Annotated in this window: 57 protein-coding genes (1 of these 57 cut by a window edge); 25 read left to right on the forward strand and 32 right to left on the reverse strand. The window is 42.7% G+C overall.

Annotation, left to right across the window (positions count from 1 at the left end; genetic code table 11):
• The first annotated feature begins 35 nt into the window (after positions 1–35).
• Positions 36–644: a phosphatase PAP2 family protein gene (locus LAQ65_RS05420; RefSeq protein ID WP_224115925.1), complete on the forward strand. Its 609-nt coding sequence runs from the start codon at positions 36–38 to the stop codon at positions 642–644.
• 13 nt (positions 645–657) lie between these two features.
• Positions 658–1,959: a hemolysin family protein gene (locus LAQ65_RS05425; RefSeq protein ID WP_224115926.1), complete on the forward strand. Its 1,302-nt coding sequence runs from the start codon at positions 658–660 to the stop codon at positions 1,957–1,959.
• Here the strand turns inward: LAQ65_RS05425 and LAQ65_RS05430 are convergent.
• Positions 1,956–2,444, reverse strand: a complete 489-nt coding sequence (locus tag LAQ65_RS05430; RefSeq protein ID WP_224115927.1) for a DUF6702 family protein — start codon at positions 2,442–2,444, stop codon at positions 1,956–1,958. The two genes, LAQ65_RS05425 and LAQ65_RS05430, sit on opposite strands and share 4 nt — an antisense overlap.
• A 58-nt stretch (positions 2,445–2,502) precedes the next feature.
• On the opposite strand from LAQ65_RS05430, the gene LAQ65_RS05435 reads away from it, so the two are divergent.
• The 3 genes from LAQ65_RS05435 (at position 2,503) to LAQ65_RS05445 (ending at position 6,461) form a co-directional block, all read left to right on the forward strand.
• Positions 2,503–3,114 (forward strand): HupE/UreJ family protein, encoded by a 612-nt coding sequence (locus tag LAQ65_RS05435; protein WP_224115928.1) that lies wholly within the window; start codon positions 2,503–2,505, stop codon positions 3,112–3,114.
• Positions 3,111–5,489, forward strand: a complete 2,379-nt coding sequence (locus tag LAQ65_RS05440) for a M1 family metallopeptidase (protein WP_224115929.1) — start codon at positions 3,111–3,113, stop codon at positions 5,487–5,489. Before LAQ65_RS05435 ends, LAQ65_RS05440 begins: the two co-directional genes overlap by 4 nt.
• A gap of 159 nt (positions 5,490–5,648) precedes the next feature.
• On the forward strand, positions 5,649–6,461 hold the full coding sequence (locus tag LAQ65_RS05445; RefSeq protein ID WP_224115930.1) for an alpha/beta hydrolase: 813 nt from the start codon (positions 5,649–5,651) through the stop codon (positions 6,459–6,461).
• A gap of 1 nt (position 6,462) precedes the next feature.
• Here the strand turns inward: LAQ65_RS05445 and LAQ65_RS05450 are convergent, their stop codons facing one another.
• Positions 6,463–7,128: a toxin-antitoxin system YwqK family antitoxin gene (locus LAQ65_RS05450; protein WP_224115931.1), complete on the reverse strand. Its 666-nt coding sequence runs from the start codon at positions 7,126–7,128 to the stop codon at positions 6,463–6,465.
• A gap of 45 nt (positions 7,129–7,173) precedes the next feature.
• Here LAQ65_RS05450 and LAQ65_RS05455 point away from each other — a divergent pair, with 45 nt between their 5' ends.
• Positions 7,174–9,696 carry a hypothetical protein gene (locus LAQ65_RS05455; RefSeq protein WP_224115932.1) on the forward strand — a complete coding sequence of 841 codons (2,523 nt, stop codon included), beginning with the start codon at positions 7,174–7,176 and terminating at the stop codon, positions 9,694–9,696.
• On the opposite strand, the gene aroQ is transcribed toward LAQ65_RS05455, so the two are convergent.
• The 3 genes from aroQ to LAQ65_RS05470 all read right to left on the reverse strand — a co-directional run bounded on the left by aroQ (position 9,693) and on the right by LAQ65_RS05470 (position 11,619).
• The gene (aroQ, locus tag LAQ65_RS05460) at positions 9,693–10,112 is read right to left on the reverse strand and encodes a type II 3-dehydroquinate dehydratase (protein ID WP_262901403.1); all 420 of its coding nucleotides are present in this window, start codon (positions 10,110–10,112) and stop codon (positions 9,693–9,695) included. The genes LAQ65_RS05455 and aroQ overlap by 4 nt on opposite strands.
• Positions 10,113–10,202: 90 nt before the next feature.
• Complete coding sequence (locus LAQ65_RS05465) at positions 10,203–11,309, reverse strand: baeRF3 domain-containing protein (RefSeq protein WP_224115934.1); 1,107 nt, start codon at positions 11,307–11,309, stop codon at positions 10,203–10,205.
• Between the two features lie 124 nt (positions 11,310–11,433).
• On the reverse strand, positions 11,434–11,619 hold the full coding sequence (locus tag LAQ65_RS05470) for a hypothetical protein (RefSeq protein ID WP_224115935.1): 186 nt from the start codon (positions 11,617–11,619) through the stop codon (positions 11,434–11,436).
• A gap of 174 nt (positions 11,620–11,793) precedes the next feature.
• Here LAQ65_RS05470 and LAQ65_RS05475 point away from each other — a divergent pair, with 174 nt between their 5' ends.
• The 3 genes from LAQ65_RS05475 (at position 11,794) to LAQ65_RS05485 (ending at position 13,661) form a co-directional block, all read left to right on the forward strand.
• A complete protein-coding gene (locus tag LAQ65_RS05475; RefSeq protein WP_224115936.1) occupies positions 11,794–12,315 on the forward strand; it encodes a YciE/YciF ferroxidase family protein in 522 nt (173 codons plus the stop codon).
• A 123-nt stretch (positions 12,316–12,438) separates the two neighbouring features.
• Positions 12,439–12,849 (forward strand): DsrE family protein, encoded by a 411-nt coding sequence (locus LAQ65_RS05480; RefSeq protein ID WP_224115937.1) that lies wholly within the window; start codon positions 12,439–12,441, stop codon positions 12,847–12,849.
• Positions 12,850–12,986: 137 nt separating this feature from the next.
• Positions 12,987–13,661, forward strand: coding sequence for a BON domain-containing protein (locus LAQ65_RS05485; protein WP_224115938.1), 675 nt, complete (start codon positions 12,987–12,989; stop codon positions 13,659–13,661).
• A 1-nt stretch (position 13,662) separates the two neighbouring features.
• Here the strand turns inward: LAQ65_RS05485 and LAQ65_RS05490 are convergent, their stop codons facing one another.
• Positions 13,663–14,688 (reverse strand): glucokinase, encoded by a 1,026-nt coding sequence (locus LAQ65_RS05490; RefSeq protein WP_224115939.1) that lies wholly within the window; start codon positions 14,686–14,688, stop codon positions 13,663–13,665.
• A 39-nt stretch (positions 14,689–14,727) separates the two neighbouring features.
• Positions 14,728–15,195, reverse strand: a complete 468-nt coding sequence (locus LAQ65_RS05495) for an NUDIX domain-containing protein (RefSeq protein ID WP_224115940.1) — start codon at positions 15,193–15,195, stop codon at positions 14,728–14,730.
• Positions 15,196–15,357: 162 nt separating this feature from the next.
• Here LAQ65_RS05495 and LAQ65_RS05500 point away from each other — a divergent pair, with 162 nt between their 5' ends.
• Positions 15,358–18,645 carry a chemotaxis protein CheB gene (locus LAQ65_RS05500; protein WP_224115941.1) on the forward strand — a complete coding sequence of 1,096 codons (3,288 nt, stop codon included), beginning with the start codon at positions 15,358–15,360 and terminating at the stop codon, positions 18,643–18,645.
• A 4-nt stretch (positions 18,646–18,649) separates the two neighbouring features.
• On the opposite strand, the gene LAQ65_RS05505 is transcribed toward LAQ65_RS05500, so the two are convergent.
• On the reverse strand, positions 18,650–20,131 hold the full coding sequence (locus LAQ65_RS05505) for a Do family serine endopeptidase (protein ID WP_224115942.1): 1,482 nt from the start codon (positions 20,129–20,131) through the stop codon (positions 18,650–18,652).
• A 254-nt stretch (positions 20,132–20,385) separates the two neighbouring features.
• Here LAQ65_RS05505 and LAQ65_RS05510 point away from each other — a divergent pair, with 254 nt between their 5' ends.
• The 3 genes from LAQ65_RS05510 (at position 20,386) to LAQ65_RS05520 (ending at position 21,979) form a co-directional block, all read left to right on the forward strand.
• Entirely contained in the window at positions 20,386–20,832 is a 447-nt protein-coding gene (locus LAQ65_RS05510) for an Hsp20/alpha crystallin family protein (RefSeq protein ID WP_224115943.1), read from the forward strand.
• Between the two features lie 296 nt (positions 20,833–21,128).
• Positions 21,129–21,563 carry a DUF2267 domain-containing protein gene (locus tag LAQ65_RS05515; RefSeq protein ID WP_224115944.1) on the forward strand — a complete coding sequence of 145 codons (435 nt, stop codon included), beginning with the start codon at positions 21,129–21,131 and terminating at the stop codon, positions 21,561–21,563.
• 14 nt (positions 21,564–21,577) lie between these two features.
• Positions 21,578–21,979, forward strand: coding sequence for a hypothetical protein (locus LAQ65_RS05520; RefSeq protein WP_224115945.1), 402 nt, complete (start codon positions 21,578–21,580; stop codon positions 21,977–21,979).
• Positions 21,980–22,012: 33 nt separating this feature from the next.
• On the opposite strand, the gene LAQ65_RS05525 is transcribed toward LAQ65_RS05520, so the two are convergent.
• The 11 genes from LAQ65_RS05525 to LAQ65_RS05575 all read right to left on the reverse strand — a co-directional run bounded on the left by LAQ65_RS05525 (position 22,013) and on the right by LAQ65_RS05575 (position 29,119).
• Positions 22,013–23,071: a response regulator gene (locus LAQ65_RS05525; RefSeq protein ID WP_224115946.1), complete on the reverse strand. Its 1,059-nt coding sequence runs from the start codon at positions 23,069–23,071 to the stop codon at positions 22,013–22,015.
• A 162-nt stretch (positions 23,072–23,233) separates the two neighbouring features.
• The gene (gene carA, locus LAQ65_RS05530; RefSeq protein WP_224115947.1) at positions 23,234–24,343 is read right to left on the reverse strand and encodes a glutamine-hydrolyzing carbamoyl-phosphate synthase small subunit; all 1,110 of its coding nucleotides are present in this window, start codon (positions 24,341–24,343) and stop codon (positions 23,234–23,236) included.
• Between the two features lie 90 nt (positions 24,344–24,433).
• The gene (gene rplQ / locus LAQ65_RS05535) at positions 24,434–24,919 is read right to left on the reverse strand and encodes a 50S ribosomal protein L17 (protein ID WP_224115948.1); all 486 of its coding nucleotides are present in this window, start codon (positions 24,917–24,919) and stop codon (positions 24,434–24,436) included.
• Between the two features lie 129 nt (positions 24,920–25,048).
• Positions 25,049–26,047, reverse strand: coding sequence for a DNA-directed RNA polymerase subunit alpha (locus LAQ65_RS05540; RefSeq protein WP_224115949.1), 999 nt, complete (start codon positions 26,045–26,047; stop codon positions 25,049–25,051).
• A 56-nt stretch (positions 26,048–26,103) separates the two neighbouring features.
• Entirely contained in the window at positions 26,104–26,709 is a 606-nt protein-coding gene (rpsD, locus tag LAQ65_RS05545; RefSeq protein WP_224115950.1) for a 30S ribosomal protein S4, read from the reverse strand.
• Between the two features lie 133 nt (positions 26,710–26,842).
• Complete coding sequence (gene rpsK / locus LAQ65_RS05550) at positions 26,843–27,259, reverse strand: 30S ribosomal protein S11 (protein WP_224115951.1); 417 nt, start codon at positions 27,257–27,259, stop codon at positions 26,843–26,845.
• Between the two features lie 109 nt (positions 27,260–27,368).
• A complete protein-coding gene (rpsM, locus tag LAQ65_RS05555; RefSeq protein WP_224115952.1) occupies positions 27,369–27,749 on the reverse strand; it encodes a 30S ribosomal protein S13 in 381 nt (126 codons plus the stop codon).
• A gap of 51 nt (positions 27,750–27,800) precedes the next feature.
• Positions 27,801–27,917: a type B 50S ribosomal protein L36 gene (gene ykgO, locus LAQ65_RS05560; RefSeq protein WP_214457077.1), complete on the reverse strand. Its 117-nt coding sequence runs from the start codon at positions 27,915–27,917 to the stop codon at positions 27,801–27,803.
• A 9-nt stretch (positions 27,918–27,926) separates the two neighbouring features.
• Complete coding sequence (gene infA / locus LAQ65_RS05565; protein WP_039128617.1) at positions 27,927–28,145, reverse strand: translation initiation factor IF-1; 219 nt, start codon at positions 28,143–28,145, stop codon at positions 27,927–27,929.
• 160 nt (positions 28,146–28,305) lie between these two features.
• Complete coding sequence (locus LAQ65_RS05570; RefSeq protein ID WP_224115953.1) at positions 28,306–28,704, reverse strand: hypothetical protein; 399 nt, start codon at positions 28,702–28,704, stop codon at positions 28,306–28,308.
• Positions 28,705–28,915: 211 nt separating this feature from the next.
• Complete coding sequence (locus LAQ65_RS05575) at positions 28,916–29,119, reverse strand: hypothetical protein (protein WP_224115954.1); 204 nt, start codon at positions 29,117–29,119, stop codon at positions 28,916–28,918.
• A gap of 383 nt (positions 29,120–29,502) precedes the next feature.
• On the opposite strand from LAQ65_RS05575, the gene LAQ65_RS05580 reads away from it, so the two are divergent.
• The gene (locus tag LAQ65_RS05580; RefSeq protein WP_224115955.1) at positions 29,503–32,883 is read left to right on the forward strand and encodes a SusC/RagA family TonB-linked outer membrane protein; all 3,381 of its coding nucleotides are present in this window, start codon (positions 29,503–29,505) and stop codon (positions 32,881–32,883) included.
• A gap of 44 nt (positions 32,884–32,927) precedes the next feature.
• Positions 32,928–34,490 carry a SusD/RagB family nutrient-binding outer membrane lipoprotein gene (locus tag LAQ65_RS05585; protein WP_224115956.1) on the forward strand — a complete coding sequence of 521 codons (1,563 nt, stop codon included), beginning with the start codon at positions 32,928–32,930 and terminating at the stop codon, positions 34,488–34,490.
• A 68-nt stretch (positions 34,491–34,558) separates the two neighbouring features.
• Here LAQ65_RS05585 and LAQ65_RS05590 read toward each other — a convergent pair whose 3' ends face one another.
• Entirely contained in the window at positions 34,559–35,716 is a 1,158-nt protein-coding gene (locus LAQ65_RS05590) for a homogentisate 1,2-dioxygenase (RefSeq protein ID WP_224115957.1), read from the reverse strand.
• Between the two features lie 56 nt (positions 35,717–35,772).
• Between LAQ65_RS05590 and LAQ65_RS05595 the strand changes: the two genes are divergently transcribed.
• Complete coding sequence (locus LAQ65_RS05595; protein WP_224115958.1) at positions 35,773–36,282, forward strand: metallophosphoesterase family protein; 510 nt, start codon at positions 35,773–35,775, stop codon at positions 36,280–36,282.
• Between the two features lie 169 nt (positions 36,283–36,451).
• The gene (locus tag LAQ65_RS05600) at positions 36,452–37,585 is read left to right on the forward strand and encodes a pyridoxal phosphate-dependent aminotransferase (protein ID WP_224115959.1); all 1,134 of its coding nucleotides are present in this window, start codon (positions 36,452–36,454) and stop codon (positions 37,583–37,585) included.
• A 3-nt stretch (positions 37,586–37,588) separates the two neighbouring features.
• Here LAQ65_RS05600 and LAQ65_RS05605 read toward each other — a convergent pair whose 3' ends face one another.
• Both LAQ65_RS05605 and LAQ65_RS05610 read right to left on the reverse strand, forming a co-directional pair.
• Positions 37,589–38,062 carry a hypothetical protein gene (locus LAQ65_RS05605; RefSeq protein ID WP_224115960.1) on the reverse strand — a complete coding sequence of 158 codons (474 nt, stop codon included), beginning with the start codon at positions 38,060–38,062 and terminating at the stop codon, positions 37,589–37,591.
• Between the two features lie 42 nt (positions 38,063–38,104).
• Complete coding sequence (locus tag LAQ65_RS05610; RefSeq protein WP_224115961.1) at positions 38,105–39,220, reverse strand: TolB family protein; 1,116 nt, start codon at positions 39,218–39,220, stop codon at positions 38,105–38,107.
• A 73-nt stretch (positions 39,221–39,293) separates the two neighbouring features.
• On the opposite strand from LAQ65_RS05610, the gene LAQ65_RS05615 reads away from it, so the two are divergent.
• The 4 genes from LAQ65_RS05615 to LAQ65_RS05630 are packed head-to-tail and all read left to right on the forward strand — an operon-like array spanning position 39,294 to position 44,293.
• Positions 39,294–40,313, forward strand: a complete 1,020-nt coding sequence (locus LAQ65_RS05615; RefSeq protein ID WP_224115962.1) for a tetratricopeptide repeat protein — start codon at positions 39,294–39,296, stop codon at positions 40,311–40,313.
• Between the two features lie 36 nt (positions 40,314–40,349).
• The gene (gene rpe / locus LAQ65_RS05620) at positions 40,350–41,006 is read left to right on the forward strand and encodes a ribulose-phosphate 3-epimerase (protein WP_224115963.1); all 657 of its coding nucleotides are present in this window, start codon (positions 40,350–40,352) and stop codon (positions 41,004–41,006) included.
• 37 nt (positions 41,007–41,043) lie between these two features.
• Positions 41,044–43,527 (forward strand): TonB-dependent receptor, encoded by a 2,484-nt coding sequence (locus LAQ65_RS05625; protein WP_224115964.1) that lies wholly within the window; start codon positions 41,044–41,046, stop codon positions 43,525–43,527.
• Between the two features lie 28 nt (positions 43,528–43,555).
• The gene (locus tag LAQ65_RS05630) at positions 43,556–44,293 is read left to right on the forward strand and encodes a pyridoxine 5'-phosphate synthase (RefSeq protein WP_224115965.1); all 738 of its coding nucleotides are present in this window, start codon (positions 43,556–43,558) and stop codon (positions 44,291–44,293) included.
• Here the strand turns inward: LAQ65_RS05630 and LAQ65_RS05635 are convergent.
• The 9 genes from LAQ65_RS05635 to LAQ65_RS05675 all read right to left on the reverse strand — a co-directional run bounded on the left by LAQ65_RS05635 (position 44,283) and on the right by LAQ65_RS05675 (position 52,726).
• A complete protein-coding gene (locus tag LAQ65_RS05635) occupies positions 44,283–44,867 on the reverse strand; it encodes a GNAT family N-acetyltransferase (protein ID WP_224115966.1) in 585 nt (194 codons plus the stop codon). The two genes, LAQ65_RS05630 and LAQ65_RS05635, sit on opposite strands and share 11 nt — an antisense overlap.
• Before the next feature lie 23 nt (positions 44,868–44,890).
• Entirely contained in the window at positions 44,891–45,505 is a 615-nt protein-coding gene (locus tag LAQ65_RS05640; protein WP_224115967.1) for a hypothetical protein, read from the reverse strand.
• 68 nt (positions 45,506–45,573) lie between these two features.
• Positions 45,574–46,332, reverse strand: coding sequence for an SDR family NAD(P)-dependent oxidoreductase (locus tag LAQ65_RS05645; protein ID WP_224115968.1), 759 nt, complete (start codon positions 46,330–46,332; stop codon positions 45,574–45,576).
• A gap of 38 nt (positions 46,333–46,370) precedes the next feature.
• Positions 46,371–46,907: an NADPH-dependent FMN reductase gene (locus LAQ65_RS05650; RefSeq protein WP_224115969.1), complete on the reverse strand. Its 537-nt coding sequence runs from the start codon at positions 46,905–46,907 to the stop codon at positions 46,371–46,373.
• Positions 46,907–47,317 carry a VOC family protein gene (locus LAQ65_RS05655; protein WP_224115970.1) on the reverse strand — a complete coding sequence of 137 codons (411 nt, stop codon included), beginning with the start codon at positions 47,315–47,317 and terminating at the stop codon, positions 46,907–46,909. The genes LAQ65_RS05650 and LAQ65_RS05655 overlap by 1 nt, the downstream gene beginning before the upstream one ends.
• A gap of 14 nt (positions 47,318–47,331) precedes the next feature.
• On the reverse strand, positions 47,332–48,105 hold the full coding sequence (locus LAQ65_RS05660; protein ID WP_224115971.1) for a CHAD domain-containing protein: 774 nt from the start codon (positions 48,103–48,105) through the stop codon (positions 47,332–47,334).
• Between the two features lie 9 nt (positions 48,106–48,114).
• Complete coding sequence (locus tag LAQ65_RS05665; RefSeq protein WP_224115972.1) at positions 48,115–50,298, reverse strand: penicillin acylase family protein; 2,184 nt, start codon at positions 50,296–50,298, stop codon at positions 48,115–48,117.
• 116 nt (positions 50,299–50,414) lie between these two features.
• Positions 50,415–51,632 carry an SRPBCC domain-containing protein gene (locus tag LAQ65_RS05670; protein WP_224115973.1) on the reverse strand — a complete coding sequence of 406 codons (1,218 nt, stop codon included), beginning with the start codon at positions 51,630–51,632 and terminating at the stop codon, positions 50,415–50,417.
• Between the two features lie 5 nt (positions 51,633–51,637).
• Complete coding sequence (locus LAQ65_RS05675; protein ID WP_224115974.1) at positions 51,638–52,726, reverse strand: Gfo/Idh/MocA family protein; 1,089 nt, start codon at positions 52,724–52,726, stop codon at positions 51,638–51,640.
• Positions 52,727–52,828: 102 nt separating this feature from the next.
• On the opposite strand from LAQ65_RS05675, the gene LAQ65_RS05680 reads away from it, so the two are divergent.
• The gene (locus LAQ65_RS05680; protein ID WP_224115975.1) at positions 52,829–53,542 is read left to right on the forward strand and encodes a hypothetical protein; all 714 of its coding nucleotides are present in this window, start codon (positions 52,829–52,831) and stop codon (positions 53,540–53,542) included.
• Here LAQ65_RS05680 and LAQ65_RS05685 read toward each other — a convergent pair.
• Positions 53,539–54,576, reverse strand: a complete 1,038-nt coding sequence (locus tag LAQ65_RS05685; protein WP_224115976.1) for an SDR family oxidoreductase — start codon at positions 54,574–54,576, stop codon at positions 53,539–53,541. The two genes, LAQ65_RS05680 and LAQ65_RS05685, sit on opposite strands and share 4 nt — an antisense overlap.
• Before the next feature lie 185 nt (positions 54,577–54,761).
• Between LAQ65_RS05685 and leuC the strand changes: the two genes are divergently transcribed.
• The 3 genes in view from leuC to LAQ65_RS05700 are tightly spaced (at most 49 nt apart) and all read left to right on the forward strand, a layout consistent with a single transcriptional unit that may run on beyond the window.
• Entirely contained in the window at positions 54,762–56,165 is a 1,404-nt protein-coding gene (gene leuC, locus LAQ65_RS05690) for a 3-isopropylmalate dehydratase large subunit (RefSeq protein WP_224115977.1), read from the forward strand.
• 47 nt (positions 56,166–56,212) lie between these two features.
• A complete protein-coding gene (leuD, locus tag LAQ65_RS05695) occupies positions 56,213–56,809 on the forward strand; it encodes a 3-isopropylmalate dehydratase small subunit (RefSeq protein WP_224115978.1) in 597 nt (198 codons plus the stop codon).
• A 49-nt stretch (positions 56,810–56,858) separates the two neighbouring features.
• Positions 56,859–57,671: the 5' portion of an alpha-isopropylmalate synthase regulatory domain-containing protein gene (locus LAQ65_RS05700; RefSeq protein ID WP_224115979.1), read on the forward strand. It continues 681 nt past the right edge of the window; only the first 813 of its 1,494 coding nucleotides appear in the window; its start codon is at positions 56,859–56,861; the stop codon falls past the right edge of the window.

Raw genomic sequence — 57,671 nt, forward strand, 5'->3', positions numbered from 1 at the left:
TAAACTTCTTCGCTGTTCCTTACAACTACTTATTTTTGTTAACGTTACAATACTCCATGGACCTGATCGACCGGCTAATTGAATTTGACAAGGCACTGATGATTCGTATCAACAGTGAATGGAATAATCCCTTATTGGATACCATATTTCAGCATATACGGGAAACCGATTTCTGGATCCCCCTTTACCTCTTTTTCATAGTACTGGCTGCCCTGAATTTTGGCAAAAAGGGATGGTTATGGATCCTGGGCGGTGTACTAACCGTTACCATTACAGACCAGGTAAGCAGTAACCTAATAAAGAGCTTTATTTTCAGGCTGCGGCCTTGCCGTGACCCATCAATTGCGGACCACATACGTTTTTTTGTGCGTTATTGCCCGGTTAGCAGCAGTTTTACCTCTTCGCATGCTACCAATCATTTCGGATTTGCCTTCTTTGTAATATTTACAATGAGGCATTTCACGGGGAAATGGGTGTATGCACTGCTGGTGATGGCCTTAGCCGTTTCGTATGCACAGGTCTATGTCGGGGTGCATTACCCGCTGGATGTGTTCTTTGGCGGACTAACAGGATCCTTTATCGGTTACGGAATGAGTGTTATCTTCAATAAAAAAATAGGCCTGCCGTCTTTAGGGTCAGGATGAACAATACTGTATAATGACTGAAATTCTTATCATACTTGGGTTAATATTACTGAACGGATTATTTTCCATGGCAGAAATCGCTTTGGTTTCCGCCCGGAAAGCCCGACTGGAAGGCCAGGCTACCAAAGGGGATGCCAGGGCTAAAGAAGCCCTGGACCTGGCCAATCATCCTGACACATTTTTATCGACAGTTCAAATAGGAATTACCCTGATTGGCATCCTTACAGGTATATTTTCGGGTGAAACTTTAACCCATAATGTTGAGGCATTTTTAGCAGGTATCCCTGTATTAGCAAAGTATAGCAGTGGACTGGCAACTGCTGTTATAGTAATCATCATTACCTATTTCAGCCTCGTGCTGGGTGAATTGTTACCTAAAAGAATTGGCTTGTCCAATCCTGAAAAAATCGCCAAACTGGTAGCAGGCCCCATGAAAATATTGAGCCGGATCACGCATCCGTTTATCTGGCTGTTGAGTAAGTCGACCCACGTTTTGTCAAAACTGCTGAATGTTCAGCGCAATGATACCCAGGTAACAGAAGAAGAGATCAAAGCCATTATAAGCGAAGGAACAGAGCAGGGAACTATAGATGAGGCCGAACAGGAAATCATTGAAAGGGTTTTTCACCTGGGCGATAGAAACATCACCTCATTAATGACCCACCGCAGTGATATTGTGTGGTTTGACATGAATGATAATGAAGTATCTATTAAAGAAAAGATCGTGAAGGAACCACATTCCATATACCCAATTTGCGATGGTAACATTGACAATATCAAAGGCGTGGTATCTATTAAAGATCTATACATAACCAATGACCTGACGCTGTTTAAACATATTATGAAACCCGCCATGTTTGTACCGGAAAACAATTCCGCCTACCGTGTGCTGGAGCGATTTAAAGAAGGGAAGCTACACTCTTGCTTTATTGTTGACGAATATGGCAGCGTTCAGGGAATGATTACACTGAATGATATCCTGGAAGCGATTGTTGGGGATTTGCCACAACCTGATATTGAAGATTATGAAATCGTAAAAAGAGAAGACGGCAGTTACCTTGTGGATGCACAAATACCCTTCTACGATTTCCTGTCGCGTTTTGAAATGACGGACTGGATGAACGAAGGTGAACATGAATTCAATACCCTGGCCGGCTTTATACTGCACAAACTGGAACGTATACCGCATACCGGCGACCTGCTCGAATGGAAAGGGTTCAAATTTGAAATTGTAGATATGGATTCACTGCGTATCGATAAGATACTGGTCACTATTTCGGCAGGCATCCGTGAAGGAATGGATGAGGGAGACTAAAAGACAAACTCAGTATGCTGGTCGGGGTATGCCAGTTTGGTACTTTTCCTTTCACCATTTACAATAACATGCATCAGGTTTATCTGCTGGTCGAAGGCATCATACAACAGCGTATTATCGATTTCGATTTTCTGGACCGATGGCACATTGTTAACCTGTAAAAAACACCAGGCTGCTTCACGTTCTTTTTCAAACCCAATAAATACCATTTGTACAGGTTTCCCATTTAATTTCAGCAAAAGGTGTTTCTGGAGGTAACTGGCCACAAACTGGTTGGTCCTTACACTGTCTTTAGGCTGGGTAAGGTCAACAGGAACATTATTGATTTTTGCAAGGGCTTTTTCAAAATCATCGGCAAAAAGTTTGACGCTGATTTCAAGTGTATGGTCTTTTGAATTATGCTGAATTTCAGTAACGCCTACAAAAAACGGGTGCATTAAGGCAAGAATTGCAGTAGATAACCATTTATAATATACAGGAGCCATTGAACATTAAAATTTTTTCAGCACAAAACTCTGGTTTATTTTGACAGCTTCATAAACTATGCAAGAATTTAACCTTTACTTCGGGCTGGGCATAGATCATATATTAACCTGGTCTGCCCTGGATCACATATTATTTGTTTCTGCACTATGTCTACGGTACCGGTATGCCGACTGGCGAAAAGTCGCCATAATGGTTACTGCGTTTACCATTGGCCATAGTTTAACACTGGCATTAAGCGTTTTCGGTCTAATTAGGGTGCCTGTTGCCTGGATTGAATTTCTGATACCCCTTACAATTGCAGGAACTGCTTTAAACAATTTGCTTGCAAAGCCCGGGCAGGAAACCAGGAAGCTGCCTATCATTTACTTTTTTGCCCTGTTTTTTGGCATGATCCATGGAATGGCCTATGCCAACCTGTTGCTTGACCTTGAAGGGACAGAGCAGCTCCCCGGACATTTACTTGCTTTTAACCTGGGCATTGAAGTGGCCCAATTGGTGGTAGTTGCGGTTGTTTTAACACTATCCTTTATCTTCGTAGATAGATTAAAACTTGCCCAGATATGGTGGCTACGGGTTATATCTGTACTTATCCTTTTATTTTCAATAAAACTGGCAGTCGAAAGAATTCCTGAACTATACACACATACACAAACAGCAATAACAAAATGAGAAGACTAATCTTTGCATGTATGGGTTTATTTGCCGGCACGGCATTTGCCCAGAACATCCAGAACAATCCAGGGTCAAACCATGGCAACAAGTTTGAACAATTGGGCACCACACTTCCGACCCCCAACGAATACCGTACAGCAAGCGGTGCGCCTGGTCCGAAGTATTGGCAACAGCGTGCAGATTATGATATTAAGTGTGAATTGGACGAAGAAAAACTGCGCCTGACAGGTAGTGAAACAGTGACCTACTTCAACAATTCGCCGGATGTGCTTACATACCTTTGGTTGCAACTCGATGAAAATGAGCATGCCAACGACCGCAAGGCCAACTACCAGGATGGCAGCACAATTGGCAAACAAACTTCAGACAGGATGCTCGAAACCCTGGAAACACATGATAATGATTATGGTGTAAACATCACCAAAATTACCGATGCAACAGGCAAGCCACTGAACTATACCGTGAACAAAACCATGATGCGCCTTGAAATGCCAACACCGTTGAAACCAGGGCAGAAATATATATTTAAAGTAGATTGGAATTACCATATTTCTGATCGTATGAGCGTTGGCGGAAGAGGCGGTTATGAATATTTTGCAGAAGATGGCAACTATCTTTTCACAATTACCCAATGGTATCCAAGACTTTGCGTGTACAGTGATTTCCAGGGATGGCAAAACCACCAATTCACCGGAAGGGGGGAATTTGCACTTACATTCGGCAATTTCAAAGTACAGATGACTGTACCAGCCGACCACATGGTTGGTTCAACTGGCGAATGCCAAAACTACCAGCAGGTGCTTACCCCAACACAATATGCACGCTGGCAAAAAGCACAAACTGCTAAAGATGTAACAGAGATCGTTACCTTAAATGAAGCTAAAGCTGCTGAAAAGACAAAAAGCAAAGCAAAGAAAACCTGGATATATAAAGCCGATAATGTCCGTGATTTTGCCTGGACTTCTTCACGCAGGTTTATATGGGATGCGCTTCCTGCCAATGTTGAAGGCAAGAAAGTAATGTGTATGAGTTTTTACGGAAAAGAGGCCTATGGCCTATATCGCCCTTTCTCTTCAAAAGTGGTTGCACATACTATCAAAACATATTCAAAGTTTTCTATCCCCTACCCTTACCCGGTAGCACAGAGTATTGAAGCAGCTAACGGCATGGAATACCCGATGATCTGTTTTAATTACGGTCGTACTGCACCTGATGGCACATACAGTGAGGCTACCAAATACGGTATGCTGGGGGTTGTGATACATGAAGTAGGCCATAACTTCTTCCCAATGATTGTTAATAGCGATGAACGCCAGTGGAGCTGGATGGATGAAGGCCTGAATACATTCGTTGAATACCTGACTGAGGAATTATGGGACAATAAATTCCCAACCCGCCGTGGTCCGGCTGCATATATAACAGATTATATGAAACTGCCAAAAGACCAGCTGGAGCCAATTATGACCAATAGCGAAAATATTATCCAGTTTGGTCCAAATGCCTATTCCAAACCGGCAACCGGACTGAATATTCTCCGTGAAACCATCATGGGCCGCCAGTTGTTCGACTATTCCTTCAAGGAATATGCACGCCGCTGGGCATTCAAACATCCGACTCCGGCTGACCTGTTCCGGACACTGGAAGATGCGAGTGGTGAAGACCTTGACTGGTTCTGGAGAGGTTGGTTTTACAGCACCGATGCCACTGATATCGCCATTGACACAGTACGGCACCTGCAACCGGAATTCGGCGAGCCAACAAGTTCTGCATCAGCCGGTGGAGTAAACAAAGTGAAATTGGCTAAACCCATGGTAAATACATTTGAAGACGTTTCCAAGATCCGTAACCGCGAAGACAAGAACATTGTATTTGCAACGGATGCCGATACCAGCCTTCGTGATTTCTACTGGCGCTATGCCCGTGGAATTGAGCCGGTTGACACAAATACCTATGAAGTGCCTGCGCAATCAAATATGGTAAAAGCTGATGAAGAAGTACAGAAAAAATATGCAGGAAAACACCTGTATGAGTGCACCTTCTCCAACAAAGGCGGACTGGTAATGCCTATCATAGTAGAGTTCACTTATGCCGATGGCACCAAAGAAGTTGACCGCATTCCTGCACAGGTATGGCGCAAGAATGAGAATAAGGTAACCAAGGTGTATTTAAAAGATAAGGAAGTAACCTCCATTAAGCTGGATCCCATGAAAGAAACAGCGGACATCAATGAAGATAACAATACCTGGGGAGCTGTCCCTGAAGCCAGCAAATTCCAGTTGTACAAGATGAAGATGGGCGCCCGTGGACAAAGTACTGGTATCACACCAATGCAGAAAGCAGAAGAAAAGAAAAAAGAGAAGAAGGCTTTTTAAGCCGTAAGAAGTAAATTCTACAAAAATTTATAAATAGATAGCCCCCCATAAAATATGGGGGGCTATCTATTTTACCCACAGAAACCTAATATTACATGAACAATATCTGCTTCACTCCTGTTTATTGGAATACATTTTGGCAGGTAAATTTTGTTTATTATGAATAAAAAGCTCCTTCTTTCCTTGCTGTTTTTTGCTGCTATCTCAGCGCATGCGGCAACTGTTGACACTATTAACATATTTAGCGCTGCCATGAAACGCAATATAAAAGCTATTGTTATCCAGCCTTCAAATACACCAGAAAGAAAAGCATTCCCGGTTTTTTACCTGCTTCACGGGTTTGGCGGAAAGTACTCCTTATGGATAAATAAAGTGCCGCAATTGCAGCAGTTATCCGATAAATACGGCTGTATAATCGTTTGTCCGGATGGCGGCTATACAACTTTGTATTTCGACAATCCACTTGACAGCAGTTCAAAGTTCGAATCACATTTTATCGGCGAATTGATGCCATATATTGAAAAACATTATCCAACACTTAACGACCGCAAATTCAGGGCCATAAGCGGCAATAGCATGGGTGGGTTTGGTGCATATTACCTGGCCAGCAGGCACCTCGACCTGTTTTATGCAGCAGGAAGTATGAGTGGAGTTCTGGACCTGAACCCATTTTCCCCAAATAGCCCGATAAGTAAAAAAGTAACCGACACCACTTGTTGCAAAGTAAACTGGGATAAATTCACGGCATTTAATATAGCGGACAGTTTAAAGCCCGGACAAATTCGCCTCATTATGGATTGCGGGTTAGACGATTACCTGTTACAGGTAAACCGAAATGTACACAAGAAATTGATGGATCGCAGAATTGCACACGATTATATAGAAAGACCCGGACGGCATGAATGGGATTACTGGAAAAACGCCGTTGAATTCCAGTTACTATTTTTCCGGAAAGCCTGGGATGAAAAATAACCTAGTTATTGAAATTCACTGATCCGTCCCGCACCTTTATTTTTTTCTTGCCTGAATTCTTTTTTTCATATTCTATCACTTCCTTGGGTTTTTCCATTTTTTTGGTGACAGATAAAGTATCACTTGCCAATGATGGCGGGGCAGCGGATCCTTGTTCCAGTTTTCCAAGGTGGTAAAACTCTGTTTTGCTTACAAAACCAGCATCATAATATTTCCAGGTGCCGTGTTTTAAGGAAGATCCCTCGTTTTTTATGATAACATCATTATAATTTCCGGGGTTGCTAACATCTTCAACGGCAAGGGTATCATACAGTTTATCCGGATTAAATGCCCGCCAGCTTTCTTCCCGTATGAGGTTTCCCGAAATACTAAAGTACTGGCTTATACCATCCTGGAAACCCCATTGATAATTTTCAATTGCAAGAAGATCGCCCATCAGGTTAAATTTTCGCCAGGTGCCTTCCTTGCGGTCATTGGTATATTCCCCTTCTTCTTCATAACCGGGTTCACCCCTTAAGGATTCAATATGGTTGATCCAGGGGCCCTGCTTTTTGCCCTTGAGATCAATTTTATTCAGGGTGTCCCCTTTCACACTAATAATATAACTCTTCCATTGGCCGAAACTGCTCCCTGAAATCAATAAGGACAAAATTAAAATCCAACGCATTGTTAGTATGTTTGATAATACAGTATAAACGAAACGAAAAGCAATATGTTATCTGATTCCACCACAATACACTTCAATAAATATGCCCTAATTATTGCTTTTCTGATTACAATACAAAGCTATGCACAAATCCAGCCTACAAGCGCGGCAGACCGTCTTAAAGGATTGCAAAAGCGTGAGTTGCTGGCCAGGCGGAGCAATATCCCTGATTTGGGCTTCCGGAATATCGGGCCTTCCATTATGAGCGGCAGGGTTGTAGATATAGAAGCAAATCCTGCTGATCCTACGGAATTCTACCTGGCATATGCCACTGGAGGATTATGGTATACCCAAAATAACGGGCAATCCTTTAAACCGATTTTTGACAGTGAGCAGGTAATTGGTATTGGGGATATAGCTATTAACTGGAATGCAGCGCAGCGGGTAATATGGGTGGGAACCGGCGAGGTGAACAGCAGCAGGTCATCTTATGCAGGCATTGGTGTGTACAAAAGTACCGACAACGGCCAGACCTGGGTATATACGGGTTTACCGGAATCACACCATATCGGTAAAATTCAATTACACCCATCAGATCCAAACATAGCATGGGTAGCAGTTCTGGGACATTTATATTCTTCCAGTAAAGAACGCGGTGTTTATAAAACCACAGATGGCGGGAAGACCTGGCTACAAACTTTATTCGTAGACGGGAATACAGGTATTGTTGACCTCGATATCAATCCTGGAAACCCTCAGGAATTATTTGCAGCTGCCTGGTACAGGACGCGCCAGGCCTGGAATTTCGAGGAAAGCGGCAGCAGCAGCGGTATATATAAGTCTGCGGATGGGGGTAACCATTGGCAGCTGGTAAGTGGTGCAGGATCGGGTTTTATTCAAGGCAAAGGAACAGGCAGGATAGGATTAGCAGTTAGTGCCAAAAATCCCCATACCGTTTATGCAGTCGTAGATAACCAGTTCCCTTTGCCCGATACCGGGAAGGTTTTCGCGGATACAATGTACCAGTTGAAAGAATTAAAGGGGCTGGACAAAGCAGCTTTTGCCAGGCTGGATAACGATAGGCTGAACCGGTTTCTAAAAGCAAATCAGCTACCTGAACAATATACTGCGGAATCCCTGAAGGAAATGGTGCAGAAAGACCAGGTTAAACCAACTGCATTATATGACTACCTTTTTGTAGACGATGGTTTTCAGAATAAATCAATTACCGGCTGTGAAGTATATCGCAGCGATGATGGCGGAAGTACCTGGAAAAAGACCCACATCAAACCAATTGGCATATTTTCTTCTTATGGTTATTACTTCGCCAGGATTTACGTATCACCTGTAAATACTGATAAAATTTTTATCCTTGGATTTAATGCGCAGCTATCTGAAGATGGCGGAAAATCATTTCGAACAATTGATAAGGGCAATGTCCATGCAGACCATCATGCTTTGTGGATAGACCCAAACAAAGACAGCCATATTATTGATGGAAATGACGGAGGCTGCAATATCAGTTACGACAATGGAGATAACTGGTTTAAAGCCAATACACCACCTGTTGCACAATATTATGCCATCGCTGTAGATAGCGCTAAACCCTATAATGTTTATGGAGGCCTGCAGGACAATGGAAGCTGGTTTGGTCCTTCTACCCATGAAGAAGATGCCGGCTGGATTGATAGTGGTGAATATGGATTTAAAAGACTAAATGGCGGGGATGGCATGCAGGTGCAGGTGGATACCCGTGATAACAATACGGTATACAGTGGATTCCAGTTTGGCAATTATTACCGCATTAACCTTCAAACCAGGACTTCCCAATATTTTAAGCCAAAGCATGAAATGGGTGAACTCCCTTTACGCTTTAACTGGCAGACCCCCATTTTGCTCAGCATGCACAATCCTGATATTTTATATATCGGTTCGAACCGGTTTCACCGGTCCATGGATAAGGGTGAACGACTGCAAACAATCAGTGCAGACCTCAGTAATGGCGGGCATCCGGGAGATGTGCCTTTTGGGACCATTACTACCATCAGTGAATCTCCGTTCCGTTTTGGCCTTCTATTTATTGGCACTGATGACGGGAATATACAGGTAAGCAGGGATGGCGGCTACAACTGGACGGTCATTGGCAAACCAACAAAAAAAGAAGCGGGGCTACCACAGGGACTTTATGTTTCAAGGGTTATTGCGAGCAGTTGGAAAGAAAGCCGCGTTTATGTAACCCTGAATGGCTACCGGAATGATCAGTTCGATGCTTATTTATTTGTTAGTGAAGATTATGGCAATACCTGGAAAAGACTGGGAAATGACCTGCCAATGGAACCAATAAATGTAATCAGGGAAGATCCGCAGTCCGAGCGAATTATTTATGTGGGTACTGATGGAGGACTTTATGCCAGTATTGATAGCGGGTTAAGCTTTATGTTATTAAATAAAGGGCTGCCAAAATCAATACCGGTACATGACCTGGCCATCCAAAAAACTGCCAATGAAATTGTTGTGGGAACGCACGGCAGAAGTTTATATATCGGAAAGCTGGATGCACTCCAGAAGCTAGCCACAGGGGTTCATTAAAGACCTGATAAAAACCGGATTGCCAGTTCATAACCTTTTAATCCAAGGCCACATATGGTTCCGGCTGCTTTGGCAGAAACATGGGAAATATGGCGGAACTCCTCCCTTGCATGTACATTGCTTATATGCACTTCAACAACCGGGGCTTGTATGGCTGCGATGGCATCCCCTATAGCAACAGATGTATGTGTATAACCTGCAGGATTTAAAACGATGCCTTTTACGGAAAAGCCCACCCGCTGGATTTCATTAATCAATTCCCCTTCCACATTGGATTGAAAATAACTGAATTCCACTTCAGGAAAACTTATACGGAGGGCTTCAAGGTATGACCCGAAATCCTGTGACCCATAAACCCCGGGTTCCCTTTTTCCCAGGAGGTTCAGATTTGGTCCATTTATGATAGCAATTTTCATCTCCATAAAAATAAACAAACAGGCCTAATAATAAATAAATTTAAATATCAAGCCTGTTAATTTAGAAGGTCCAACCTAAAACCTGCTATGTTACGGACGTTTATAGTAATCAATTAAAACAATCCTTTTAAAATCGCTCAAAAATCCTTCATCAACAAATTCAACGTCTCCCCCACTTGCCAATACTTTTTCAATAATATCATCTATAGCATCCTTAATATAGAAAGCATTGTTGGTTGCAGGATCATAACCAGAAAATTTTCCATCACCAGAAACAAGCTTAGCAGGAAACATATAGTTTTTTTCCACAATTAATAACCTTCCTTTCTTTTGAGTTGCATCTTTCCAGACATCCCTTATGCCAATAGCCACCTTACCTGCACCCATAGCATCATCAATCTGCTTCATCAGGTTATGCTGCAACAATTTTTTCCAGTCAGTTACATAGGGATCCATTATTGCTTTCAGTTCCACTTCGGACTTGTCTTCGAAATTGCCGTGGATATATTCAATAACATGCTTCGTATTATGTGATATGCTTTTGAAATGGCCAACTGTCTTCTCAGTTCCCATTACAAAAAGCGGCAATTTATACGCCTGCAAAACATGGCTGAGGCCATTATCCGTATGCCGTAAAAACTTATCGAGTAATAATTCCTTTCTTGCATTCGCGTCAGAGAAGTTGGCTACTTTTTCAGGAATCTCATTAATATATGCGGAAATATGATTTGGCACATTCAGCACTACGGGGAAGAAATGGATAGTGTTACCCAGGAATATTTTAGTGGCCTTATTGCTTAATACAACAAGCAGGTATTTATGGATTTCCTTCTTACTGTAAATCAGGTCACGGATTTCAAAAGAGTCGTCAATTACAATTTTTTCTTCGAGTGGAATATCGAGGTAATATACTTTCTCAAAAACAGGTGATATAAAAATTGCAATACTCTTTTTATGGGTATTATAATCCAGTGACTTAAGCAAAAATCTCAGGCTCTTCATAACACATTCAACCCTTTCTTCGGTATATAAACCTTTTAGTTTTCGCTCAATTCTGTCAGCTGCATTATCAAGCTTATAGGAAAGCTCAGTTTCCAGGCACATTTTAGGTTCAAATGGCATGATCAGTGAAATACAAGGAAGGTACTCAGGTGCTGTTAAAACTTCTTTGTATTCTTCAGTTAGGCTAAGTGGCATAATCATTGAATTTTACACTACAAAATTATTCTACCATGCCAACCCAGCCTATGATATCCATCACCCTTGTGCGTGATTGGCCTCATACGCCATCTATTTCATGAACCATGCATAGGTAACACTTTCATGGACCTTCACCAGGAGGAGGCAATTCAGTTGGTGGTGTTTCAAAAGGATTATCGTCTGGAATGTAATCAGGATCCTCTTCCGGCAAAGGTTCAGTTTCAGGAGCATCTTCAGGATTCAATTCAGGAGACCGGATGGGTGGTTCAACTTCTGCCGGGTTTTTAGGTAATTTTTTCTTTGGCATAAATTAATATTCTTTAGTAAATAATTAACGATACAGATTCAATGTATAAACAACAGCCAAAGCAAATTAAATTCAATTGGAAAATCAATGAGGACAGTTATTTTGTTTCCTGATATATGTCATTAATGGCTTAATGTCTGTCCCTTATATTTGAAAATATAAAACCAAAAAACTATGGCAAACAATAGCTCTACCATCACAAACCTGCACAATTTGCTGGATTATGACGCGCAATCATTTATTGCTGCTGAAGTTGCCTTAAAAAATTCATTGCCTGAATGGATAAACTGGGCTGGTTCGTTACAGCTTAAAGCGGTACTGCAGAAATATCTTGGTTTTGTTGAACAGCATATTGTAAAAATGCAGGATTTTTTTGATGAGGAAGAAATCTCGACGCTAAGCCTGAAAAACAAGATTATGCAGGCATTTATTGAGGAAACAGGGGAGAAAATTTCCCTTTGCGCTGATATTGAAGTTAAAGATGCCTGCCTTTTAGCCTGTATACAGGCAATAAACCATTTCAAAATCAGCACCTATGGCACGGCAGCAGCATTTGCCAGGGCACTTGGAAAAGAAAAATCAGCCAGTATATTCCATGAAATTGAGGTCAATGAAAAACAAATTGATGACCGGTTATCACAGCTAGCTGAATTTGAAATCAATACTAAAGCAAAGTCACCCATTTACCTGCCTTAAGCCGACCCAATAATATAAACTATTATTTACATAGGATAAGTTTCGCTGAATGCAGATCTTACAAGCAGGCTTGTTTATTTTGGTGAAATATCCATAATTTGTACCCATTGCCAAAATAACAAAATGAAAAAAATAATTATTTCCTGCGCAGTCCTTTTTATTTGCTCTTTATCTGTTTGTGCACAGCAGAAACAGCACAAAATTGTTTGGGATCTTGAAAGTGCGGATACCGCAGATTACAGGGGTATAATCCGCCAGATAAATAATGTATTAAAAGTTGCACCGGACGCAAGGATAGAAGTAGTATGCCACGGTCCGGCAGTTTATGCCCTGATAGACGGAAAAACAAATATTAAAGATAAGATTGATGAATTAAAGGCATCCAAAAATGTCGTATTTGCAGCCTGTGCCAATTCCCTGAAGCGGTTAAACCTGACACCGGAGCAGGTAATACCTTCGGCAATTGTAGTGCCTGTATCCATATTGGAAATGGCCGGGAAACAGGAAGAAGGCTGGAGCTACATTAAATACTGATACTTCGAATTTTTATAGTCAGGCTTCCCTAACCAGAGTCAGGAAAATTGGTGATTGTCCTCATTGAACGGAATTTTAAAGAATTGTTCTTTTGCGTAGAATTCAAATATTTTGATCATCCTTAAATTTGAAATTTTATGAAAAGCGATATAGAAATTCAAAGAAATGTGATGGAACAATTAAGGTGGGAACCTTTTTTAAATGCTTCAGAAATTGGGGTAGCTGTTAAGAACGGGATTGTTACATTATCGGGCCATGTTGATTCATACTCCAAAAAAATCCATGCGGAGAAGGCAGCAAAAAAGGTATCGGGAGTAAAGGCAATTGCAGAAGAAATCCAGGTAGGCTTATTCCCAAGCTTCAGGAAAACTGATAGTGAAATTGCTGAGGCGGCAATTACTGCCTTGAAATGGCATACAATGATACCTGAAGATAAAATCAAGATAAGTGTTGAAAATGGGATTGTAACCCTTGAAGGTGAAGTGGAGTGGGAATACCAGCGGACACAGGCGAAAATGTCTATTGAAAACCTTAAAGGCGTATGGTCTGTTACGAACCTGATTACTATTAAACCCAAAATTACACCTGGTGATATTAAGGTAAAAATCAATTCCGTTTTTCAAAGAAGCGCAACATTAGATGCTTCGAAAATATCTGCTGAAGTCATTGGCAACAAGATTATACTGCAGGGAAAAGTAAGGTCATTTGCGGAAAAAGAAGATGCAGAGTGTGCCGCCTGGTCAGCACCCGGAGTTACAGCTGTCGAAAACAGGCTTTTGATAGAGGAACCGGAATATTCTTTTGAAGATTAATTTATAATTGCTGGTGCATTACAAAATATGCCGCACCTAACAAAGGTGCCTCGGTATTCTTAATGACTTTAACCGGAACATTTTTTAATACATAATTAAGCCTGCCGCTTTGGCAAAAGGAATTATTAAACCGAAACACTTCAAATAATTCAAGTATTTGCGGGGCAATCCCTCCACCAATAAACAAGCCTCCTATAGCTTTTAATTTCAGGACAAGGTTTGCTGATTCATATGCCAGGTAACGAATAAAATATTCCATGGTTTTATAACAAAGTTCACTTGCTTTTACATTGCTGCTGATAACAGCAGGAAGATCAGCCTTTTCCAATAATCCGTTCAACCAGTCAGGTTCGTTTATACTTTTTACATCCCTGAAAAACTTGTAAATATTGAATATACCAGGACCACAGATCAGGCGCTCCCAGCTTACATGGCCAAATTGTTCCTGCAAATGATTGAGCAACTCAATATCCAGTTTTGTCCTCGGCGCAAAATCACAATGACCGCCTTCTGTTGCAAAAGGGTGATAAACACTTCCGTCATTATAAAGTCCTGCTTCCCCGAGCCCGGTTCCAGGGGCAATTATTGCTGCATTGCCTGCCTGGCCTGGAATCCCCTTTTGAACAACCACACAATCAGTTTCAGGCAACAAAGCCAATCCATAAGCCATTGCCTCCAGGTCATTTACCAGGCAGGGATTATTTAGCCCGATTTCTTTGGCCAATAATTGCTCATCTATTTCCCAGTTCAAATTGGTAAGCATGGCTTTCCCGTTTATTACCGGACCCGGCACGCCAATACAAACCCGATCTGGCTTTGACCAACCCTTTAAAACCTCTTTTAGCATCATGGCTGGCTCCGGAAATTGCCGTGTAATGAATTTCATTTTACTTATTTCCATTAACTGCTTATTTACAACCCGGTATAGTGCCAGGTTTGTTTTCGTTGCTCCAATATCGCCCGCAAGAATTGTAAGGCCGTTTGCCCTCCCTAAATCCCCGGAAGTATATTTTAGTGGCAGTAGCATAAGCTTAACTTTTAAAGAGGCAGGTACGGATGATAAATATCACGACCGCTTTTTGATTTTTTTAATCGCTTCATCAATAAGTAAAACCTGACCCTTAATAATTTTATTCCGGGCTTCCGCAACACCAAACCATGCGGCGCGGTCAATTTCTGGAATGGTAATTATTTTACCGGATTGCGGGGGCCATTCTAATTCAATACTGTTGCTGATGATTTTTCCAGGGTCTATATCCTGTAACACTAACCATGCATACACTATTTTCCCGCTACTTTGTTTTACAGGAGTTAATGAAATGCCGACAGAGGCAATATCTATACCCAGTTCTTCTTTTACTTCCCTTAATGCAGCTTCAAAAAGGTTTTCACCTTCTTCCAGTTCACCTTTGGGTATAGACCATACATGTTCATTCTTATTTGCCCAGAATGGCCCACCGGGATGAACCAGGAAAAATTCCAGTTCATTATTCAGAAACCGGTAAAATAATATACCCGCACTTCTTTTTGGCATCAGATTCCGCATTATTTAAACCACTAATCAAACTACCCTAATGCTACACAAAAGAACAAAAAGTCATAACCGGACTTATTAATAACCGGCAAACCAAACAGCACATTCCCATATTAAAGTAAGCAAAAAATATATGGTTAGTTTATGTAATTTTAGTAACCTATGACCCCATCGTCCAAAAAACCAGTCTCCTCCCTACATATAGCAGCCATTGGTGCCTCTGCCGGCGGATTTGATGCATTGGAGAAACTGTTCTGTAATTTGCCTGCCGATATTTCAAATATTGCTTTTATAATAGTGCAGCATTTGAGCCCAAATAATAAAAGCATGCTGGTTCAATCACTCAGCAGCCATACTAAACTAAAGGTTGCGGAAATCAAAAATACCACAACGGTAAAAAACCGAACTATATATATAAAATCGCCCGATTATGAGATTGCAATAAAAAAGGGAAAGTTGTATCTCTCGAAAGCTTTATCCAAAAAAGCGCACAGGCCTTCTATCGATGCATTATTTAATTCCCTGGCAATTGACCAGAAAGAAAATGCTATTGGAATAATACTATCAGGAACTGGCAAAGATGGAGCCAAGGGTATTAAAGCGATAAAAAAAGCCGGGGGTGCAGTACTTGTCCAGGAACCGGAGACTGCCAGGTACAATGGCATGGCGTTGGCGGCAATTGAAACGGGGTTGATTGATCAAATATTACCTCCGGAAAAGATAGGCCAGCAATTAATCAGAATAACATCAGGGGAGAAAAATAAAATAAAACCAATCCAAAACAATCAAGGAGAATTAAAAAGGATTAAGGAATTAGAGCAAAAATTAAAATCAGCCAATGAAAAAATAGAACAACAAACAGAGATGCTCAGGATAGCTGGCGCAAATGTTACGGCTATGCTTGGGAATAATATGCAGGCGATTATTTTAACAGACAAAAACTGTAAAATCATTGCATTTAATATTATTAGTACAGATATCTTGAAAAAAATCTGTGGATCAACAATTTCCGTCGGCAATAATTTAATGGACCAGTTATTGAAGTGCAAAGCAGATAGTTTAGTAACTGCATTTAAAACCGCCATAAAAGGAACTGAAACAACAGGGAACTACGAATTCCCTCTTAAAAATGGAAAATCAAAGACATACCTATTCAATTTCAGCCCGGCTCTGGACTTGAATAAGGAAACTGTAAGCGTCTCTTTCAGCCTGCTTGATGTAACTGAATTACAAAAAACAAAAACAGAATTAACCAAATCCGGTATTTTAATTGATGCTGTATTTCACACCGCAGATATTGGCTTTGCAGTACTGGATGAAAAAGCCCATTTTGTAAAAGTAAATGACGGACTCTGCAAATTATTAGGATACACGCCAAATGAATTAATTCAAAAACCATTTTTACAAATAATACCGGGTTCAGAAAAAAAGGAAGCATTAGCGCAACACAAACAATTCCTGACCGGAAGTGTCAACAATATTGAAAGAACCCTGCTAAGCAAAGTTGGCAATACGTTAAACTGTTTCCTAACAATTAATTTGTTTGTGGATAACGATGGAAATAAATTCATTATAAAGACGATCCGGGATATTTCTGAAAGCAAAAAATTTAAAGACTTATTACAGGCGGCAGAAAGTGCTGTTCATATGGGTGGCTATGAGTATGACCTCCCCGCAGACAGGATGATTTGGACAAAAGAAATGTATAACATTTTCGAAGTGCCGGAAAGCTTTGGACCAACAATAGAAAAAACAATAAAGCTGTTCCCAAAAGAATCCAGGGGTCAAATTTCCAGTTTATATGCAGAAAGTTTCAGGACTGGAAAAAACTTCGACACCGAGCTTATTTTGGATCCCAGGGTAAAACCTGAGAAATGGGTTCGGGTAACCGGAACGGTAAAAAAATCAAAATCAAAAATCAGTAAACTAATTGGAACAGTACAGGATATAACAAGCAGAAAACGGGACGAATACCAATTAAAACAATTATCCTTAGTAGCAAGTAAAACAAATAATGCAGTAGTCATTACAGATGCTGCAGGAAAAACCGATTGGGTTAATGACAGTTTTACCAAAATAACAGGATATACTTTTGATGAATTGATTGGAAAAACACCTGGGGAAATGCTGCAGGGGCCTGAAACAGACAAATCGGCAATTGAAAGAATCAGTAATGCCCTGAAGAAGAAATTACCCATTACTGAGGTTATAAGAAATTATCGAAAAGATGGCACCCCAATCTGGCTGAATATGGATATAGCCCCGGTTATCCAGGACGGTAAGCTATTCGGATTCATTGGCATAGGCATTGATATAACAGAATTAATAGAAGCAAAAGAAGTCCAGAAGACAAAAGAAACCCTTGAGCGGCAACAAAGCCTTTTCAGTTCTATTGCAAAAAACTTTCCCGATGGCATCATTGGTGTTTTAGATAAAAATTTCAGGTACATTTTTGCAGGTGGCACGGAAATAAAAAAACTTGGATTAACCCCGGAACACCTTATAGGGGAGCATATTTTTGATTCACTTTCCAGGAAATTAAACAGGCATTCAGAGACTTTTTTCAGGAGAGCCCTTGAAGGCCAGAATGTGGTATTTGAGGAAACCCTTCAGGGTTCCGATTATTTAATTAATGCAGTACCGCTTTCCTATAAAGAAAGCAGTCCTGAACAGATATTGGTTGTTTTATATAATATAACAAAAAGGAAAAAAGCAGAGAGCGAACTTTGGCAGGCTTTAACCAGGCAAAAAGAGTTAAATGACCTGAAATCCAAATTTGTCGCCATTGCTTCACACGAATTCCGGACCCCATTGAGCGGAATACTTTCCTCAGCTTACCTCATTTCAAAATACAGTGCATTAAACGAAGATGAAAAAATCCAAAAACATATAGAAAAAATCACTTCTTCTGTACATTCCTTAACCGATATATTAAATGATTTTTTATCGATTGGTAAAATAGAGGACGGTAAAATGAAAAATCATCCTGAAGAATTTGATATTGTTGAGTTTTGTGAAAATCTCACAGATGAGATCAGGCTTTCAGCTAAACACGGACAAACTATTATATACCAACAAACCGGAGATACCAGGAAATTCCTTTTAGATAAGCAACATTTAAAACACGTATTAACCAACCTGCTTTCAAATGCCATAAAATACTCCGGGGAAGGAAAAAATATCTGGCTCAGCTCAAACTGTGCCGAGGGAAATTTGCAATTCGTGGTTAAGGACGAAGGCATTGGAATCCCCCAGGAAGACCAGTCCCACCTTTTCGAAACATTCTTCAGGGCAAACAATGTTTCCAACCTGCAGGGAACAGGAATGGGGCTTCATATTGTAAAAAAATACCTCGAAATAATGGGCGGTTCAATACAATTCAGCAGTAAAACAGATCAAGGGAGCACTTTCACCATTCAATTTCCGGCTCGGGCAACCGCTGTCATTTAATCTTTTACAGACCAAATCCATAGTAAAAAGAACCTTGAACTCCGGGATAAATACCTTCTAACAATACACCACCTTTCTTGTTTTTCAGTTCCTGAAGAAACTCGCTCGTATTATTGACCGGCTTACTATTAATTTTTGTGATCACAAACCCTTCCTGCATATTGGTTTGCCTGGAAATAGATCCTTTTGAGATTTTTGAAACCAAAACCCCACCACTTATTTTCAAACTCTTTAATTCTTCAGGGGATAGATTTTCAATTTCTATACCCAGGGTTTTTAAAATCTCCGCACCATATTCCTGTTGAACCTGGGTTTCCTGCGCCGGCTTTAAAGTGACTGTAATTGCCTTTTGCACCCCACCCCTTATGATAGTAAGTACCAGCTTTTCACCAGGTTTTTGCCTTGCAATATATTCCCTGAATTGCGGTACAGTTTCAATATTATAGGCATTCACTTTAATGATAACATCTTTTGGCAGTATTCCGGCTTCCATTGCTGCACTACCCTTCTGAATGCTATCCACTAATACACCGGCAGAAGCAGTTATACCAAGCTCTTTTGCTTTATCCCCATTCATATCACTAATAATAACACCAAGGTAACCACGGGATACTTTTCCATAGCGCAGGATATCATCAATTACTTTCTTGACCATTTCAACGGGAATGGCAAAGGAATACCCTGCATAAGCACCTGTCGGAGTTGCAATGGCAGAATTAATCCCGATCAGCTTACCTTCTATATCAACGAGGGCGCCCCCACTATTTCCCTGGTTAACTGCAGCATCCGTCTGGATATATGATTCAACAGCATATCTTTCAGTAAGCAGGTTAATATTCCTAGCTTTTGCGCTAACTATACCCGCTGTAACAGTGGATGCCAGGTTAAAAGGGTTCCCTACCGCCAGTACCATATCGCCCACCTCAACTGAATCTGAATTACCAAATTGGATAAACGCCAGCCTTTCTGCATCAATTTTGACCAGTGCCAGATCAGTTGCAGGGTCTTTACCCACAAGTTTTGCAATGTAGCTTCGGCCATCATGTAAAACAACTTCTATTTTTTGGGCTTCATTGACGACATGGTTGTTTGTAACAATATAACCGTCATCACTGACAATAACACCAGATGCGCTGCCATACATTACTTTAGGGGCATTCCCTTCCGGGAGCGATATCCTGCCAAAAAAATCATCATTAAAGAAATCATCAAAATAATCGGGGAGTCCATTCCTTTCAACAGCAGGATAAACAGACTTAATATGCACAACCCCAGGTGTAGCTTTCCTTGCGGCATACCGAAAATTAAAACCGGGTTTCTCAGCAGCAACCCCTTCATTTTGGGTTGTACCCAATGCTATTTTTTGCTTTTCCTCAAAAGTGGTTTTCTTTTCCACCACAACAGGTACCGGGCTCCTCTTCTCCTGTCCGCGGCACCCCGGAAAAAGCAGTATGGAAAGCCCAATAAGTACAATATATTGTTTCATATCACCCTACCTCCAGTTGACAGCTTGATTAACAATTAAATAGCATCTGCAATAATCAACGATCTGTTATCAAAGCTAGTTCCTGAAATGTATCACAGACAATGAAACAGGTCATGGTTTTTTATGATACTCATCATTTTCAATTGGATTTAATTGCCCGGAAAAACACTGACCATAATCAACCAAAAAACAAATAAGAATCATTAAATAAGGATTTCATTGTATATAGATTTGTATTATAAAAGGGTAAGCTTATGAAAAACACAATTCTATATGAATCAGCATGTTCCATTTACCCGGGGGAATACACACCTTTATTAAATGAGGAAGAAGTATTAACCGAACTGAACCAATTACAAAGCAACAATGTCATTTTACCCCCTGTAAATATTTCAGATGAATCAGATATTTTTAAAATAGAGTTAGCTATACCCGGCGTAAAAAGGGAAGACTTCCTCGTATACGCCAATGAAAACGTGCTGTCAGTAAGTGCAATCCATAAAGTTGCTGAGTCTGCAACACTGAATGAAATGAAAATGCATGAATTTGATAACCAATATTTTGACCGGCATGTTATTTTACCATCAAATGTTGATCCTGAATTTTCCATAGCGGAATACATTTCCGGCATACTTTATATATTTATTTCTAAATCAAATGCGCTGGTAAATACTCTCCGGACCAGGATACCGGTGTATTAAACTTTAACAACCCTGACTACCATCACTTAATTGAATATTGTACTTAGTATAATTTTACTTTGGTTTTTCATAGGATATTGGATAATTATTAGGGCCGGATTTCTATCTGGCCCTATTTTTTTTATAATGGAAGCATGGCTGACTACAATCAGAAAAAACTGTGAGTCCCATCATTTATTAAAATAAATAGCCGAATTATCTTGGAGCTGAATTGAAAGGGAAATGAATTTTCCCTGACTGGTAAATAATCCGCTACGAAATGTATTCGTTTAATTGTTTTTTTTAAATGTACCCATATGAAACTCGATTTTGAGAAATATGCAGCAGAAGGAAATGAACTCATCAACCTGATTGCTGAGGAAATGCAGGTCCCAAAAGATAAAGCAGGGCGTTTAATACAATTGGTATTGCATGCCTTACGAAACAGGATAAGTATCGGGGAATCCATTCAACTTGTTTCTCACCTGCCTATGCCTTTGAAAGGGGTTTATGTTGATGGCTGGAAAATCCGTGATAATTATAAACGTATCAAACACCTAAGGGATTTTATTGATGAAATGAATAAAGAAAGCAGTAAAATGCAGGCTTTTGATCTTATCAATGAAGAAGAAACCGTTGAAGCCTTAAAAGCTGTATTCCGAACCATTAACAACTTCAATAATGAAACGAAGGCGAATGAAGTAAACAATATTCTTCCCGAAGAATTACAACAATTTATTTTAGAGAATTAGGAAAAATAAAATTTATGTCCAGCCCATTATACATGGAAGAGCCGCTGCACAGTCATTTCCAGTCAGAAAATGGAAGCTTAAGACGAATATTGGATTTTATTACCGAGGAAAACTTAAACCTTAAACACAGGCTTGCCGATGTTATAAAAAACCTGGCAAAAAACGACCTGGGCATACTTGAAGAGATAGAATATTTCAATAACCAGTTTGCTGAAGAAGACGAATCCATTAAGTCAATGGCAAGAAAAATATCTGACCATGAAAAATTACTGATCCGCGAAATTTATGGTCACGGTATTGGAATTTCAGAAATTAAAAGAAAGCAGGATATACTGCGGGATGAAATGGAAAAAACAGAAATCCATTTCAATAAATTAAAATATGCTTTCAATTTTTATGTAACAGGAATTATGTGAAAGAAAATAGTGCCGAATTAATTTTCGGCCATTTTAATTCAGGAAACTGTTGAGTTTTTTCTCATTCAAAATGGTTATTGCACCATCCTTAATTTCAATCAGCTTTTCATTCTTAAAATCACTTAAAGTCCGGATTAGCGATTCAGTAGCAGTTCCTGCGATCGTAGCCAGGTTTTCCCGGCTGATATCTATAGAATAAGTCCCATTGTGGGCATTATTATACTTATTGTAAATAGCCATAAGTGCATCGGCCACTTTTTTCCGGAGAGAATTGTACGCAAGTTTCAGCAGGTGCTCCTCTTTCTCTGAAACATTCCTGGCAAGGAGTTGAATGAATTTCCTGCTTACCTCGCGATTTGAATTGATTAATTCTTCAAATTCCTCCTTGGGTATTACTGTTAACTCAGCGTCTTCCATAGCCTCTGCTGTTTCTTTGTAATTGGTATTTTCCAGCAGGGCGATGTATCCAAGGAAATCACCTTCATTGTATAAATCAACAACCAGTTCCTTGCCATCATCATTTGTTTTATACAATTTCACTTTCCCTTTTTTCAAATAAAACAGGCAGGTTGGCCGGTTCCCTCTTGAAAAAATAATTTGTTTCTTTTTATACTTGTTAGTGTTTCGATCGTTAATGAGTTCCTGTAGCTTATCAGTTTCACCGGCAGCATCAATTAATTGTTGCAAACCATTCATTTCCCCTTTTAATTCCTTTTTCAGGAGGTCAACTTTATTCAACCTGCTTTCAACAGCAGTTAATAATTCAGTACCGCTGAATGGTTTGGTGATATAATCATCGGCACCGAGCTCCATGCCTTTCCGGAAATCCGTTCTTTCAGATTTAGCAGTTAAAAAAATGAACGGGGTATTTTGTGTAGATGGGTTCTTATGTAACATATGCAGCACACCAAAGCCATCCAGCACGGGCATCATAATATCGCAGATAATAAGATCAGGTTTTTCTTTTAAAGCTATTTCAACGCCTAGCTTGCCATCTTCTGCTGTAAGCACTTTATAATTGGCCAACTCCAGGATTTCAGCGGTATTAGACCGGATATTTTCATTATCCTCAATTAATAGAATTTTTTTCATGACAGGCTTTTAGGTAAATCTGGTATCGATACCCAGACTATCATCTGGTAATTACTAAAATACTGAATTTATACCTGAAAATCACAGAAAATCACCACTGCCGCAATGTTTTTAAATAAGGGATGCACAAAAAAAACGGCACTTGTAAGGTGCCGCTTTTTTTTAATTTTTTGCAGATTTAATCATTCCGATAAATTCATCGAAGAGATACCTGCTATCGTGCGGTCCGGGTGTACTTTCCGGGTGGTATTGCACTGAAAATGCTGGTTTACCCTTTACCCTTATGCCCTCAATGGAGTGGTCGTTCAGGTTCACATGGGTTATTTCAATATGGTCGGCTTTCCTGACTGCTTCGGGGTCAACACCAAAGCCATGGTTCTGCGTTGTTATCTCACATTTCCCCGTTATCAGGTTCTTAACAGGGTGGTTAAGTCCACGGTGGCCATGGTGCATTTTAAAAGTTGGGATACCATTTGCCAGGGCAAGCAACTGATGGCCAAGGCAGATACCAAAAGTGGGTTTATTTTCCGCAATAACATCTTTTACTGTCTGTATAGCGTAAGGCATAGCAGACGGGTCGCCGGGACCATTGGAGATGAAATAGCCATCGGGGTTAAAGGCTTTCAGGTCGGCCAGGGTTGCTGCAGCCGGGTAAACCCTTACATAGGCGCCCCGATCAACCATACAATGCAGTATATGCTGTTTAACGCCATAATCAAGTACGGCTATACGTATAGCACTACCGGGATCTCCCATTTCATATGGCGCATCTGTAGTTACTTTACTGGCAAGTTCCAGTCCGCCCATGGAAGGCACATCTTTAAGCAGTGCTTTCAATTCATCTACATTTTGAATAGCAGAAGATATGATACAATTCATAGCACCCTTTGTGCGCACTTTAGCAGTAAGGGCACGGGTATCAACTCCTTCGATGGCAACAATATGGTTGGCTTTAAGGTAATTGTCGAGTGACCCCTGCGCCAGGCGCCTGCTGAACTGTTCTTCAAGGTTCCGGGCGATGATGCCCCGCACCTTTACAGAGGAGGATTCAATATCCTCATCCTTCACACCATAATTGCCAATATGTACACTATTCATGATAATAACCTGCCCGAAATAACTTGGGTCGGTAAATACTTCCTGGTAGCCCGTCATACCGGTATTAAAGCAAAGTTCACCGGTAGTTGTACCAATGCTTCCAAAGGCTTTACCATAGTGAACTGAACCATCTTCGAGTACGAGGATTGCTTTTTGTTGTGGAGCGTTCGACATTTTAATAAATGGAAATTTTGCAAATATCACGAAAAAAAAGGCAGAATGGAAAACCATTCTGCCCTTATTGAAAAATCAATCATTCATCCTTTATTCTGCTGCTTTGTCTTCAGTGGATGGGGCAGGTGCTGCCGGAGTTTCGGTAGCGGCTTTTTTACCACCACGACGGGTTCTCTTAGCAGGTTCAGCTTTAGTTTCAGCTGTTTTGCCATACACTTCGTTGAAGTCAACCAGTTCAATCAGGGCCTGTTCTGCATTGTCACCAACGCGTGCGCCGAGTTTGATAATACGGGTATAACCACCGGGACGGCCAGCTATTTTCTCTGCAATTGGTCCGAAGAGTTCTGCAACGGCTTCTTTGTTTTGAAGGTAACTGAATACTACCCTGCGGTTGTGTGTATCATTTAATTTTGCCTTTGTGATCAGGGGCTCAGCAAACACACGCAATGCTTTGGCTTTAGCCAGGGTGGTAACAATACGCTTGTGTTCGATCAGGTTGATAGTAAGGTTGGCCAAGAGGGCCTCGCGGTGGGCTTTCTTACGGCCCAGGTTGTTTTGTTTGTCTCCGTGACGCATGACTTTAAGTTTTACCGGCTGCACCGGGTCAGGAATTGCAGCCTACATTATAAAAAAAGGTGAACGGTAAGCGGTAAACGGTGAACGGTTGACTTCCGTTCACCGTTCACCGTTCACTGTTTACCCGTATTAATCTTCCTTATCAATACCCATTTTCGCGAGGTCCATGCCGAAGCTCAGACCACGCTCGTGCAATACCTGCTCAATTTCAGCAAGGGATTTCTGACCGAAGTTGCGGAACTTCATCAGGTCTTCCTGCTCGTACTGAACCAGTTCGCTGAGTGAGTTGATCTTGGCAGCTTTAAGGCAGTTAAAGGCACGCACAGAAAGATCCAGGTCTTCCAGTGGGGTCTTCAGCACTTTACGCAGCTGCAGGGTTTGTTCGTCTACCAGGTCTTCTTTCTTTTCTTCCTTATTATCGAAAGTGATGTTCTCATCAGTGATGATCATCAGGTGCTGGATCAGGATACGGGAAGCCTGTTTAACAGCTTCTTCCGGATGGATAGTACCATCGGTTGCCACGTCCATGATCAGTTTTTCGAAATCTGTCCTTTGCTCCACACGTGTATTTTCAATGCTATACTTCACATTTTTAATGGGCGTATAGATAGAATCGATAGGAATAAAGCCCAGCGGGGCATCTTTCAGTTTATTGTCTTCAGCCGGAACATAACCGCGGCCTTTGCCAATGGTCAGTTCAATTTCCAGCTTTGCAGAAGGATCCATGGTGCAGATCAGCTGCCCGGGGTTCATGATCTGGAAGCTTTGGGTGCCTTCCTGGATCATACCGGCAGTGAACTCGCTCTTGCCTTTAATATGCAGAACGATCTTCTCATTGGTAACTTCTGTATCAATAGTTTTTTTGAAACGAACCTGCTTCAGGTTAAGGATGATATCAGTTAAATCTTCTGTAACGCCCTTAATGGTGGCAAATTCATGGTCAGCCCCTTCAATCCTGATACCCACGATAGCGAATCCTTCCAATGAACTCAGCAATACCCTGCGGAGTGCATTACCAATGGTTACACCGTAACCAGGTTCCAATGGACGAAATTCAAATTGTGCTTCAAAATCATTTGCTTTTTGCAATACGATTTTGTCGGGTTTCTGAAAGTTTAAAATGGCCATTTGTATGTACGATTTACGTTTTGTAAGTTCCGAAATTGGTTAATGATTATCCACTATTACTTAGAGTACAGTTCGACGATCAGTTGCTCCTTGATATTCTCAGGAACACTTTCCCTTTCAGGGTACGCGATGAATGTACCGGTCATGGTGGTTTCATTCCAATCGATCCAGTTAAACTTAGGGTTTTTTCCACGCACTGCGCTGGTCAAACCTGTTTTCTCTGTAGCAGTTGGTTTAAATGTAATGATATCACCTGCTTTCAACTGGTAAGATGGAACATTCACTACATCGCCATTCACCATGATATGCTTATGGCTCACCAGCTGGCGTGCAGCCGGACGAGAAGGGGCAATTCCCATACGATAAATAGTGTTATCCAGGCGGGCTTCCAGCAGTTTGATCAGGTTCTCACCGGTAACGCCTTTACGACGTGCGGCTTCTTCAAATGTCCTGCGGAACTGGCGCTCTAATACACCATAAGTGTATTTGGCTTTTTGCTTTTCACGGAGCTGCAGGGCGTATTCACCCAGGCTCTTGCGCTTGCGGGCAGCACCATGCTGTCCGGGAGGGTTGCTGTTTTTGTTCAGCCACTTACCATTTCCCAGGATGGGCTCACCGAAGATTCTTGAAATTTTGGTCTTTGGACCAGTGTAACGTGCCATATCAACTTGATTTTTTAGTTACGGCGCACAATCGGTAAAAATCGTAAAATAAATTGTGCACCCAGTGTTTAAAAATAGAAATCCAAAACCCAAAGCCGGTTTTTGGCCTTGGGTTTTGGTATATCAAAAAGAATTATACGCGGCGTTTTTTCGGCGGACGGCAACCGTTATGCGGTAACGGTGTAACGTCTTTGATCATCACCACTTCGATACCGGATTGTGATAGGGAGCGGATAGCACCTTCACGACCAGAACCAGGTCCTTTTACAAAAACGTCTACTCTTTTCAAACCAGCATCCAGTGCGGTTTTAGCAGCGTCTGATGCAGCCATCTGGGCGGCATATGGAGTGTTCTTTTTAGAACCCTTAAAACCCATTTTACCGGCAGAAGACCAGGAAATAACCTGACCATTTTTATTGGTCAAGCTGATGATGATGTTGTTAAAAGTAGCAGAGATATGGGCATCGCCATAATGGTCTACTTTAACGATTCTCTTTTTGGCGGCAGCTTTCGCTCCACCAGCCTTAGCACTTTGTTGTTGTTTTGCCATGACAGATAATGAGGTAATCTTTTCTTTACTAATTATTCCTGTTACACATGCAGCAGGATTGTGACGCTCCTCCCCCTCCTAAGTTTGGATCCGGTAGCGGCACTATGTCTTATTTCTTAGGAGCCTTTTTCTTACCAGCAACAGTCTTGCGCTTTCCTTTACGGGTACGGCTGTTCGTTTTGGTACGCTGACCACGAACAGGCAACCCTTTACGGTGACGCAAACCACGGTAGCAGGCGATATCAAGCAAACGCTTGATGCTCATCTGTACCTCAGAGCGAAGCTGACCTTCCACCTTAAACTCATCGTTTATGGTGTTACGGATAGCGGCCAATTCATCATCGTTCCACTCATTTACTTTCTTCTCAAAACTGATATTTGATTTGCTAAGAATGTACTGGGCAGTAGAACGGCCAATACCGAAGATGTAGGTCAGGCCTATTTCCCCTCTTTTGTTTTTTGGTAAATCAACACCGGCAATACGAGCCATAATCTGATTCTATTTTCAATTTACTAATGACTGATTCAGGACAAGCAAGGATTACCCTTGTCTCTGCTTGTAACGTGGATTTTTTTTGTTAATCACGTACAGCTTGCCTTTTCTTCTCACGATCTTGCAATCAACGCTGCGTTTTTTGATCGATGCACGAACTTTCATGATGCTATATTATTTATATCTGAAAATAATCCTACCCCTTGTCAAATCATATGGACTCATCTCAACCCCTACCTTGTCGCCAGGCAGGATCCTGATGTAGTGCATCCTCATTTTTCCTGAAATGGTGGCCAGTATTTCGTGGTCATTTTGCAGCTTAACTTTGAACATTGCGTTCGAAAGTGCTTCAACAATAATTCCATCCTGTTTAATGAGTGCTTGTTTTGCCATACAGATTTTGGGAGCGCAAAGATAGGATTATTTACTACAAATCAGAAAAAAAGGGCAGATTTTCCCTTTTTTCTAATGAAAATGTAGCAATTAGTTATCAAATATAACTTAAATCAGGGCTTTCAGGGCAATCAGTCACGTTGCCAGCCCGATTGGCAGGCTAATTTCTACCCAGTTCCACCTTGGTCATTGCATAATAATGATTCTGCAATTCATGAACATTAATTGGATGCTTAATGTGGCGTCGGTCTTCCCGGTACCATATCTCGAAATCATCAAATGCCCCTTCTGACGGCAATTGAATCCGGAATGGGCCTTTTTTATATTTAACGCCGCCCTGGCCCATCACCTCCTTTTCAAAATTCAGCTTAACCAACTGGTCTTCACTAAGGGGTATCGGTTTCAGGTCTTCGGGCTTGAACCAGAAGTCCTGCACTTCAGTCTGCACGCAAACTTCCTTATCCTCGGCATTTAATTCGTTTACAATTCCCTCCCACAGTTCTCCTTCATATTGGGCATATACATAATCGCCCGGCTTCAATTCGTTGAATTTGATCATATGGCAAAAAGTTTCACCTAATATAGGAAGAAATGGTGAATAGTAAGCGGTGAACGGTAAACGGTGAGCGGTGAGCGGTGAGCGGTAAAAAGATTACTGATAGGATGTATCAATATTGGCAGGGGTAAACCGGATTATTTACGCTAAAGTATTGATAATCAGATTATATCGATTTTTCATATTGCTCGGATATGGGTTTTTTAACCCTGATTCATGTGTAAACCATGTGCCAACCATGTGCCATCCTGCGTAAAATGGCCTGTTTTAGCATGGTTGGCACATGGATGGCACATGGATGGCACATGGATGGCACATGGTTGGGACATGGTTGGGACATAGTCCGGATGGTCCTGAAACAGCCATACAGGTTAATAAATAAATCCTGGAAATATCCCTTCAGCATTCCCTTCTTCATAATAATTTGTTAACGAACTGTATGCAATAAGTTCACAATGCACAGGTAATATTGCGCCACAATTCAAGGGTACCCCTGAAAAAATATTGAGCCTTAAACCAAAACCGGAAGGTCTTTTTTACAGGGACTTATTACGCAATCGATTGATATGTATATAAATAATAAAAAATAGAGGTCTCCTGAAGGTGATTTGTTTAGTATTTATAAATTATTTTAAAATTTCTTACAAAAAAAGCCTTAACAATTATTTAATATACTAAATTCAAAAATCGTTCATAATAAGTGTCCTTATCAAAATGAATGATTAAACGATCTGATGTATTAACCAAACACAGATCAGGCAACTAACTGATGATTTTTTTAATAAACCAAAACTCACACTAATGAAACAATTTCATCGATTTGTTCAAGCAGTCTCATTAAGTATGCTGGCCATACTTTTGGGATTTAATGTGGCGCTTGCACAAGCTGAAATCAAGGGAAGAGTTACTGATGAAACAGGCCAGCCGATGGCCGGGGGATCAGTAATTATCAAGGGTACCAGCAGAGGTACCAGTACAGATGCGAATGGTAATTTTTCCATTTCTGCAAAAAAGGGCGAAGTCCTTGTTTTCTCTTTTATTGGTTATGCCAAACAAGAGGTAAAACTGGGCGACAATACTACCCTTTCAATTAACATGGCTAAAGAAGAAGGCCAGGTAAGTGAAGTAGTGGTAACAGCCCTGGGTATCAAGAAAGAATCTAAAAGACTGGGTTATTCAGTACAGGAGGTTAAGGGCAATGACTTATTAAAAGCCCGTGAGTCGAACCCTGTAAACGGCCTGGTAGGTAAAGTAGCCGGCCTGAACGTGGGTATCAACCAGGAACTGCTGGCTTCACCAACAGTTTTGCTGCGCGGTTCACCCCTCAATTTCTATGTAGTTGATGGTATCCCCATCAACTCCGATACCTGGAACCTTAGTCCGGATGATATCGAAACATACACTGTTCTGAAAGGACCAACTGCCGCTGCCATTTATGGAAACAGGGGTATCAATGGTGCCATCCTCATTACAACAAAAAGAGCTAAAAAGAACAAAAAAGGTTTTACTGTTGAAGTAAACAGCAGTACCCAGTTTAACAAAGGATTTATTGCCAACCCCAAAGTGCAGAATGAATATGGTGGTGGTGATAACCAGAAATATGCTTTTGGCGATTACCTAAGTAATGGTACCGGCTCCGGAGTTAACGATAAGGACTATGATGTATGGGGACCCCGCCTGGATGCAGGTTTGTTGTTACCCCAGTACGATGGTAAATATGACCCAAACAAAACTTATACAACGACCTTTTTAAACGGCGACAAATTTTACGGAAATATTGAGCCTACACCATGGGTATCCCGTGGAAAAAACAACCTGGATAACTTTTTACAAACAGGTATACTAAACACCAACAACATTAACTTCTCTACTGCTTCTGACCGCGCCAGCCTGCGCATGTCAGTATCAAATACACACCAAACCGGTATTACCCCTAATACCAAACTGGATGCAGTGAATTTTAACATGTTGGGCAGCTACGATATCACTGATAAATTCAAGGTAGAAGGTAGCATGAACTACAACAGGCAGATGACCCCAAATATACCTGACGCCGTTTATGGTCCAAACAGTATGATTTACAGCATTGATATATGGACAGGTGCAGACTGGAATGTAAAGGACCCGAATATTGTCAATTACTGGCAGCCGGGTAAGGAAGGTATCCAATCTAATTTTGTGGAGTACAAGCGTTATACCAACCCTTATTTCAGCAGCTATGAGTGGCTCAGGGGGCATTACAAGAATGACCTGTATAGCTGGGCAGCTTTTACTTACCGGTTTAATAAGAATTTTGATGTGATGTTACGTTCAAATGTCACTACCTATAATTTGACCCGCACTGAAAAGCTCCCCTGGTCAGCCAAGCCTTATGGTGATGAACATGGCAAAGGTAACTATCGCGAAGACCGTCGGGACCTTTGGGAAAACAATACAGACTTCATTGCAAAGTACAGCAATGAAAACCTGGCCAATTCAGGTTTTTCCCTGAATGCATTCGTAGGTGGAACTGCCAGGAACATGAAGTATAATTCAAGTTATGTGAGCACAGACCAGTTGATCATCCCGGAAGTATATGCTTTCTCCAATTCGCTTAAACCCACCAGGTCTTATTCCTATGGTTCAAACCTGCTGATGTTAAGTGCTTATTACTCAGTTGACCTTACTTACAAAAAGTACTTTACGGTTTCAACAACCGGTCGTGTGGATAAGACTTCAGCACTTGATCCTGCACACAATACAGGCTTTTATCCATCAGTTTCCCTGAGTTCGGCAATATCTGATTATGTGAAACTGCCTGATTTTATATCATTCCTCAAAGTAAGGGGTAGCTACGCCAACGTGAAAGGTGGTGGTACCAGCCCTTATGTAGGAACAGCTTTCCAGAGCCTCGGTACTAACAGTCCTATCGGATATGGTAATAATTATTTTACACCATATGATGGACCTACTTATCAGACCATCACCCCAATCCCTTATAATACCTACCAGGGGTATAATAACCAAACGGAAGCCAATGCACGCAATTACACCATAGATCCTAATATCAAACCTTCTTCCCGGAGCAATTATGAAGCAGGATTTGATATTCGTTTCCTGAAGAACCGTTTGGGATTAGCCGCCACGTATTTCGTATATGAGGATGGCCCGAACATTTCTAACCAGTACATTTCTGAAACCAGTGGATTGGACTACTTCTTAACCAATGGTGGTAAAACCAAAAGAACCGGTGGGGAAATTTCTATTACCGGCAACCCTGTCCAGGCAGCCAGTGGATTCCGCTGGGATGTGATGCTGAACCTGGCATCTTATAAGGAAGTATATGCTGGCTTCGCTGGCGGTGCCACTGAACAGTATAACAATAATAACCCGGGACATCCTTACAAAATCGGAGACAGGGTAGACCAGTTGTGGGGCAGTTATGAAGCTTTAACTGCAGATGGTAAAGTAATCCATGATGAAAGCGGATACCCGATCTATTTGCCGAAGGCACAATACCTGGGACATGCAGACCCGGATTGGTCATGGGCAATTCACAACAAATTCACGTATAAGTCATTTGCTTTATCCTTCCAGTTTGACGGTATGGTGGGTGGAAGAATCCAGGACCGCGTTCTGCGCAAACTTACAGAAGGTGGCCGTGGCGCAAATACTGTTGAAGGTGTAATCGGTGAAGCCCGTTTGTATGAGTCACAACATTGGGGTGATGCAGGTTATGCAGGCGCTGTGCGTGCTGATGGCACCCCCATCCTCGGTGGTGATGGTGTACAGGTAGTGGGGGGATCAAGCAATATTGAGTATGATCCGGCAACTGGTGTTATTACCAATTTGAAAGACCTGAGTTTTACACCTAATAAAACTGCAACCGGATGGATCCAGGATTATGTAAGCAGTTTCTATAATGATCCGCAGCATACTATGGTAAGTAAAACTTATGCAAAGCTTCGCGAACTGGTGTTCACTTATACATTACCTGGCAAGTATCTTAACAAAACATCCATTTCTAATGTCACTGTTTCCCTCGTAGGCAGGAACTTATTGTATTTCTTCCCAAGTGCCTTCAAGGACATGGATGTTGACCAGTATCCCGGACGTAACATATTTGGAGGTTTCAGCAGGGAATATGACTTGCAAACACCAACTACCAGAAGTTATGGTTTTAACGTAAACATTGTTTTCTAACCTGTTTAGCGTTTAAGTAACTATAATAAATAAAGAAATCTTATATGAAAGCAAATAAATTCCTGATCATACTTTCTCTTACAGCCATTGTATTAGGTACCGGCTGTTCGAAACAGTTTGAGGATAACTCCAAAAATAATAACCTGCCAACGCAGGTGCCACCAAACCGTATTCTGCCCGCCGTTTTAAACAGTATGATTGTTTTCCCGGGTGGTGACTATGATAAGTACAGCCAGTTTATTGTGTCGAATTACACCTACTATGGTTTAAACCAATACTGGAGCGGCAGTGCCGGCCTTAACTATGGTGTACTTAGAAATGTGCTCGCCATGGAAAAGGAAGCTAACCGCCTGGCAGGTTCAGACAATAACCCATACCATGCACTGGGATTACTTTTCCGTTCTTTCTTCTTCGTGGATATGTCGCAGAAAGTTGGCGACGTTCCAATGAATGAAGCTTTGCAGGGCATTGAAAATCCTGCCCCGAAATATGATTCCCAGAAAGATGTTTTCAAGCAATCCTTACTTTGGCTGGATACGGCTAATACCATGTTAGCTGACTTTATCAGCAATGGTTACCTGGAATTTTCCGGTGATATCTACTATTCCGGTAGCAGCCTGGATCAGCTGAAGCATTGGCAGAAAGTTGTTAACAGTTATAAACTGCGTGTACTCATTGAACTGAGCCACCATGCAGATGATGCAGACCTGAATGTAAAATCAGAATTTGCAAAAATTGTAAGTAACCCAACCCAGTACCCGATTTTCACCAGCAACCTGGATAACCTGCAGTATACTTACAACAGCACGTACAATTATTATCCGGATAATAAGGACAACTATGGTAACAATGCCGGCCGTCTGAACCTTGCTGCTACGCTCCTGGATAACTTAAGCGCGTTACATGACCTGCGTGCAATGATATTCGCAGAGCCAGCTCGCGGACTTGGATACCCAGATACTGATTTCAGGTCTTTCGCAGGTGGAAAATCGGGCGATGATATGAGTTCACTGGCTACACAGTCTGGTAATAAGAAAATTTCCCTGTATAATTACAACCATTATTATAAAGGGTATACTGCTGAACCAACCCTTATATTAAGCTACGGAGAAGTAAACTTTTGCATTGCAGAAGCTATCAACCGGAAATGGATAACCGGAGATGCCAAAGCTTATTATGAAGAAGGCATAAAAGCTATGTTCCGTTTTTATGGTATTAACAATGGTGACAACCAGGTTGTATTCCGCAACAATGATGGCAGCGCGGATGTAACTTATACCATTCCTTTCAGTTTTGACGATTACCTGAACCAGTCTTTGGTTCAATACAAAGGCGATAATGGAGATGGTTTAAACCAGATCTTACTGCAGAAATACCTGGGCTATGCCCGGAACTCAGGACTGCAGGGTTATTTACAATGGCGCAGAACCGGTGTTCCTACATTTGATGTAGGATCAGGATCAGGAAATGGTGGTGTAATACCCATGCGTTTCCAGTATCCGGGTAATGAGTCAACTGCCAATGCCGATAACCTTAATGCTGCTCTTACGAGCCAGTATAGTGGAGCTGATGACATCCATTCAAAAATGTGGCTGATTAAAGATTAATTAAATCCGATCACATTGACCTCATAAAAAAAGAGAGCCCCTAATGGGGCTCTTTTTTGTGGGATTAATTATTCGGCCCAACTCATCGTATAGCCCTTATTTTCAATACCGAGGGCTTCTTTGGTTAATTGAAGCGGATGAAAAGTATCAACCATAACCGCCAATTCGCCGGTCTCCTTTTTTCCAATACTTTTTTGCACAGCACCTGGGTGTGGCCCATGTGGTATCCCTGCCGGGTGAAGGGTAATCATGCCCCGGGTCACATTTTTGCGGCTCATGAAATCACCATCTACATAATACAACAGTTCATCACTATCGATATTACTGTGGTTATAAGGAGCCGGAATAGCTTCGGGATGGTAATCATACAACCGTGGCACGAATGAACAAACCACGAAATTATTAGCCTCGAATGTCTGGTGCACCGGCGGTGGCTGGTGTATCCTGCCGGTAATGGGCTCAAAATCATGGATACTGAAGGCAAAGGGATAACAGCATCCATCCCACCCTATTACATCAAATGGATGGTGACCGTAATGTAACCCGTATAAGCGGCCCTGCTTTTTTGTTTTGATGATAAAATCGCCAGTCTTGTCAATAGTCTGCAATTGTTCCGGTGCCCGGATATCGCGTTCGCAAAACGGGGAGTGTTCCAGTAATTGACCGTATTTGCTCTGGTAACGTTTGGGATAACGGATGGGACTAAACGATTCAACAATAAAGAGCCGGTTATTGGGGTTATCAAAATGAAGCTGGTAAATTGTGCCCCGCGGAATAACCAGGTAATCGCCATATGCGAAATGCAGGGATCCATACATGGTATTCAATACCCCGCTGCCTTCGTGAACGAAAATCATTTCATCGGCATCGGCATTTTTGTAGAAATAGCTGGCCATGCTTTGTTGCGGTGCGGCAAGTACTATATGGCAATCACTGTTCACAAGAACCGGTTTCCGGCTTTGCAGGAAATCCGCTTCCGGCCCGATATTGAAACCTTCGAAACACCTGTGCTGCAGCATTTTTTCTTCTGCCACTACCGGCAATACATCAATGGCCGGATCTGTTGCAATAATTTCAGTGGGCGGGTGGCAATGATACAAAAGGGAATAATCGTTGGAGAAACCTTCAGTACTGAACAATTGTTCCGAATAAAGTGAACCATCGGGTTTGCGAAACTGGGTATGCCGTTTATGCGGAATACTGCCCAGGCTATGGTAATGTGGCATAAAATAATCGTTACATGAAAGTACAAAATCCTATTTTGCCAAACTGAAAAACAGATATGACCAAAATTGGCTTGTTATCAGATACACATGGCTGGCTTGATGAAAATATCTTCAGGCACCTGGGGCATTGTGATGAAATCTGGCATGCCGGTGATTTTGGCACTATCGCCATTGCCCACCAGCTGGAAGAAAGAACGGGGCACAAAATCAAGGGCGTTTATGGCAATATTGACGGTTATGATGTGCGCAGTGTTTATCCCGAAGAACTTGTTTTCACCTGTGAACAGGTGAAGGTTTTCATAAAACATATCGGCGGCTACCCCGGTCGATATGCACCAGGGGTCAGGGCCAGGCTGGTGACTGAAAAAGCCGGCCTCTTTATTTCGGGGCATTCCCATATCCTGAAGGTCCAGTTTGATCCGGCCTTGCAGTGCCTGCATATGAATCCGGGTGCTGCCGGCAAACAGGGCTGGCATAAGGTGCGCACCCTGATCCGTTTTGTTATTGATGGTACAGAAATGAAGGACTGTGAAGTGGTGGAGCTGGGGGGAAGGGGTGAGCAGTAAGCGGTAAGCAGTAAGCGGTAAATCGTAAGCGGTGAATCATGAATCCTGAATACCAGTATTTTTAAAGATCTGCAGTGCAATTTCGAATCTACCGTTTACCGCTTACCGCTTACCGCTTACCGCTTACTGCTCACCAAAATTCAGTAACTTCCTGTACAAACCTCCAACCATGCCGAACCAACTGCATCGCCGCCTCTGGCTTAAGCAAACTGCCCTTGCGGCCCTGGGTCTTTCCTTTTCCGCAAGCTCGCTGGGCGGTGAAGATTACCTGCCAAGGGAATTGGGCAGTGAAACCCGCTTATTGAACCTGGGGTCCAATGAAAATCCATATGGACTGGCGCCGGGTGCTAAAAAAGCAATTGCAGACCTTATCAATACAGCAAACCGCTATGCTTATAATGTTCCGGCAGTGCAATCTTTTAAGAAGGAGCTTGCAGCTGAATATGGGGTTACGCAAGAACACCTGCTCATCACCGCCGGTTCAGGTGAAGCATTGAATTTGCTGGCCCGGCACTACAGTAAAGGCAACCTGGTCAGCGCCTACCCTACTTTTGCCATTTTGCCCAATACCGCCAAAAAAATTGGTGTATCAGTTAAGGAAATACCTCTTGATGCGAATAAAGTACATGACCTGGGTGCCATGCTCCAGGCCATTGATGACAATACCACCCACGTTTATGTTTGTAACCCGGCTAATCCGACAAGTACCATTGTAAAACCCGCCGCATTAAAATCCTTTTGCGAGGAAGCCAGTAAGCATGCGGCAATAACCATTGATGAAGCGTACATTGATTTCCTTGACGCACCCGATAACGAATCAATGATCAGCCTGGTGTTGAAAGGCAACAAGAATGTAATTGTTGTGCGGACCTTTTCCAAGATCCATGCGATGGCCGGACTAAGGGTTGGATTTATCATCGCCCACCCCGATACTATAAAATCATTGTCGGCCAATTATTTTGGCAACAGTAATTTTTGCGTAGGCGCATTGTCATTGAACGCCGCATTGGCCAGCTTAAAGGACCCGGAACATCGCGCCAGCTGCAAACAGAAAAATGCAGCGGCGCGTGAATTCACCATAAAATCCTTACAGGAACTGGGATTCAAGCCAATACCCTCTTATACTAATTTTATATTTTTCCCGCTGAAGAATTACTCCGGTGACTTTGCCAAAGACATGCTGGAAAAGGATGTCATCTTAAGGTCCAGTGAATTACCCGATGGAAAATGGTGCCGGGTAAGTGTAGGCACAATGGATGAAATGCAAAGTTTCATAAAAATCATGCGGACAGTAAAAGCATAATCATTAATGCATACCCGGGAACCAGGGTCTGCCAATGCCTTCACGGAAAGGCCAGGGCACAGTAAGCAAAATAATGATCAATGCAACCAGCAGCCATCCGAAAGCTTTTTTATGTTCAGCAGCCCCGGCTGTGGCTGGTTTTCCCTTTCCCCTGCCAATAGTGATAAAAGTTATGGCCAATAACATGCCGAACATGTGTTCAACCGCGAAAAAGCGGAAAGGAGCATTTTTCATTACTTCCCCAAAACCCATATCCCTTATCTTACTAAAACCAAATTCGCCGGCAAACCATTGGTACAAACCAATGATTAAGGTGATATGCGCAGAGATCATGAGGAACAAATCGATCTTCCGGTCAGACGCACTATATGAAAGCTTTTGGTTCATGCCTTTATAATGACGCACTATTGCGAGGACAAGCAGCACCAGGATAATCCAGCGCATCAGGGAATGCAGGTGTAGTAGACCGTTATACATATTTATTATTTATACTTTCTAAATTAATGAATGCTGAAACCTTTACTTACTCTCTACCCAATCTGCCACAAAGATATTGGTATCATGCGTACCACCATTGTTTCTGTTGCTGCAAAATACAATCTTACGGCCATCATAGCTAAACATTGCAAATGCATCGAATCCTTTATCGCGGCTGACTTTTACTATATTGCTGCCATCAGGGTCCATCAGGTACAGGTTAAAAGGGAATCCCCGCTTGTATTCGTGGTTGGAAGCAAATAATATGCGTTTGCTGTCGGGAAGGAATACCGGGGCCCAGTTAGCCTGGCCCAGGTTGGTAACCTGTTTAACATCACTGCCATCAGCATTTGCAGTATAGACTTCCATACGTGTAGGCGCAACCAGGTGTTCAGCCAAAAGATCCTTGAATTCCTTAATTTCTTCGGGAGTATCAGGCCGGCTCGCGCGCCAGATTATTTTTTTGCCATCACGGCTGAACCAGGCCCCGCCATCATAGCCAACAGTATGGGTTATACGCTTTTCTTTACCAGATTTCAGGTCCATGATATACAACTCAAGGTCACCATCCTTATCACTGGTATAAATCATTTTCTTCCCGTCGGGTGAAAGGGTAGCTTCAGCATCATACCCTTTTGAATGGGTAAGCTGCTTTATGATCACGCCATTCGTATCAGCCATGAAAATATCATAGGACTCGTACAATGGCCAGATGTAGCGATTACCATATTTGCTGCGGTCGGGAACCGGGGGACAGGCATCACCGCCGAGATGCGTTGAGGCATAAATAAAATGTTTCCCGTCGGGCAGGAAATAGGCACAGGTTGTACGCCCTTTACCGCTGCTCACCATTTTAGGCTGGAAGGGCTCATCAGGCTTCGTAGGGACCTTCGCGATGAATATCTGGTCGCAGGGCAGGCCCTCTTTGGGATTGGTCCGCTGGAAAATAAGGTATTTACTGTCGAAGCTGAAATAAGCTTCAGCATTATCTCCGCCAAATGTCAACTGGCGAAGGTTTTTAAAATGTGTTTCTTCGGGATAATGAAGGGTATCGGCTATTTGCGGGTAAGCATCGGCCGTTTTGGGGTTACCACTAAAATTAAACCAGCTAAACAAGACCAGGGAAGAAAATCCCAGCCAATTATTCAATGATACCATAAAATATTACAACTGTTTACCGCGCAAATGTATTGGTATAAGTTGATTTTGCCGAAAACCATAGCTTTGGCAAATGAAATCATTGTTTGCAGGGGTAATGCTCGTTGTTTTTATGGTTGATTCCGGATGCCGGTCAAGGGATAGTTCATCTTCGGAGAAAACGGCTTCTACCAATATTTTCCAGCAGGCCCAGTTTTCGGGTATATCAGACAGTATAAAGGCCAGTCCCAAAGAACCTGCCCTTTATATCAGGCGGGCAGAAATGCTGAGCCATGCGGGGGAATATGAACTTGCTTATGCCGACCTTATGCAAGCATGGAACTTAGCACCATCGGAACCGTTGGGAGAACAAAGGGTCAATACCCTTTTTATGATGGGCAAAGCACCGGAGGCACAACAGGTATTGAAAGAGCTGATGAGCAAATATGGCAACAATATGAACCTGAAACGGCGAATGGCAGAAGCTTTGCAGCAAAACAAACAATATGATGAGGCTATACAGACCTATACCGGAATTATCGGGGAAGATTCGCTCGATTTTGAAGCATACCATGAAAGAGCACTGATTTACCTCGAAAAAAAGGATACAGCAGCGGCCCAAAAAGACCTTGAAAAATCATTTGCCCTGCAACCCCTACAGCTAACGGCCATTACCCTGGCCAACCTTTATGCAGAATCAAAAAATCCCAGGGCGCTTGTACTTGCCGACATGATTATTGCCAGGGATTCGGCCAAGGAAATGATAGACCCGGTTTTTATTAAAGGAGTTTATTACGCCAATGTAAAAAACTATAATAAAGCACTGGAGCAATTCAGCACCTGCATTGGCATGGACTGGAAATTCCAGGAAGCCTATATTGAAAAAGGGATCATCTATTTTGACCAGAAAAACCTGGATGAAGCCCTTAAGCAATTCAAACTTGCTGCAACTGTTTCCAATACATTTCCGGACGCCTATTACTGGCAGGGCCGGTGTTATGAGCAACTGGGATTGAAGGAAGAAGCCCTGGCCTGCTATACCCGGGCTTATGCGTTAGATAAAAACTTCAAGGAAGCCGTTGAAGCTGCCGCCAGGGTTAAGTCGAAAAAGTGATAAAAAACCATTTTCCCAATTTCCTTATCTTGTATTATGATCATAGCCCCATCCCTTTTAGCTTCGAATTTCCTGGACCTCAGGGCCGAATGCCGGATGCTGAATGAAAGCGAAGCAGACTGGTTTCACCTTGATGTAATGGATGGTCGTTTTGTGCCTAATATCAGTTATGGCCTGCCGGTAATTGAACATATCAGGAAAGCAACAAAAAAAATCTGTGACGTTCACCTGATGATTGAGGAACCGGGCAAATATGCAGCGGCTTTTCGCAAAGCAGGGGCAGATATCCTGACAGTCCATTATGAAGCTTGTCCGCACCTGCACCGGAATATCCAGCAAATAAAGGACCTGGGCATGATGGCTGGTGTTGCGATTAACCCGCATACGCCGGTTCAATTTTTGCAGGAAGTGCTGGCGGATATTGACCTGGTATTGGTGATGAGTGTAAATCCCGGGTTTGGCGGCCAAAAATTCATACCCAATGCACTTAATAAAATAAAGACCCTGAGGGAACAAATTGATGAACACGGACTGAATGTGAAAATTGAAGTAGATGGCGGGGTTGACCTTGGCAATGCCAGGGCATTGTATGAAGCAGGCGCCCATGCGTTGGTTGCCGGAAGTGCCGTTTTTCATGCCCCGGACCCGAAAGCAATAATTTCTGCATTGAAGCATATTGACAAAGAGAATTAATACTTTCCAATCCCCGGTACTACCTAAAGCTGACTGATTGAAACCATTACAAGTAGTTTTGTTTTTTTTGCTGGTTCTTTCTGCCGGTTCCGTATTCGCCCAAAAAAAGATGGCAACAATCGCAGGAATCGTTGTAGATGAAAATGACCTACCACTGGCAGGTGTTAATATAGTTATACTGGGCAAAACGGGCGGCACCCAAACCAATGATTCAGGTCAGTTCCGGATTTCCGTCCAGGCTGAAAAAGCAGTGGCGCTTATATTTTCTTACCAGGGCTACAAATCTTACCAAAGAAATTTTTTATTAAGTAACCACGAGGAAGAAATAGTTACGGTCAGGCTGGAAAAAGGCATACAGGAATTAAAGGAAATAACGGTAAGGGATGAACGAAGCAGGCGCGAAGCGGGATTAGTAACTGTTAATCCAAGGCAGGCCATCAATATACCCACACCGGGTGGAGGCATAGAAAGCCTCATCAAGGTTTTTACAGGTTCCAGTAATGAACTAACCTCAAACTACAGCGTAAGGGGTGGCAGCTATGATGAGAACCTCATTTATGTAAATGATTTTGAGGTTTACCGACCCTACCTGGTAAGAAGTGGCCAACAGGAAGGATTGAGTTTCATCAACCCGGAAATGACCCGCAATGTAAATTTTTACAACGGCGGTTTCCAGGCAAAGTATGGCGACAAACTATCTTCTGTCCTGGATATACAATACAAAAAGCCGAAGCAATCCGGTGGTTCTGCCTATATTGGTTTGCTGGAACAGGGTCTTGAGCTTGAAGGAACTGCAGCACATAACCGTTTCAGTTACCTCATAGGTGCCAGGAACCGGAATAACCGCAACCTGCTGGCCAGCCAGGAAACAAAAGGGAGTTATGTTCCTTCATCTGCAGACCTGCAAGGCCTTTTTACCTGGCAGTTCAATGACCATTGGGCGGTAGAACTCTTTGGCAATTTCTCCCAGACAAAATTCAACCTGAAACCAGAATTCAGCCAGCCTTCAAGTTCTGTTTTTTCACCATACTTTACCGCAAACCTGGGCCTGGATATATATTTCAACGGAAGTGAAGAAGACCAGTATAAGACAAATATGGTTGGGCTGTCGTTGGTGCAACAGGTGCGCAGGGACCTTCGGCTAAAATGGATGGCTTCAAGATTCCGAGATACAGAAAAAGAGTCTATAGACATTTCCGGTACTTACTTATTCGGGGAAAGGTCTTTCGATGAAACAAAACCCGGATTCGGATCTATAGTAAATCCATTAGGAGCAGGTGAGTTCCTGAACTATGCGCGAAACAGTTTAAATATTGATGTCTGGAACCTTTCACACAAGGGATATTATGACCGGGGCAGTCATTATTGGATGTGGGGACTTTCATATGACCACCAGCAAATACAGGACCAGCTTCGGGAATTCGAATACCAGGATTCCGCAGGTTATTCCCTACCCTACAGGCCCGGGGAACTCACACTGTTCAGTTCCCTTAAATCAAATGCCGATATCGGGGCAAACCGTTTCAGTGGGTATTTACAGGACAATATTTCCTTTGGCGACTCAACAGGCGTCGGCCTGCAAGCCGGAATAAGGCTTAACTACAATGACCTCAACAGGGAATTGCTGGTATCGCCGCGTATGGGAATTTCCTGGAAACCCATGCACTGGTCAAGGGACATTATATTCAGGGGTAGTGCCGGTATATACCAGCAGCCGCCATTTTACCGCGAAATGCGCCGCTACGATGGGACGGTGAATGAAGCACTTAAGGCCCAAAAAAGCTGGCAGGTAAGTGCGGGCATGGATTATAATTTTAAGGCATTTAACAGGGTACTTAAATTAACTACAGAAGCCTATTATAAAAACATGTGGGATGTGGTTCCTTATGATATTGACAATGTAAGGCTGCGCTACTATGGTGAAAACAGCGCAAAAGCCTATGCCGCAGGAATTGAAACAAGGTTATTCGGTGAAATCGTGAAAGATGCGGAAAGCTATCTCAGCCTGGGTTTCATGCGAACCATGGAAAATATTAATAACGACTATTATTATAATTATACGCGCGATAGCCTCAATAATATTACAGACAGCAGCCTTACGCAACATGGCTGGCTGAGGAGACCATCAGACCGGTTCATAACGCTGGGTATGTTCTTCCAGGATTATTTATCCACCAATAAAAACTTTAAGGTTTATCTCAATACCATTTATGGATCAAACCTACCTTACAATATACCTAATAACGTAAAATACCGTAATGCGCTGGTAATAGATCCTTACCTGCGCATAGACATCGGGTTTAGTGCCCTGTTGCTGGATAGTGACCAGTCAAAACGAAGGAGCCATAGTCCATTCAGGAATTTTGAAAATATCTGGGCAACCCTTGAGGTATTTAATATTATTGACCATGCCAATACGATTTCATACCTGCTGGTTAAGGATTTTTCCAATACCACTTATGCCATTCCGAACCGGTTAACCCCAAGGCTACTGAACCTGAAGCTGGTAGCCCGGTGGTAATTGATTTTGGGCTCCTTATCTTTGCGGCATGACCAAGTTGTCCGTTAATATCAACAAGTTTGCCACCATCAGGAACAGCCGGGGTGGTGATAACCCAAGTGTTTTGAAAGCAGCAATAGATGCCCAGCAATTCGGAGCCGACGGGGTAACAGTGCACCCGCGTCCGGATGAACGCCATATCCGCTATGCAGATGTACGGGCAATCAGGCCCATTATAACTACAGAATTCAATATTGAGGGCAATTGCAGGGAACAAAAATTTGTTGACCTGGTCCTGGAAGTAAAGCCACACCAGGTAACCTTGGTTCCTGATGCCGAAGGACAGATCACTTCAGACCATGGATGGGATACCATTGCCAATAAAGAGTACCTGGTTAAGATGATCGGCATATTCAAAGCAGCCGGAATAAGGACCTCCATTTTTGTTGACCCGGTTGCTGAGATGGTGAAAGGCGCGGCAGCTACAGGCACCGACCGGATTGAGTTGTATACCGAAAGTTACGCCAGGCAATATGCACAGGACCCTGCGGCTGCGGTTGCCCCATATGTTGCAGCCGCGAAGCTGGCGCATGAACTTGGACTGGGCATCAATGCGGGGCATGACCTTGACCTGCACAACCTGCAATATTTCGCGAAACAGGTGCCCTATTTAGATGAAGTCTCCATTGGGCACGCCTTAATTTGTGATGCATTGTATTTAGGGTATGAAAATGCCATCCAGTTGTATAAACGGCAATTAAAAGAAGGAAAGGATATTAACCAATAATATCCATTTCAGGAGAAGTATTGGATATTTCCAGGGCCATGTCGTAATTCCAGCCATTGTTTTCGAACCTGCCCAGGGTAGTAAAACCATTTTTTTGGTAATACCATACTGCGCGGTGATTTGATACCTGAACACCACCCCAAAGGATTAACCTCGGCTTCTCAACATGCTTTAACACATCAACGATATAATTTAAAACAGCTGTTCCTGCACCGGTACCCTGCCAGGCATCTGCCACGGAAGGCGCAAAAGTAAAATCATGCATGGGATCAGGTTGGAAATCATACTGCTGCAAACGGTTCAGGTCATGATCCAGCAGGCCGACTTTTAAAACAGCATAAGCAATGATTTTCTGCAGGCCTTTTATCCTTGCAATGAATCCCATAAAAGGTGATGGATATTTGTACAATGCAGATACCGTCTCTTTATCAAATGGATGCGGGCCAAACCTGCTACGGGTTTCAGCGCTTAATGCCGACAGGTAGTTTACCAGTGCTCCGATATCACTGGTTTCATATTGGCCAATTTCAATTTCCTGGCCATTTCGCAGGACAATTGGTTTGCATGCTTTCATTTCACCAGGTGGTGTTACAAGTGTTATTTTTCAAGTAAAATCCTAAACCTTCCATCAGAAACCGCCACACTATCCCCCATCAGCATCTTTGCATACCCTTTGAATCCACCAACAGCTATACCCGTTTCATGCGAATAACTATCAATCGTAACATTAAATACGTGTGGCATCCAGGAGGAAAGGATCTGGTTATTTATGTTGTTATCGTAATACTGCCAGTTTACCCTGTTCGCCTGGAAATTGTTATTATTAGCATTCAACAATCCGGCGTCAAAAAATGCATCTATAACTAGCCCGCTGTCAATGGCGCAGGCAGAAGGACCAAAAAAAGTAATCCCGGTTCGTTCATAATTCACATAGGTAGCCGTAATTGTTCCACAAACCAATCTCTTATTTACTATAAAGCTCCAGTAATATGGTGAAAGTTTTTCGATGCTGTCGCAGCCAGGACAAACGGGAAATTCCAGGCCAATAACGGGAATAGAATCATGGCTATTCAGGGTATCCACAGAAGGAAGGGAATCGATTACAGTCCGGGCTTCATAACTATATTCCTTGCTACAGGAAGACATTGCCCAGAACATGCAAGTGAGTAGAATGCCTATTGCACTTATATAAAATATTTTTCCTGGAGCCATAGCTATAAATGATTTCCGGAACCACAGTCAATTTACAACCAATTTTTGAGGGTCCGTAGTTCCCTGACTTATAAATTGATCCCACCCGATACTTCGATTCTTTGTCCATTGATCCACCTGGCATCCTCTGTACAGAGAAATGCAACCACACTGCCAATATCGTCGGCCTGACCGACCCTCCCAAGTGGTGTTTGACTGGTAATGAAGGCTTTCATTTGCGGATTACTCCTAATAGCTGCATTATTGAAATCAGTTTCAGTTGCCCCGGGGGCAACTATATTCGCCCTTATCCCCTTTTGCCCCAGCTCCTTTGCCAAATATTTCGTAAACACTTCAACCGCGGCTTTCATAGAAGAATAAATTGAATAGCCGGGAACACAAAAACGGGTAGTGCCAGACGAAATATTAACAATGCCCCCCTGGTCATTTAAAATAGGCAGGCATTTCTGTGTAAGGAAATAGACTCCTTTAAAGTGGATATGCAATAAGTGATCAAAAGCTTCTTCTGTAGCCTGCGCAATGGGGATTGTAGCACCTACGCCGGCATTGTTGATGAGGAAATCAAATTTGTCGGTGTTCCAGGTCGATTGCAAAACAGCTGAAACCTTAGTTACAAATTCATCAAGCAGAGATAATTTGGACATATCCAATGGTAAAACAGCAGCTTTTTGTCCGCCTTTGACAATCTGGCTGGCTACTTTTTCGGCTTCCTCTTTATTAGTATGGTAGGTTATTATAACATCGATTCCTTTTTTAGCCAGGGAAACAGCCATATCCTTTCCAAGGCCACGGCTTGCTCCGGTAACGAGTGCAATTTTTGAAGACATTGATTTGTTTTTTAAAATAAACGGAATGACAAATATGATCATCCTGTGTTAATGGTCAGCAATAAGGCATTCATCAGGGCTTCAACATCATTCCTTGTTTTTTCATCGGTGAAATCATCTTCGGTATTTAATCGCGTTTGTATAAAGGATATGATCAGATGAAGTTCAGAAATGTTTTTGCATTCAATCACTTTAAGGGTTTCTAATAAAGCTGCATGGCCAAATCTGCCATCGGTTGAAGCGGTGATCAATGCAGTGATTTTTTGGGAAAATTCGCCGGAAGATACCGTCCAGTCGATAGCATTTTTCAGAGCACCGGGAACGCCATGGGCATATTCCGGTGTACAAATCAGTACTGCGTCGGCATTTTTTATATGTTGCCGGAATGCCAATACCTGCGGTGGATGCTCTTCGGGAGGAATACCCGGGTAAAAAACCGGAATAGTACCAATTTCATTAAAGGGAACTAGGTCAACCCGGTCAGCAAATCGTTGGCTAATCGCTTTTATCAGGCGATGGTTGGTAGAATTATTCCTGGTGCTACCGCAAATAGCAAGGATTTTTTTCCGGGTCATTATTGGAGAATCGGCTTTTGTTGTTTTGGTTCAACCAGGTCCCAAAGATTTCCATACAGGTCTTTGAATACAGCAACCTTGCCAAAAGGTTCTTCCGTTGGCGGCCGTACAAAAGAAATTCCATTGCCCGTAAAATATTGGTAATCGCGGTCCAGGTTGTCGGTATGCAGGAACAGGAATACACGGCCACCGGTCTGGTTTCCAACCCTGCCCGCCTGTTCATCAGTAGCTGCTTTCGCTAAAAGGAGGTTACATCCCCCATCCCCTTTCGGCCCTACAACCACCCACCTTTTCGTATCTGTTAAGGCGGTATCCTCAACCAGCTGGAAATTCATTTTTTGGGTATAAAATGCAATAGCCAAATCATAATCATCAACCACAATAGCAATAAGCGCTAATTTCTGTTGCATAGTCAAAATATAACTCAGGGTAAAAATAACTTGTTTTCGAAATCCAGGACCATATCATTAATACCCGACATTTTACTATTTACCTGAACATTCAGGTTTTGCAATAAAAGCTCATTTTCAATACCTGCGCCATTAAAGTTAGTAGCGAACATAAGCAGGTCGTGCCATTCGCCGATCTGCAGCTGCAAGTTGTATAAGTATTCAACATTCACACGAAGCTGATCTGTACGGCGTTTATTTAATATTTTCAAGGCAGTGAGCAGGTGCCTTATTTTCTTACGGTTCTCATGCAAACCTGAATTATGGTAAGTGCCGGAGAAAAACTGGATTTCCGAACTGATCAGGTCATTGCAAAAGGCAACTACAGCATCATTTTTTATATCGAAAAGTTTTGTCCTGATTTTCCTTAAAGACTTTCGCAGTTTGCGGATTTTAGTATCAAGGTCAAGCTTGAAAATCAGGACCAGCCTGTCCAACAGTTCATATTGTTCCCTTTGCAGGGCTTCATCTGTAAAGCCATATTTATTCATCAGGCTGATGTTTAAATCTGCAGTCCTGATTTTCCCGGCTTCCTTAAATAACCTTGCAAGGGGTTTACTTTCGATTATCAAATCACTATCTGGTTTGCAGGCATTTACCAGCGACAAAAGTGCATTGACCCTTTTCGTTTTTACCCTGAACTGGTGCAATTCTTCCACTACACCCCCAGAATTGAATTTTTGTAAATTCTTCTCCAGTGCCAGGGCAATTTTTGTAAGGATCTCTTCCTGTTTTGCAATGGTTAGCATACCGAAATATTAATCACCCGGATGATAGGTCCGTTCTGCGTGCTTCAGGACATCTTCTTTATAAAAAAGAACATCCTTGAATTCCCCTTTGGAATACATTTCCAGCTGGTCTTTAAAATGCGGGGAGTGTGGGTTTCCACTTTCTCCACCAGCAAGCAATGATTTCGCTTTTACTTTTTTACCAAATTCCACCGCACAGATAAAACTATTGCCGTTAACCCCATACCGTTTTACCGTACCCGGGAATTGCCGGCTTACATATGAAGGTAACATACCCCATGTGGAAGAAGTGAAACCAACGGGTACGCTGGGTTGTGCATCATCAAACTGCAGGTCAATTGCCGGGGATATTCGCTGGAAGCGGTTGATCTCGCCCCAGGGTAACTGCCAGCGGCCATATTTTATTTGCAGTTCCCGGATCGCACCCAGCAATGGCATTAATAATTCCTGGCTGCTTGCATCAGCTGCAAATAATTTTGTTTTTGCCACCTGGTCCAGTTCCTCATCCTCTATATCCCTGGTGCGAAAAATTGCCGGCAATATTTTCTGTCCCCATTCAACAGCAAGGGTAGTTGCGATTGATTTTTCACCACTATTTAAATCCCATTGCCGGAGAACAGCAATTGGTCCGGCCAGGTAGGCGTATAAAGTATCACCTGGCAAGATATCTTTATCGAATGCTTTAAGCAATGCGGGCACCAGCAATTCAAATGCTGCCAGGTGTTTATCGTAGCCCGCCTTTATAAGTTTATCAAGTGTATAGCTTTTCTCCATGCTCAATACCCGGACTGCATTAATACCCCTGAAATTTTCGCCATCAGGCGCCATATATGCCCTATAGTTCGTTTGAACCGGACTGTTAGTCCCTGCAACCGTAAACGGAGTTGAGTTACAATTCTGTAACCAGCCGTTTGCAGGATTGAGCAGGTGTACGGTTTCGCTGATCGGATGCAAGCCCTTCCATTCGGTGGCTTTTATGGTACCATCTACAGGTTTGCTCCAGTTGAACGACGGGTCCCGGACAGGAATCCTGTTGCCATGCCAGTAACCGATATTTCCGGCGGCATCGGCATAGACCGTGTTATTGGAAATATTCCCTTTCAGGTCGAGGGTTTTTTCGAAAGCTGCCAGGCTATTAGCCCTGGTGCGCTGCCAGCATTGTATCAATCCGTTCAACAGGCGATTATCTGCTTTCATACTCAGGTATTGCCCATTGCGTTTTGCCATAATGGGTCCGTGATGGGTAAACATAGCGGGAATGGTCTTTGATTCCATGACTGACCCGTTTACATACCTGATTACTATTGGTTTTACAGTTACCGGCAACTGTTGTTCATTATATTTGTAGGTCCACCCTTTATCATTTTTACTTAACTGTTCAATATATGAATCTGCTGCATCAACAGCGTTTGAAGTATGCATCCATCCGCAGAATTCATTAAAACCCTGGTAGATAAAAAACTGTCCCCAGGTTACTGCACCATATGCATTGAGGCCTGTTTCTGAAACCATATGCACTTCCGGGCGAAAATAAAAGCTGACATGCGGGTTGATATACAACATAGCATTGCCCGATGCCGAAATTGATGGTGAAATGGCAAAACCGTTGGAGCCGGTTGCCTTTTCATCCAGGGGCCCGGCTATTTTAGCGACGGGGGCAGCATCTCCGTAAAAAGCCTTTAATTCATTAATGCCGATATCGGCAGTACTAATAGCGCCAATACTTCCGTCTGTCCAAAGCATAGGGTACCAGGGCTGAAAGCGTTTCAGCAGTGCAGGTTTTACAGAAGGATGTTTGAAAAGATAAAAATTAATGCCATCGGCAAAAGCATTGCATAATTCCTTCAACCAACCCGGGGCATGCTGGTAATCTTTAATGGCAGCAGAAGAATCAAGCACCATCCTGATCAGCAGGTCGTCATAAATAGCATCTTTACCTTTAACTTCTGCAAGCCTGCCCAATTTTTCAATATAATTCTGTTCCACACGTTTAAAATCATCCTCGCACTGTGCATAAAGCAATCCAAATACCGCATCAGCATCGGATTTGCCATAAATATGGGGAATCCCCCAATTGTCGCGGATAATACTTACCCGCTGGCTTTGTTTTTCCCATCTGGCAATTTCTTTAGTAGAAAACGATTGTGCGACCAACTGAATGGGCAACAAAAAAAGTAGAATTAAAAAACGCATACTTAAAGTTAGTTTGAATAAACGGATAGGCTTCCGGCCATTTCCAAATCTTTACCGGAAGGCGAGGCGGCAACAGTGAATTGAGCTGCAAAGGATTTTTAAAACAGTTTTAAAATCTATCCATCAACCTGGTCAAGCACAACCTGTAAGCGATCAAAGTTTTGCTCATTGGCATCAACGGCATAAACTTTAACAGCATCGCGCACAACTTTATCATCAAATATCATCCGGAAATTAAGCCGGGTATGACCGCCCAGATCTTCAAAACTGGCCGCCAACCTGAATTTTGGCGCATTAATATGGTCGAGTATGATTTGAACGGGTTCCTCGATGCTGATAAACCTGCTATGATTCGGATAATCAACGCCATTAGGGCCATGCATCGTAAAAATCCAGTTACCGCCAGGTATGCAATTGAACTCCCGGAAGGTATTAGTAAAACCTTTGGGACCCCACCAGCGGGCTAATTGTACGGGATCTGTCCAGGCCCGGAACAAACGCTCCCTGGGCACTGCAAATATCCTTGTGGACAGAATATCAAAGCTTCCCCCGGTTTCATGTGCAGCAGTATTATCACTCATATTAACCCGATAATGAGCAAGGGTTTTTTCAGACAACAAGGAAGCTGATTCTTTGTCCAGGTAAATCGTAGCGCCAGGGTGGTTCCTTAATAAACTACCCGGAAGCGAGTTGGAAACAGGTCCTTCCAATAGCTCCTTAACGATTCCGGCTTTGTGTAATCCGCTAACAATAAGGAAGATATACCTGGCTTCAAGGATAGTGGCCAGGCCAAGGGTAAGTCCACCAGTAAGTTCCTGGGGGCGGGTGAAATATTTTTGCCCGACCTGCACGGATTGCGGATCCAGTTCGGCTATATGCGACCGTGAAGCCACATCGGTTCCGGGTTCATTCATGCCAACATGGCCATTTAAACCCAGTCCCAGTATCACCAGGTCTAATCCGCCGTTATTCGCAATGCAATCTTCCGCTTTTTTGCATTCTGCCTGAAGGTCTGCGGACCTGCAATCAAAAAAGGAAATTTTTCCAGCAGCAACCTGCAGCGGGAAAAAAAACTGCTGGTCGAGGTGGTACCGGCAGGAACCTTCATCCTGTCCATTCATCCCCAACCATTCATCAAGGCCTAAAAAATTATACTTGCCGGCATCCCATTTGCCATCGCCTGACAATTGCACCAGACTTTTATATAAACCGGCAGGGCTGTCACCTGAAGCCACACAAACCAATGGGTTTTTTACTGGTGCTAATAATTGCAACCAATCATTTGCAGCAAGGCGGGACAACTCGTTATAGGTATCAAATATTTTAATTTCCATATACTTTATTTAGCATTTCCAAGCCATAAGTCGATCGGCCTGTCAACTTTCGGATGAAAGGGTAACATAATCTTTTTCCCCTGTGCAGCAGACGCATAGGCTGCATATATTATTTCCAGTACAGCGCGGCCGTCTTCACCGGTAACGAGAGGCGTTTTATCTTTTTGCACGCATTCAATAAAATGTTTCAGTTCATGGGGGTATCCCTGGTTAAAGACTTCTTCATAAATAGTAAAGCTCCATCCAATTGTTGTATCCGCTTTTTCCATCGCATACCCATAACCGTTCTTACTGTAGGAAACAGCCGCATTGCCCATAAACAGGTCGGCATAGACCACTCCTTCTGTGCCATACACCTCGCAACGGTCGTCCATCCCGCCATGTTTGGCCCAGCTGTTTTCCGCAACAGCAGTAACCCCGTTTTCGAATTCAATAATCACCACAGAATTATCCTCACAAACGGTCTTTCCCTTATGGTACACTGTAGCCATGGTCGCATAAACACTAACCGCTTTGGCGTTATTCAGCATCCACCTGAACCAGGCGATGGCATGGCAACCCATATCCATCAGTACGCCGCCACCGGAGAATTCCTTATTGTAGAACCAGTCGGAATGCGGACCATTATGCTTCTCCCCCTGTTTCAGCATATAAATATTCCCGATAGCGCCTTCATTAACCATATGCCTTACCCTTTCATATTTAGGGGCGAAACAAAGCTCTTCGGCGTACATCAGTTTAACACCTGCCGATTTACAGGCAGCGATCATGGAATCGGCTTCCTCGAGGGTAAGTGCCAGCGGCTTTTCAATAATAATGTGCTTACCGGCGGCAGCCGCTTTAAGGGTAACTGGCGCATGAAGGAAATTTGGCAGGCAGATATCAACCACTTCGCAACCCGATTCGGCAATTAACCGATCAAGGTTGTCGTACCAATTGGGAATATGGTGCTTTTGGGCAAAGGCAGCAGCTTTAGCCGGGTCACGGGCGTAAATGGCCACGACTTCCGCTTCCGGGATAAAACGATGATAGCTTTCGATATGGATATCTGCAATAAAACCTGCACCCAGGATAGCAATCTTTGTTTGCTGCATTTTTTGCTTAAATATCTGTAAAAATGGCTTTTAAATGACCATTTTTTGGCAAATGGCAACTAATCTGTTTTCCCGATTGTAATTCAAACAAATAATTCAGCTATGAAAAAGATATTCCTTTTCGCGCTGGTGCTGGCATCAGCAGGTTTAAAGGCGCAGCACCACAAATTTGAAGAGTTCATGCCTCAATCTGTACTTGGTATTGGGGTAAGTTTCCAAAATTTTGACGGACTCAATAGTCGTATTGCCAACTATGAACAATACAAACAATTAAAGGACCAGACAGGTACTTTACAATTGGGCTGGCTAAAAGAAAGAAAGCGCATAGTATCCGGATTTAATTTAAGTGGCGGTACCGGCCTAAACGGCAGCCGAGGTACAAAGAGCAGTAATATGCGTTATATTGGCCTTGGCGGTGATATCGGGTACAGCGTAATAAAGAATAAGCAGTCAATGCTTTATCCTTTTGCGGGGTTAGGGTATCAATGGTACCAGGCTCGTTTCTACAAAGACAATTCTTCTGTGCCCTTTGATGATGTGCTGCAATCACCCAATGTACAGAACGATATAAGTGCGCTGGGTTTCAAAAACGAATTCTTTACCTACAGGCTTGGCATTGGGATTATTTTAACATCCCCCAAACACCCTTCCGGCGGAATTGGACTGCAAGCCGGATATAGCGGCAGTTTCCAGGAAAGGGCCTGGACAGGAAATGATAACCAGACTTTGGGGAATGCTCCTAAAGACGGATTGAGCCAGTTCTTCATCAGCCTTGTGCTGACGCATAAGCCCATGATGATGATGAAACACCACTAGGCTTTTTTACCGGCGTTTTGCATTTGTTCGACCATATCACGGATACTGGTTTCGATGGGGGTATAGACTATACCCAGTTCCTGGATACTCCTGCGGTTATCGAATGCAAGGGCAAAACCAACATTCCGGCTGATGAATTTCCCGGTTAATCCAAAGGCCCAGCCAATAAGGTATAGCATGAACTTTGGTGATTCCATCAGGGGTAGCCTGAATTTGCCAGGGAAGTATTTTTTAACGATGGCGGAAATTTCCATAATAGATGCAGAACGTTCGCAAATGATATACCTGCCGTTGGCGGATTCATTTTCGAGGGCAAGTATATGGGCTTTGGCAACATCCCTTACATCTACCAGCCCGAAATTCAATTTAGGGACGCCGGAGAAGTATTTACCGGAGATGATATTCTTCATGAACTGGAGGCTTTCTGAATCACTTGTTGGTGAAATTGCCGGCCCCATTACAAAAGCCGGATTTATGACCACCATTTCCCATTGGTTTTGCCCGGCCTCGATTTCCCAGGCAGCTTTTTCAGCCAATGTTTTGGAATACGAATAAGGTTGGTGGGAAGCCGAGCTTGTGGTATTAAAGTCCCTTTCCGTAAAGGCAGCCAGCCCCTTGTCCTGCATATCACCATTGTCGCCAAATATGGCCACAACACTTGAGGTCAGTACAACTTTCCTGATTGTGCCAGACCTGGTTGCAGCCCCCAATACATTTTTTGTTCCGGCGAGTGCCGGCTCAACCAGTTCCTTTTCAGGGTCCTTAAACCTGAGGGTAAAAGGCGAGGCTAAATGAAAGAGGGCATCGCAACCCCGGGCGGCCTCGTCAAAAGAACCTTCGCGCAACAGATCAGCTTCAAAAACTTCCAGTTTGCCGGTTGAAGCCGCTTCCAGTTGCAATAGATGGGCATAACCCGATTGCCTGGTTTTGTTCCTTACTGTAATCCTTACCGTATAACCTTTGTCAAGCAATTGTTTTACAACCCAGGAACCAATGAAACCGGTTCCGCCAGTAACAAGTATTTTATTAAACATGGGCTAAATTTAGCTGTGTTGTATAAATCTAAATAAATAAGCACCTGACAGAAACAAATGGTAGTTAGTTTTTTTAGGGCAAAAAAATCATGTTACAGGCCAAAACGGCCATAAACAGTCAAAATAAAAGCGCTAAAATTGGTCAAATTGTAAGAAATTTGCGTTTCCATTATAATTTATATAAAATGAGCAATACCCCCAGTACATTATTTGACAAAGTTTGGGATGCGCATGTGGTGCGTAGCATAAAAAATGGTCCCGATGTGTTTTTCATCGACCGGCATTTCATCCATGAGGTAACCAGTCCGGTTGCTTTCCTTGGATTGGAAACCCGCGGATTAACAGTGTTGTTTCCTCAAAAGACATTTGCAACTGCCGACCATAATACACCAACCATCAACCAGCACCTGCCGGTAAAGGACCCCCTCTCTGCCAACCAGTTAAAAGCGCTGGAAACCAATTCTGCCAAATACGGCATTTCGCATTGGGGATTGGGAAATCCTAAAAATGGTATCGTACATGTAGTTGGCCCGGAGAATGGAATCACGCTCCCCGGCATGACCATTGTTTGCGGAGATTCGCACACCTCTACCCACGGTGCATTTGGCGCGATTGCATTTGGCATTGGAACCTCGGAAGTGGAGATGGTATTGTCCTCCCAATGTATCATGCAGCCGAAGCCTAAGAAAATGCGCATCAATGTAAATGGTTCCCTTCAAAAAGGAGTAACCCCAAAAGATGTGGTACTGTATATAATTTCACAGTTAACAGCTGCAGGGGCAACCGGTTATTTTGTGGAATTTGCCGGCGAGGTATTTGAGAACATGAGTATGGAAGGCCGGATGACTGTTTGTAACATGAGTATCGAAATGGGAGCACGCGGCGGAATGATCGCCCCGGATGAGACCACTTTTAAATATATCAACGGCCGTGAGAAAGCGCCAAAAGGCGAAGCCTGGGATAAAGCGCTGACTTACTGGAAGACCTTAAAAACAGATGCCGGTGCAAGTTTTGATAAAGAGTATACTTATAATGCAGCGGATATTGAACCAATGATCACATTTGGCACCAATCCGGGAATGGGTATCGGTATTTCGAAGCATATTCCTTTATCTGAGCAAGGCAGTGGAAAAGCGAGCTATGAGAAATCACTCAATTATATGGGCTTCCATGAAGATGATGCCATGCTGGGCAAGAAAGTGGATTATGTATTTGTTGGCAGTTGTACCAATGGCCGGATTGAAGACTTCCGGGCATTTGCATCTATTGTTAAAGGTCGTAAGAAAGCAGAACATGTTACTGCCTGGATCGTACCCGGTTCACATATCGTGGAAAAACAGATAAAAGATGAAGGCATCCTGGATATATTAACGGAGGCCGGTTTTCAGCTGCGCCAGCCGGGTTGCAGTGCCTGCCTGGCTATGAATGATGACAAGATCCCTGCCGGCAAATATGCGGTTAGTACCAGTAACCGGAACTTCGAAGGAAGACAGGGACCCGGTGCAAGGACCATGCTGGCCAGTCCGCTTGTTGCTGCTGCAGCTGCGGTAACCGGGGTAGTAACAGATCCCAGGGAATTAATGGCATAAAAAACAGCAGGTAAATTCATTCCAAAACAACCCCAACAATTCAAACCATGGCTTACGATAAATTCACAGTGTTGACCAGTACTGCAGTTCCGATGCCCATTGAGAACGTGGATACAGACCAGATCATTCCTGCGCGCTTCCTGAAAGCAACTGAGCGCAAAGGGTTTGGTGACAACTTATTCCGCGACTGGCGATACAATAACGACGACACACCAAAGAAAGATTTCGTGTTGAATAATCCCATTTATTCAGGCAAAATACTGGTTGCCGGAAGGAATTTTGGCAGTGGCAGCAGCCGGGAGCATGCTGCATGGGCAATATATGATTATGGATTCCGCTGCGTGGTGTCCAGCTTTTTTGCAGACATTTTCAAGAATAATTCACTGAATATTGGCATTCTGCCGGTTCAGGTGAGCCCTGAATTCCTGAACAAGATATTTACAGCCATTGAAGCTGACCCCAAGGCTGAGCTGGAAGTAAACCTTCCCGCCCAAACGATCACTATATTGGCTACCGGTGAAAAGGAATCCTTTGATATAAACGATTATAAGAAAGACAACATGACCCACGGGTATGACGATATCGATTACCTGCAGTCTATGAAAGAAGAAATAAGCAGGTTTGCAGCTAAAAGTCTGTACTAACCGTAACCAGTCAACGACAATGCCACATTCAAAGCGATTCATCGAAATTATGGATACCACTCTCCGTGATGGTGAACAAACCAGCGGAGTATCTTTTTCTGCCTCAGAAAAGCTGACCATTGCCCAACTATTACTGAACGAAGTAAAGGTAGACCGCATTGAAATTGCCTCCGCGAGGGTATCCGAAGGTGAATTTGATGCTGTAAAGAAAATCACCAAATGGGCAAAGGCGAATGGTTTGCTGCATAAAGTGGAGGTGCTCACTTTTGTAGATGGCGATATATCTATACAATGGATGCAAAAGGCCGGCGCTAAAGTGATGAACCTGCTCACTAAAGGTTCATTAAATCATTTAACCCACCAGTTAAAGAAAAAACCGGAAGAGCATTTCGCAGATGTTGCAGCAGTTTTGGAATTAGCAATATCGAAGGGACTGGAAGCGAATGTTTACCTGGAAGACTGGAGCAATGGGATGAGGCATTCTCCCGATTACGTTTTCCAATACCTCGATTTCCTGTGTACCCAGCCTGTAAAGCGTATTATGCTGCCAGACACCCTTGGTGTGCTGACCCCATCTGAAGTGTTTGAATTTATTTCAGCTACGGTTGACCGTTATCCCGGCATCCATTTTGATTTTCATGCGCATAATGATTATGACCTGGGAACTGCCAATGTACTGGAAGCCGTAAAAGCCGGTGCACATGGTTTACACCTGACCATAAATGGAATGGGGGAAAGAGCCGGAAACGCTCCCCTGGCGAGCGCCATTGCGGTTTTGAACGATTTCATGCCGACTGTAAAAACAGGGGTTTCAGAAAAATCGCTGTATACAGTCAGTAAACTGGTGGAAACCTTTTCAGGG

It is taken from the genome of Flavihumibacter profundi (assembly GCF_020076305.1).
GTDB classification, from domain to species: domain Bacteria; phylum Bacteroidota; class Bacteroidia; order Chitinophagales; family Chitinophagaceae; genus Flavihumibacter; species Flavihumibacter profundi.

Bases quoted from the DNA above. Each gene is read 5' to 3' on its own strand.
- LAQ65_RS05600 (WP_224115959.1), top strand. From the start codon at position 36,452: ATGCCGAACCAACTGCATCGCCGCCTCTGGCTTAAGCAAACTGCCCTT.
- LAQ65_RS05605 (WP_224115960.1), bottom strand. From the start codon at position 38,062: ATGTATAACGGTCTACTACACCTGCATTCCCTGATGCGCTGGATTATC.
- LAQ65_RS05685 (WP_224115976.1), bottom strand. From the start codon at position 54,576: ATGTTTAATAAAATACTTGTTACTGGCGGAACCGGTTTCATTGGTTCC.
- LAQ65_RS05450 (WP_224115931.1), bottom strand. From the start codon at position 7,128: ATGCGTTGGATTTTAATTTTGTCCTTATTGATTTCAGGGAGCAGTTTC.
- LAQ65_RS05635 (WP_224115966.1), bottom strand. From the start codon at position 44,867: ATGAAAGCATGCAAACCAATTGTCCTGCGAAATGGCCAGGAAATTGAA.
- LAQ65_RS05640 (WP_224115967.1), bottom strand. From the start codon at position 45,505: ATGGCTCCAGGAAAAATATTTTATATAAGTGCAATAGGCATTCTACTC.
- rpsD (WP_224115950.1), bottom strand. From the start codon at position 26,709: ATGGCACGTTACACTGGTCCAAAGACCAAAATTTCAAGAATCTTCGGT.
- carA (WP_224115947.1), bottom strand. From the start codon at position 24,343: ATGTCGAACGCTCCACAACAAAAAGCAATCCTCGTACTCGAAGATGGT.
- LAQ65_RS05585 (WP_224115956.1), top strand. From the start codon at position 32,928: ATGAAAGCAAATAAATTCCTGATCATACTTTCTCTTACAGCCATTGTA.
- rpsM (WP_224115952.1), bottom strand. From the start codon at position 27,749: ATGGCTCGTATTGCCGGTGTTGATTTACCAAAAAACAAAAGAGGGGAA.
- LAQ65_RS05435 (WP_224115928.1), top strand. From the start codon at position 2,503: ATGCAAGAATTTAACCTTTACTTCGGGCTGGGCATAGATCATATATTA.
- LAQ65_RS05675 (WP_224115974.1), bottom strand. From the start codon at position 52,726: ATGCAGCAAACAAAGATTGCTATCCTGGGTGCAGGTTTTATTGCAGAT.
- LAQ65_RS05525 (WP_224115946.1), bottom strand. From the start codon at position 23,071: ATGAAAAAAATTCTATTAATTGAGGATAATGAAAATATCCGGTCTAAT.
- LAQ65_RS05540 (WP_224115949.1), bottom strand. From the start codon at position 26,047: ATGGCCATTTTAAACTTTCAGAAACCCGACAAAATCGTATTGCAAAAA.
- LAQ65_RS05470 (WP_224115935.1), bottom strand. From the start codon at position 11,619: ATGCCAAAGAAAAAATTACCTAAAAACCCGGCAGAAGTTGAACCACCC.
- LAQ65_RS05645 (WP_224115968.1), bottom strand. From the start codon at position 46,332: ATGTCTTCAAAAATTGCACTCGTTACCGGAGCAAGCCGTGGCCTTGGA.
- leuC (WP_224115977.1), top strand. From the start codon at position 54,762: ATGAGCAATACCCCCAGTACATTATTTGACAAAGTTTGGGATGCGCAT.
- LAQ65_RS05485 (WP_224115938.1), top strand. From the start codon at position 12,987: ATGAAAAGCGATATAGAAATTCAAAGAAATGTGATGGAACAATTAAGG.
- LAQ65_RS05610 (WP_224115961.1), bottom strand. From the start codon at position 39,220: ATGGTATCATTGAATAATTGGCTGGGATTTTCTTCCCTGGTCTTGTTT.
- LAQ65_RS05680 (WP_224115975.1), top strand. From the start codon at position 52,829: ATGAAAAAGATATTCCTTTTCGCGCTGGTGCTGGCATCAGCAGGTTTA.
- LAQ65_RS05650 (WP_224115969.1), bottom strand. From the start codon at position 46,907: ATGACCCGGAAAAAAATCCTTGCTATTTGCGGTAGCACCAGGAATAAT.
- leuD (WP_224115978.1), top strand. From the start codon at position 56,213: ATGGCTTACGATAAATTCACAGTGTTGACCAGTACTGCAGTTCCGATG.
- LAQ65_RS05455 (WP_224115932.1), top strand. From the start codon at position 7,174: ATGTTATCTGATTCCACCACAATACACTTCAATAAATATGCCCTAATT.
- LAQ65_RS05515 (WP_224115944.1), top strand. From the start codon at position 21,129: ATGAAACTCGATTTTGAGAAATATGCAGCAGAAGGAAATGAACTCATC.
- LAQ65_RS05445 (WP_224115930.1), top strand. From the start codon at position 5,649: ATGAATAAAAAGCTCCTTCTTTCCTTGCTGTTTTTTGCTGCTATCTCA.
- LAQ65_RS05570 (WP_224115953.1), bottom strand. From the start codon at position 28,704: ATGATCAAATTCAACGAATTGAAGCCGGGCGATTATGTATATGCCCAA.
- LAQ65_RS05630 (WP_224115965.1), top strand. From the start codon at position 43,556: ATGACCAAGTTGTCCGTTAATATCAACAAGTTTGCCACCATCAGGAAC.
- ykgO (WP_214457077.1), bottom strand. From the start codon at position 27,917: ATGAAAGTTCGTGCATCGATCAAAAAACGCAGCGTTGATTGCAAGATC.
- LAQ65_RS05500 (WP_224115941.1), top strand. From the start codon at position 15,358: ATGACCCCATCGTCCAAAAAACCAGTCTCCTCCCTACATATAGCAGCC.
- rpe (WP_224115963.1), top strand. From the start codon at position 40,350: ATGATCATAGCCCCATCCCTTTTAGCTTCGAATTTCCTGGACCTCAGG.
- LAQ65_RS05670 (WP_224115973.1), bottom strand. From the start codon at position 51,632: ATGGAAATTAAAATATTTGATACCTATAACGAGTTGTCCCGCCTTGCT.
- LAQ65_RS05665 (WP_224115972.1), bottom strand. From the start codon at position 50,298: ATGCGTTTTTTAATTCTACTTTTTTTGTTGCCCATTCAGTTGGTCGCA.
- LAQ65_RS05595 (WP_224115958.1), top strand. From the start codon at position 35,773: ATGACCAAAATTGGCTTGTTATCAGATACACATGGCTGGCTTGATGAA.
- LAQ65_RS05575 (WP_224115954.1), bottom strand. From the start codon at position 29,119: ATGAAGAAGGGAATGCTGAAGGGATATTTCCAGGATTTATTTATTAAC.
- LAQ65_RS05425 (WP_224115926.1), top strand. From the start codon at position 658: ATGACTGAAATTCTTATCATACTTGGGTTAATATTACTGAACGGATTA.
- LAQ65_RS05580 (WP_224115955.1), top strand. From the start codon at position 29,503: ATGAAACAATTTCATCGATTTGTTCAAGCAGTCTCATTAAGTATGCTG.
- LAQ65_RS05520 (WP_224115945.1), top strand. From the start codon at position 21,578: ATGTCCAGCCCATTATACATGGAAGAGCCGCTGCACAGTCATTTCCAG.
- LAQ65_RS05660 (WP_224115971.1), bottom strand. From the start codon at position 48,105: ATGCTAACCATTGCAAAACAGGAAGAGATCCTTACAAAAATTGCCCTG.
- LAQ65_RS05615 (WP_224115962.1), top strand. From the start codon at position 39,294: ATGAAATCATTGTTTGCAGGGGTAATGCTCGTTGTTTTTATGGTTGAT.
- rpsK (WP_224115951.1), bottom strand. From the start codon at position 27,259: ATGGCAAAACAACAACAAAGTGCTAAGGCTGGTGGAGCGAAAGCTGCC.
- LAQ65_RS05655 (WP_224115970.1), bottom strand. From the start codon at position 47,317: ATGCAACAGAAATTAGCGCTTATTGCTATTGTGGTTGATGATTATGAT.
- LAQ65_RS05430 (WP_224115927.1), bottom strand. From the start codon at position 2,444: ATGGCTCCTGTATATTATAAATGGTTATCTACTGCAATTCTTGCCTTA.
- LAQ65_RS05490 (WP_224115939.1), bottom strand. From the start codon at position 14,688: ATGCTACTGCCACTAAAATATACTTCCGGGGATTTAGGGAGGGCAAAC.
- aroQ (WP_262901403.1), bottom strand. From the start codon at position 10,112: ATGAAAATTGCTATCATAAATGGACCAAATCTGAACCTCCTGGGAAAA.
- LAQ65_RS05440 (WP_224115929.1), top strand. From the start codon at position 3,111: ATGAGAAGACTAATCTTTGCATGTATGGGTTTATTTGCCGGCACGGCA.
- LAQ65_RS05590 (WP_224115957.1), bottom strand. From the start codon at position 35,716: ATGCCACATTACCATAGCCTGGGCAGTATTCCGCATAAACGGCATACC.
- infA (WP_039128617.1), bottom strand. From the start codon at position 28,145: ATGGCAAAACAAGCACTCATTAAACAGGATGGAATTATTGTTGAAGCA.
- rplQ (WP_224115948.1), bottom strand. From the start codon at position 24,919: ATGCGTCACGGAGACAAACAAAACAACCTGGGCCGTAAGAAAGCCCAC.
- LAQ65_RS05495 (WP_224115940.1), bottom strand. From the start codon at position 15,195: ATGCCAAAAAGAAGTGCGGGTATATTATTTTACCGGTTTCTGAATAAT.
- LAQ65_RS05465 (WP_224115934.1), bottom strand. From the start codon at position 11,309: ATGCCACTTAGCCTAACTGAAGAATACAAAGAAGTTTTAACAGCACCT.
- LAQ65_RS05510 (WP_224115943.1), top strand. From the start codon at position 20,386: ATGAAAAACACAATTCTATATGAATCAGCATGTTCCATTTACCCGGGG.
- LAQ65_RS05505 (WP_224115942.1), bottom strand. From the start codon at position 20,131: ATGAAACAATATATTGTACTTATTGGGCTTTCCATACTGCTTTTTCCG.
- LAQ65_RS05475 (WP_224115936.1), top strand. From the start codon at position 11,794: ATGGCAAACAATAGCTCTACCATCACAAACCTGCACAATTTGCTGGAT.
- LAQ65_RS05480 (WP_224115937.1), top strand. From the start codon at position 12,439: ATGAAAAAAATAATTATTTCCTGCGCAGTCCTTTTTATTTGCTCTTTA.